We start from the raw sequence: 54,069 nt of genomic DNA, 5'->3' as shown, positions 1-54,069 counted from the left end.
AAGGTGATACCGTGCACGCGGATTACGGACCGTTGGGAGTCGTGACATGCAATTTCGACTGAGCCCCACCTTCTACTCGGCCCTCTCCGACGCGGGTCGTCCCTTGGCCGGGATGTGGGTGTGTTCAGGCAGTCCGCTGGTGGCCGAAATCTGCGCCGGGTCCGGTTTGGACTGGGTGCTGATCGACGCCGAGCACAGCCCCAACGGCCTCGAATCCATCCTGGCCCAACTCCATGCCGTCAGCGGCTACCCCGTGCAGGTCATGGTCCGGCCACCGGTCAACGACACCGTGGTCATCAAGCAATACCTGGACCTCGGCGTGCAGAACCTGATGATCCCCATGGTGAACTCGGCCTTTGAAGCCGCCACCGCCGTGGCAGCGGTGCGGTATCCGCCGCACGGTGTTCGCGGTGTTGGCTCCGCCCTGGCGCGCTCGTCACGCTGGAACCGCGTCCCGGACTACCTGGGTTCGGCCTCCGAGTCCATCAGCCTCACGGTCCAGATCGAATCCGAGTCAGCGGCCTCGGCTGTCGAGGAGATCCTGGCCGTCGACGGCGTGGACGGCATCTTCCTCGGCCCCTCCGACCTCGCGGCGTCCATGGGCCTGCTGGGACAGCAGGAAAATCCGTTGGTGAGGGCCGTCGTCGAACATTGCCTGGAAGCCGCGAAAGCGGCCGGAAAACCGGCCGGAGTGAACGCCTTCAACGAGGCCACCGCCCGCGCCTATCTCGACGCTGGCGCCTCCTTTGTGCTGGTAGGCGCCGATGTCGCGGTCCTGGCCCGTGCGTCCGAAGGCTTCGCCTCAACGTTCATTCCCGTGTCCAAGACCGCGGAGCGTGACAGCTACTGACATGCCGGCGTGGGCTAGGCTCGAGGACACGAGAGCCTGAGGGGGCAGAGCCATGAATCGTCGTGTTGTCGCTGTAGCTGCCATTGTTGCCGCGTTGGGGCTGGCCGGTTGTTCGTCGCCAACAGGCCCGGACGTCCTGGCCAGGGAAGCGACGGCGGAAGACCAGCTTCCGGAGCCCGTGAGCCTCACCGGAGTGGATCTTGAGGTCGAGCCGGGGTCGGCCCGTTTGTTGGCTACCCATGATGACGTGAAGTACTACGGGGCCAAGAGCAAGACAGGCGGTTCCTTTTGCTTGTACGCGGTGCCGGTTGGACTCCCGGAGCGGTGGAGGGCGGGCTGCGCGGCGGTTGCCACGGGTGAGGAGATCCTCACCCTCACTGTGTTTGACGGTTCACAGGCGAAGCTCGTCAACGATGACGTCGACGCCAGCCAAGCTAAATACCAAGGCTGGACCCAGATCCACGAGAATGTGCTGGTCGGCCCCGCTGACCGATAGTGGCTATTTGCCCGATAGTGGCTATTTGCGCGCCATGTACCACTCCGTGAATTCACGGGCGCGGCCGTCGTCGGCGAAACGGATCACCCAAAGGTTGTCATAGGTGGGCTCACCATTGAGGTACGTGGTCACGCCTTGGACGAAAGCGGTATCGCCGTCCTGCCCCAGGAGTGTCCATTCGAAGGTCCAGTCCTCAGGCTTGTCGCCTGCGTCCGCCCACGCTTTGACGATCTCTTCGTGGCCATTCCACGGTTTCTCCGTGTTGGGTTTGTCGTAGTAGACGGCGTCCTCGGTGAAGAGGGCCCGGATGTCGTCGGGCTCGTTTGAGGTCCACGCGCGTTCGTACCGGTCCATCCATGAATTCACGTCGTTGGTCATCTACCCGTTCTACCCTGCACTGGTGCCGGGTTCAACGGTGTGGGCTCAGGCGGGACGCACGCTTCCGCGGGTAGCCCGGCGGACGTGGTCCGGGGTGAGGCCGGTCAGCGAGGCGAGTTCCAGGTCGTCGCAGACCTGCTTCCGGAGTGCCATCACCATCAGGGCCTCGCGACGTTCCGTGATCTGGTCACGGTGCCTTTCGGCTGCCCTGAGTTCCGCGCTTTTCTGCTTCAAGGCGGCCACATGTGCGCTGCGGGGGAGACCGCTCGGATGGAGGTCGTCATAAGCCAAACCTATGGTCCGGAGGGTCCTCAGATTCTCCCCGGTGACAGTCGAAACCGTGGTCAAGGTCAGCCCATCCTCCAGGGCCTGCGCGATCAACTCGTTCCGCGCGGCGGTCAATGTCCGGATGGCGCTCGCTGCGTGGGAGAGCAGTTGACGATGCGCGGCCAGGGCATGCGTGAGTTTGGTGTGTTCGGCTTCCAGGGGCTGCGAGCGTGGGGCCTTCGCCCGGTAGGTGTACCGTCCGGCGGCTGCGTGGCCCTGCAATGAAACGGCAGGGGCTGACCCGGTTTGGGTTGGCATGTGGCTCCCTTTCGGTTTTCGTAACAGGCGCTTCCGACCCCTCGAATCTAGGCAGAGTTCACCGGGCCAAGGAAATACCAATACCGCGTGAACCCATAAGCAAAGTGCATGGAAGGGGTGTCATAAGACCCCCTTATAGATCCACGCACATTAGGTCTTATCCACAGCGCTCGCGGATCCCTAGTCTCGAAAAAGGGGATACGCGAATCCGCGCGTCCTGAGTTCCACATTCCTGGAGGAGACATGTCCGACTACCTGCCGGCGTCGAGGGTCACCCGCATCAAGTCCTCAGCGAGCGTCGCCGCGGCCGCCCGCGTCCGCGAACTGAAAGCTGAAGGCATCCCGATCATCGACCTGACAGTGGGCGAGCCGGACTTCGACACTCCGGACCACATCAAGGCCGCGGCCATCGAGGCAATCAACAACGGCGAGACCAAGTACACCTCGGTGACCGGTACGCCGGAGCTGCAGACCGCTATTCTTCGCAAGGTTGAAAGCCACACCGGCCACCACTACCAGCGGAACCAGCTGACCATCGGCGGGGGAGCCAAGCAGGTCCTGTACGTAGCGCTGATGGCGTCCCTGAATGAGGGCGACGAAGTGATCGTTCCCGCGCCGTACTGGGTTTCCTACCCGGACATGGTGCTCGCCAACGATGGCACCCCGGTGATCGTGGCCTGCGGCGAAGAGGCGTGCTTCAAACTCACGCCGGAGGCGCTGGCAAAGGCCATCAGCCACAAGACCAAGTGGCTCATCCTCAACGCGCCGTCCAACCCGACCGGTGCCGTGTACACCCGCGAGGAACTGCAGGCACTCGGAGCGGTCCTTGAGGAACACCCGCACGTCTTCATCCTCACCGATGAGATCTACGATGAAATCCACTTCGGCGACGGCCGCGTGACCAGCCTGGTCACTGCCGCACCGGCACTTAAGGACCGCATCCTGTTGGTCAACGGAGTTTCCAAGGCCTATGCCATGACCGGTTGGCGGCTCGGCTACGGAGTGGGTCCAGTACCCCTGATTGCGGCCATGAACAAGCTGCAGTCGCAGACGTCGTCGTGCCCGTCGTCCATCAGCCAGGCCGCAGCAGTCGCGGCGCTGGACGGCGACCAGTCCTTCGTCCGTGACTCGGTGGAGGTCTACCGCAAACGCCGGGACGCCGCCGTCGAGGGCCTCAACGCCATCAACGGCCTGTCCGTTGCGCCGGCCGAAGGCGCGTTCTACGCCTACGTGAACTGCAGCGGTGTGATCGGCAAAACCGCGCCCGACGGCAAGGTCATCGAGAACGACCAGGACTTCACGCTCTACCTGTTGGACGCCGCGCGCGTGGCCGTCATCCAGGGTTCGGCCTACGGCTTGGGCCCTTACTTCCGGATCTCCTTCGCCACCTCGCTGGAGACCATCAACGCCGGCGTGGACTCCATCCGCGACGCCGTCAACGCCCTCAACTAGAAAGATCCAGACCATGATCCACGTCAAGACCAAGTTCGAGCGCCCCGACGCCGATCTCGTCAGCCGCCTCGCCAAGTTTTCCTCGGCCACGATCCACGAAGCACAGGGCCGCCGCGGCGCGTTGAGCTCCAGGATCAAGCCGATCGACCGTTCCATGTCCTTCTGCGGACCGGCCGTTACCGTTGCCTGCGCACCACAGGACAACCTCATGCTCCAGGTCGCCATCCACTATGCCCAGGCCGGCGATGTGGTCCTGGTCGGCGCGCAGGAAATGTCCGAGGCCGGCACGTTCGGCGATGTCCTGGGCAACGCGATGAAAGCCAAGGGAATCGCTGCCATGGTCACTGACTCGGGCGTGCGGGATACCCAGGACCTGATTGAACTCGGCCTTCCCGTGTTCTCCGGCAGCGTCAGCATCAAGGGCACCGTCAAGGAAACCCTCGGCCCGATCAACCACCCCATCGTCTTCGGCGACGAAATCATCTACCCGGGCGACATCCTCCGCGGCGACGCTGACGGCGTGGTGGTGGTCCGCCGCGAAGAGGCCGAAGAAGTCATCGCACTGTCCCAGGCACGCGACGACCACGAGCGCGAACTCATCAAGCTCTACCACGACGGCGGCAACACCATCGAGCTCTGCGGACTGACCGAGAAGCTCAAGGAGAAGGGCCTCCTGGTGGAGGACTAGGCCCTGCAGCCAAGGCTGGCCGCACTGCTGGAGAACCAGCGTGCGGCCGGCCTTTGGCGTATCGGGAGAGCACAACAAAGGCGCCCTTGCCAGTGGCAGGGCGCCTTATCGTGGTGAAGCTGAAGTGGGAGTACGACGGCGGCTGGCTGGGTGGTGGCTGGTTCAGTCCAGTCCGGAGTGTCCCGGGCGGGTATCCACCAGGTGCCATTCGATGCTGTTGCCGGCGTGGGCGGGCATCAGGCTTCCTTCGAAGACGAACAAGGGTTCGCCAATGCCGCCGATCGGACGCCAAAAACCATTCCGTGGGCAGTGAAAACCGGTTCGTGCGCTGATCGTTCCGCGGGTTGGATTCGAAACCCATCCGGCCGTGCTGATCTTTTTCACCGTTGTTTCCTTTGAACGTGCCCGCGGAATCCGTGAGCTGCTTTCGAATTTCTTTCTAATTCGATATTAGGAAATTAAATCGGCGTTGAATAAGACCAAAGCTGTCTGTCCGGATAAGTGTTTGTTATGGATGGGCCGGCAGTTGCACGGGGTCGGTTCCGTACTTGTTGATCAGTTGTTGGTGCAGCATTTCCTTGACCACCATGAGCACGGCCGAGGCGGCCTCGGACAGTGGCTCGTGGTCGGGGGTGCAGAGGGCGATCTTGCTCTGCAGCCCAGGTTCCACGATCCGCAGCACCTTGAAGTCCTGGTCCGGGAAGAGGGCATCCGCGGCTGATTTCGGCAGCACGGTGCCGCCCAGGTTGGCGCGGATCAGCCGGGTGAGGGAGGGGACGGACTCCACTTCGCCCACCAAGCGGAGCGGCAGGTCCTGGTCTGTCAGTCCCTTCTCGATGAGCTGCCGCAGCGTGTGGTTCTTCTCCGGGAGGAACAGTCCCACCGTGCTGGCTTCGGCGAGGGTGATGGTGTCCTTGCCGTGGCTGATGTCCACGTCCGGGTGCACCACCAGGTGGAGGTCTTCCACGATCATGGTGGTGAACTGCACGCCGCGGATCTTTCCGGGCTCGTAGATCAGGGCCATGTCCAGGCGGCCGTTCTTGATGGCCTCGCTCAAGACGCCGCCGAAAATCTCGGTCAGGTGCACCACGATATCCGGGTACCGGCGGCCGACTTCGCTGATGATCTGGGGCGTCAGGCTGGACGCCATGCTGTAGGGCGCGATCGCAATGGAGACGCGGCCGGAGGGGGCCGCCCCGGAGGTGGCGACGTCTTGCCGGGCCTGCTCCACCAGCCGGAGAATCGACTGCGCGTGGCGGTAGAGGGTGTGCCCTGCGGCCGTGGGCTCAACGCCTTGCTTGCTGCGGATCAAAAGGCGCTGCTTGAGGTCGTTCTCCAGCGCGGAGACCTGCTGGCTCAGGGCGGGCTGGGCCACGTGGAGCGCGGCAGCGGCCTTGGTGATGCTGCCTGAGTCAACAATCTGCACAAAGTATGAGAGCTTGCGCGTATCCATGGGTCTGCCTTCCTGGAGGGCCACGTCCCCGGGTGGCATGCGTTAGGGAAATTCTATCCGGGCACCGCTGGGACCCAAGCCACAGTACAGGGTGGCGCAGGTCATAACGGAGAGCTATCACGGGATAGCTATTAGGTCTTTGTGCAACGTGGTTGACCGGTGCGAGACTTTTGGAAAGAACTTCAGGCAACGCTTTGGGTATCAACCAGCACCTGCCATTTTCCCGGAATTCAATTCCACTGCAAAACCACGGAAAGAGAACCACGTGAACCCGATTATTGATCTTGTAGCGGATCTTGGAGAGGGATTTGGCGCTTACACCATTGGCGACGATTCTGAACTCCTGGAGATCGTTTCAAGTGCCAATATCGCGTGCGGGTTCCACGCCGGCGACCCGGACATTATGGCCGCCACGGTTGCTGAATGTGTTCGCCGCGGCGTAGGCATTGGGGCTCACCCCAGCTTCCCGGACCTGCGCGGCTTCGGCCGACGCGACATGGGCCTCTCAGCGAGCGAGGTGCAGAACGATGTGCTGTACCAGATGGGGGCCCTGAACGGTTTCGCCGCTTTCCATGGCACAAAGGTCACCCACCTCGCCCCGCATGGCCGGCTCGGCAACCTCGTGGCTGTCCGCGCAGACTACGCCCAGGCGGTGGCCCAGGCGGCGGCCCGCGTGGACAAGGAACTCATTGTGGTGGCCCAGGACGGCGAACTGGCCACTGCCGCCCGTGAAGCCGGGCTGGACGTAGCAATAGTTGGCATTGTGGACCGCGCGTACCAGGAAGACGGTACCTTGGTTCCCCGCAGCCAGCCGGGCGCTGTGCTGCACGATCCCGCAGAGATCGTGGACCGCGCCCTGCGCATGGTGGTGGACGGAAAGATCCGCTGCGCCACCGGCGTGGACATGGACATCGACGTCGATACCGTCCTCCTCCACGGGGACAATCCCGGCGCTGTGGAACTGGCCCGCCGGATCCGTACCGAACTTATTTCCGCCGGCGTCAGCATTGCCCCGCTGGCCGAGGTCATGGATGCCAAGCGGAAGGCGGCCTGACATGTCCGTCCTGACAGTGGCTCCCACCGAAATCCACGAATCCGGAGACTCCGCGTTGCGTGTCGTGGCGATATCGGAGGCGAGCGAAGACAATTGGCTCACCGTCCACCGCTTGGCCGACTGGCTGGAAAGCTGCGGAGCGGAAGGTCTCCACGGCGCTGTTCCCACTTACGACTCGGTGCTGGTGGAGTTCGATCCCATCATGGTTTCCGCCCGCCAAGTGCGCGCCTTCGTCAAGCTCGGACTCCTGGAACTCCACCATGCCGATGAATCCGCAAAGGCTCCCCGCGAATTCGATGTTCCCGTGGTGTACGGCGGCGAGTACGGTCCGGACCTGGAGAAGGTCGCCGAGTACCAGGGCATCTCCACCGAGGAAGTCATCAGGTTCCACACCGGGAAGACCTACACCGTACGGTGCCTCGGTGCGCCGGCGGGTTCGCCCATGATGGACGGTCCGGCGTTCCCCAAACCCGTGCCCCGCCTCAAGGATCCCCGGCTCAGCGTGCCCGCCGGCGCGGTGGCGGTTGCCGGACGCCAGGCTGTCATCGCCCCGGCAGCGGCTCCTGGTGGCTGGTGTGTGATTGGCCAGACCCCGCTGAGCGTCCTGAACATCCGTCGCGAACCCCTTGTGCCCTACAAGCCGGGCGACATTCTACGGTTCCGGCAGATCCCCGCCGAAGCCTTCAGCGACTTCGCCGGCATGGACTTGGTGCCACTGGAATTGGAAGCACGGCCATGAGCGGCGCAATCCTGGTCCAGCAACCGGGCAATTCCGTGGTCACGGACCTCGGCCGATTCCGTGGACCCCGCTTCGGGCTGCCGGTCAACGGCGCCTTGGACCAGTACTCCGCCCGGGCCGCCAACATCCTGGCCGGCAATCTGGACAACCATCCCCTGGTGGAAATCACCGCCCTCGACTTCCGGATGACGGCAAACACCGACCTCCTGATCGCCGTCACTGGTGCTCCCCTCACCCTCACCGTCGGTGGCCGCCCCTGCAGCCAATGGGAGCCGGTATCGGTGCGTGCAGGTGAATCAGTGTCCATTCGCGGGATCCACCGCGGACTCCGCGCCTACCTGGCCGTCCACGGCTCCCTCGAAGCTGAGACGTTGCTCGGCAGTGCAGCTCCGGACACCGTGGTGGGCTTCGGACTTCAACTTCGGGAAGGAACCACGCTCGTCACCCGTCGGAGCGTGACACCTGTACGCCAGCCGTACTTCGACCTTCCCCTTTTCCGGCTGGGCCTTGAGCGGCCAAGCATGGGATCAGACCTGTCGGTCGATGTGACCGATGGACCGGACGTCGCCGAGTTTGGCGAATCCGGTGAATTGCTCTTCACCTCGGAGTACGCCGTCAGCGGCCGCAGCAACCACATCGGCCTGCGGCTCGGCGGAGAGCTTCCGGAAAGAACCTCAAGCGGTGAGGTCCTTTCCCGCGGCGTGCCAGTGGGCGCCGTCGAGGTTCCCTCAAGGGAAGAGCTGCTGGTACTGCACCGGGGCCGGGGCGTCACCGCCGGGTATCCGGTCCTGGCAGTAGTCACCAGCACCGGACTGGATGTCCTGGCCCAAGCGAGGCCAGGGGACAAAGTCCGTTTTCGGAAAACCACAGTGGCAGAAGCAACTGCCGCCCACAGGCGCTCGCGGGCCCAACTTGAAACACTCCGCGAATCCGTCAACACCGTCTTCGGACTCCTCGGCATCGGATGCCGTCCCCAGTGGCAGGACCTACCAGTTGCGGCATGCAGCTAAAAACCTGTCGTCATACCAGTAGGCGTTGCTACGCTCATCTCAGTAAGGAAAAGTCATGACCGCAAGCACCAACGCTGCGCCAGTGCAGCATGAGCGGCTTACCAGCCGCCAAACCCGCAAGGTTGTCACCGCAGGTTGTGTTGGCATCTTCGTGGAACTGTACGACAACGGCATTTTCGCCTTCATGGCGGGAACGCTGGCTCTCGTCTTCCTGGCCCCGGGCAACCCGGACAACGCCCTGCTCTTCGTGTTCGCCGGTTACGCGGTCTCCTTCTTCGTTCGTCCGCTCGGCGCGGTGGTTTGCGGCTACCTCGGAGACCGGATCGGCAGGCAAAAGCTCCTGGTCTTCGTCATCCTCCTGATCAGTGTTGCCACCGCCGGTATCGGCCTGCTGCCCCCTTACGCGGCCATCGGCATCGCGGCGCCTATCCTGTTGGTCCTCATGCGGCTCCTCCAGGGCTTCTCCGTCGGCGGCGAGGCCGCCGGCGCCATGACCTTCCTCGCTGAACACGCTCCTGAGGGCAAGCGCGGCATCATCACGTCTTACGCACAGATCGCTTCCTTCGCGGCACTGCTCACCGGTACCTTGGTGGCCTTCTCCATGTCTCCGTGGCTTACCCAGGCAGCAATCGACGGCGGCGGCTTCGGCTCGTTCGCCTGGCGCATCCCGTTCCTGGTGGCCATCCCCATGGGCATCATTGGTTGGTACATCCGCAAGGCCATCAGCGACACCCCCAACTTCGAGAAATTGAAGGAAGAGGGCGGGCTCTCCAAGAACCCGCTCAAGGAAGCCTTCCAGTCCAAGGAACACCGCCGCGCCATGCTCCTGGCCCTCTTCATCCCGCTGATGAACGGCTCCGGCTACTACGTCCTCTTCTCCTACATGCCTACCTTCCTCAAGGGCAAGCAACTGAACTTCACCATCGGCGAAGCCCTCCTGGTCACCGCGTGCAGCCTGGTGGTCATCTGCATCGCCATCCCGTTCATGGGCGCCCTCTCCGACCGCGTTGGCCGCAAGAAAGTCATCGCGGGCTCCGCCATCGCCATGGCAGTCCTCGGCATTCCGTCCTACGCCCTCATCGCCACCGGCGAAATGGGCCTGGCCATCCTCGGCGCCTGCATCATGGCCATCGTCTTCGCCGGCCACACCGCAGTCATCCACATCCTGATCGTCGAGCTCTTCCCCACCCGCGTTCGCTACTCCGCCTACGGCCTGGGCTACAACATCTCCTCGGCCCTGTTCGGCGGTACCGCCCCGCTGCTCATGACCTGGCTGATCGGCAGCACCGGCAACATCTACATGCCTGCGTTCTACGCAGTGGTCACGGCCCTCGGCACCTTGATCGCCGTCAGCACGGTCAAGGACCGCGCACACGAACCGCTGCGCGACGCCTAGCCACCACTACCTGCGGCCCACTACCTGCGGCCAGCGCCGGGCTTCCGGGCCCGGCGCACTGCGCCCCACGATTCCCCACCTTTGGAGGACCCAATGTCTTTTTCCGACTACACCACCGCCCTTGTCACCGGAGCATCAACCGGAATGGGCGCAGCCATCGCCGAGCGCCTGGCCAAGCGCGGCCTGACCGTCCACGCCGTGGCCCGCAACGAGGAACGCCTGGCCGAGCTGGCCGACCGCACCGGAGCCACCCCGCACGTAGTCGACCTGACCGACACCGCCGCGCTGGCCGCCGTCGTGAATGACCTCAAGGTGGACGTCCTCGTGAACTGCGCCGGAGTGTCCCGGCCCGGCAACATCCTGGATTCGTCCGAGGAGGACATCGACGAACTAGTGGATGTGAATCTTCGCGGCCTGCTGCAGCTCACCCGACTGGTGCTGCCGGGCATGGTGGAACGCGACCTCGGCCACGTCATCAACATCAGCTCGATCGCCGGCACGTACAACTTCTACGGCCACACGGTCTATCACGCCACCAAAGCCGCCGTGCACCAGATCTCCCGCCAACTCCGCAACGACACCGTGGGCAAGCGCATCCGCGTCACCGAGATCTGCCCCGGCCGGGTGGAGACGGAGATCTTCGGCCGCAACCTGGGCGGCACGCCCGAGGCCATGGAAGAAGCCTGGCAGACCTACTACGAGGGCTACGAGTCGCTGACCACGGACGACATCGTCAACGCCCTGGACTACGCCATCGAAACTCCGCGCCACGTGAATGTGGGCATGCTTGAGCTCATGCCGACGTTCCAGGTACCCGGCGGCCTGACGTTTGACCGGCGCTAAGGCGCCCCACAGGTTCCGGTGACATCACTCCCGTCACCGGATATATAAGCTGGCGGCCGCGTTCTCGTGGCCGCCAGCACCCGTTGAGCAGCAGTTTGAAGGCGGTACGACGGCGGCAGGTTCAGTCTTCGTCCAGCGTTTCGGTCAGGTGATGCGTGGGGATGCGGTCGCGGTCGTACGTGATCTCCGTGTAGCCATGCGGCTGGGGACGACCGTCCGTGCCGAGGTTCACGAAAACGATCTCCTCAATGGTCAGGATCGGCTGCCGCGTGATCATGTTGCGGACCTCTGCCCGCATGGTCAGGGATGTCCGGCCGAAGCGCTTTGCCGTCAGCCCCATCTCGATCAGATCCCCTTGCACAGCGGAGCTCACAAAGTTGATTTCGGAGATGTACTTGGTCACTGCGCGGCCATTGCCCAATTGGAGGATGGCGTAGATCGCGGCCTCTTCATCGATCCACTTCAGCAGGCTGCCACCGAAGAGCGTGCCGTTGGCGTTGAGGTCCTCGGGCCGCACCCATTTACGGGTGCGAAAGGTGATGTCTGCTTTTTCCATAATCCGAGATTATCGAACCGGGGCCACTCTCTGCTTGATGTTGCGTGGACGCATGAGGCCAGTGCCGTCCGTTCCTAAGCCATTGCCGTGTGAGACGCACTGTGCGAGTCGAGGCGCTTGGAGTAGCAATACGATTCCTTGACCCCCACGTACGGGCCAAAGTTCGGCACCGATGCGAACCCTGCGCTCTCATAGAAGCTGCGGCCGTCCGACTGGGCCGAACCCGCTTCTGCGGCGATCACGCTGAATCCGTGGGAATGGGCCTGGGCCTCGAGTGCAGCCAGGATGGAACTCGCAACTCCCGAGCCGCGGGCGTAAGGGACCACGTACAACCTTTTGATTTCGGCCGTGTTCTCGTCCAGCATTCGGAGCCCGCCACATCCCAGCGGCTGTCCGGAGCATTTCTCATAAGCAACAACGAAGACCGCCGTGTCAGCTTCCGAAGGCGGCGGGCCCGGCTCATGGTCCGTAGTTCCGAAGCGTGAATCCAGTTCTGCCTGCTGTGCTGCCCGGAGGTCGGCGCCCACGGGATTGGCCCACGTGACCTGCCGAATATTGAGCCGTGGGTTGGTCTGCATTGGTGCCTCAATTCGCCGGGTTTGGTCGGAGGGGTCTATGCGTCTCAAGCCTACGGAGCGGTGGTTACCGTGGTGTTTCCTGCGCGTAAGCGTCGGGAGAAATGCTGGAGCGAAGGGGAGCAGCGTGCCTTACAGTGCCTCGCCCGTAGGGTCCTCGGCGGTTTGGTCTGCCAGAGCCATGCCACCCACGGGGATCTGGTCCCAGTGCAGCACCTTCCACCCATGTGCGGGGTCGCCGTCCAGGGCCACGATTCCGGTGTTGGGGAGCTGGTGCGTTTCGGCGAACAGTGTGTCAATGTCAGTGGCCCTCCTGCCTGCCCAACAGCGGATTGCGGCACCATGGCTGACGATCGCGGCTGTTGAGTGCCCTGCGGCTGCAACTTTCTCCACCGAAGCGTCGAAACGGGCGAAGAAAGCGTGCCCGTTAAAGGCCCCCGGCATCCGCACGTCCAGGTCACCGTCCGTCCAAGCGAAGACGGTGCTCATGTAGCGCATGTGAGATTCGTGGTCTGTCTTCTTTTCCAGGGCGCCGGCTTCGATTTCGTGGACGCCGTCCAGGATGGTTGGCTCCAATCCTGTGGCTTGTGCCAGCGGGGCCGCAGTGTGTTGGGTACGCAGCAACGTGGAGGTATACAGGGCCTCGATGGCTTCGTCAGCCAAGGCTTCCGGCAAGGCCGCTGCCTGGCGCTTACCGAGCCCAGTCAGCCCCGGGCCAGGAAACGCCGTGTCCAGCTGGCCTGCGACGTTACCAGGGGTTTGTCCGTGCCTGATCAACAGGAGCTTCATGGTTGCTCCGCTCCTCACGTGTAGCTGCAGGGGGTGGCGGTGTTGCGCTCCAGCCCGTTTACCTCCACCCAACCAGCCCCTGGAGCCACGGAACAGCCAGACACGCCGTTTCGAGGTCAAGCGCGTGCTGTGGTCAGCAGCTGGGAAGGAGCGGACTTCCGCTGGAAAGCTGGGGCGCCGACGCGGGGGTGATACCGAGGGCGGTTAACGCCGACGGCGGACCGAGGCACCCAGCCCCGGCCCGCCGTCGTCGAGCGTTGAGCGTTACTGCAGGTGATCCACCAGTTTGTCGGCGATGCCCGTGTACTTGCCCGGAGTGAGGGCGAGCAGCCGAGCCTCGGCGTCAGCGGAAAGGCCGAGGCCCTGGACGAATTCCTGCATGCGGGCAGCGTCCACGCGCTGGCCACGGGTGAGATCCTTGAGTCGCTCGTACGGGTTCTCCATGCCCTCGACGCCGGAAATCGCCTCGGCGCGCATGACCATCTGGATCGCCTCGCCCAGGACTTCCCAGTTGGTGTCGAGGTCGCCGGCCAGTACTTCCTCGGCCACGTCCAGAGCCTTGAGGCCCTTGGCGACATTGGAGATGGCCAGCAGGGAGTGGCCGAACGCGACGCCGATGTTGCGCTGCGAAGATGAGTCGGTGAGGTCTCGCTGCCAGCGGGAAGTGACCAGCGTTGCACCCAGGGTGTCCAGGAGGCCGTTGGAGATTTCCAAGTTGGCTTCAGCGTTCTCAAAGCGGATCGGGTTGACCTTGTGCGGCATGGTGGAGGAACCCGTGGCTCCCGCGACCGGAATCTGACGGAAGTAACCGATGGAGATGTAGCTCCAGATATCCGTGCAGACGTTGTGCAGGATGCGGTTGAAGCGGGCGATGTCGGCGTAGAGTTCGGCCTGCCAGTCGTGGCTTTCGATCTGCGTGGTGAGCGGGTTCCACGTGAGGCCGAGGCCTTCCACGAACGTCTTGGCGACGGTTTCCCAGTCGGCGCTCGGGACAGAAGCGACGTGTGCGGCGTAAGTACCGGTAGCACCGTTGATCTTGCCCAGGTACTCGGTCTTGGCGATGCGATCCAGCTGGCGGTTCAGGCGGTGCGCGATGACTGCCAGTTCCTTGCCGAGCGTGGTGGGCGTGGCGGGCTGGCCGTGCGTGCGGGACAGCATGGGTACCGAGCGGTTCGCTTCCGCCATGTCCTCGATCTGCTTGACGAGTGCGGCAGCGTTGGGCAGCCACACGTTCTCCACGGCACCCTTGATGCCAACAGCATAGGAGAGGTTGTTGATGTCCTCGGACGTGCAGCCGAAGTGCACCATGGCCGTGAGGTTCTCGATGCCGATAGCGGGCAGGCGGCGGCCGATGTAGTACTCCACAGCCTTGACGTCGTGGACAGTGACGGCTTCGATTTCGGCGAGTTCATTGACCGATGCGGCGTCGAATTCGGTGACGATCGCGCGCAGCTTGGCGTTCTGCTCATCGGACAGGGGACCAGCGCCCGGCAGGACGGACTGGCTGGTCAGGTGAATCAGCCACTCGACTTCAACGTGAACGCGATCGCGGTTCAGGGCCGCCTCGGACAAGTAGTCGACGAGGGGCGCAACGGCGGCACGGTAGCGGCCGTCGAGGGCGCCGAGGGCAAGGGGTTCGGAAGCGAGGGACACGCGAGGGGATTCAGCCATGATGCCTATTCTTTCATGTTCCGTGGGACAGCCCGAGTTGGTGACGGGGTTATGTGGATGGCCATCCCTTTATCCACATAGCCGACGACGCCGCTTCCGTCGGGTTCCGCCGGTCCGTAGCGTTTTGGCTACCGATCAGCAGAACAATCCCTGGAGCAAACGGACATGAGTGTCGGCTTGATGCCTGCAGCCAACCCGCCCACCTTCGACCCCCTGGAATGTGCCTTGCGCAGCCATGAAGTCCAGAGACTGGCATGGCGTCTCACCACCTGTGTGGATCAAGTGGACGCCGTCCTGGTGTCTCTGCGGAGGACCCAGCTCGCGGACTGGCAGTCGCCGGCAGGACGCGCCTATCGGACCACCATTGCCCTGCACGCGTCTGCACTGATGCGGGCCAGGGAGTCGCTGGACGCAGCAGTTGCGCTCGTTCTCCGTCACTCCCAGAACGTCTCCGTATCGGGCGAGAGGGGTCCGTGATGGCTGATTCCGCCCCCGCGGGTGCCGGCGCGGCCCCGCTGCCTTCACCCCCGGCCCCGGATGGGACCCTTCTGATTAGGGGAGGAGCGGGCGGGATGTCCTTCCAGCTTGAGGAACTCCTTCGTGGCGCCAGCCAGCTCGACGAGCTGGTCCAGCAGCTTCTTGGGCTGGAAGAAGAAGCACTCCGTATTCAGGATGCCCTGGAGCCATTCCTATACGACTCTTATGATTCCGGCTGCCGTGCCGTAAACGCCGTGGCGGAGAGCCGGAAGGAGGTAGGGCGGGTCCGCCAGGAATTGGCGGGGGTCGGTGCAAGCGTCCGGGCAAGCCACCGGGACTATGTGGAGACGGAGGCCTATAACGCCCGGCCCCACGCACTGCGTCTTGATCAAATAAGGAGCTCCGGCATTCCTGGATTCCTGGCACTGGGGCGAGACCTCACTGAGGAGGGCTACAACCGGCTCATCCCCGATGGCTACAAGGCGGCCGACTTCATACGCCTGCTTCTCGATTCGCCACTGCTGACCCAGCACCAACCCCGTCCGGTAAGCATCGAGAAGATGGAAGAAGCCACCGAAGACGTAGAGCCGACCATGGCAGAAAGCCTCCGGCGACTCGAGAGGCTGCATGCCCTGAACGATGGTGCAATCGAGGTCATTCAATTCGATAACAACGGGTCACCCTCATGGATGGTCCTGATTCCGGGAACCCAACCCCAGTCACCCTCCACAAACCCCTTTGATATCCAGGGAATCGGCGAAGCGCTGGGCTATGACTCTGAAGAGGTTGTTCCAGCCGTCGGCCAAGCGCTCCGTGAGGCGGGTGCTGCGGCCGGGGATCCAGTGGTGGCAGTGGGCCACAGCCAGGGCGGCGTTCATGCCATGAACCTCAGCCAGAACAAGGCGTTCTTGAACGAATTCGACCTCAAGTATGTTCTGACGGCAGGAGCCCCGGTTGGAGACATTACCCCCGAGCCCGGCATCGCCTCGCTCCATCTGGAACACGTTCAGGACTGGGTCCCTGGGACAGACGGCCGGATGAACGCCGATACAAAGGAGCGGGTGACTGTCACCCTGACCGACGAACTCCAAGCACCCGACGGAGAAGACCCGGGTCTGGGACCAGGACATGACCAAGAGAACTACGCGGCAGGAGCAGAGTTGGTCGCCGCCAGCCATGACGAGTCACTGCTGGCTTCAAGTGCTGCGTTTGCGGGCGTGGTCGGTGCCGGTGGCACGGCCAAAGTGACCCGTTTCAAACTGCAAAGGGCGCCCATGCCAGACCAGTCATCGGCGTTACAGCCTGCTTCGCCCCCAACGGTCCGTGAAACGAAGGCGGACGCGGGAAGCCGGTAGGGCTTCACCTGCGGGGGATGCAATCCTTCTGCTAACGCTTGCGTGCGCCTGGGATCAGGCCAGCCACCATGGAAATGATGCTGATGATGATGGACGCCAGGATGGCCGTCCAGAAGAACGAGTCGAGAGTGAGGTGCACCGGAGTGAAAGTGCTCAGCCATGCCGTGAGGTACAGCATCGCGGCGTTGATCACGATAGTGAAGAGTCCAAGCGTCAGGATGGTCACCGGGAGGGACAGCAACCGGACCAAGGGGCGAACGAAGGCGTTCACCACTCCGAAGATGAGTCCAATGAAGAGGTACGCCAAGATAATGCCGGCTGTGTCCGCGCCTTGCGCCAGTCCCGCGTTGGAGGCGGCCGTTTCGGTGGCGGACGTGGAGATATCCATGCCTTCGAGCAGCCAAGTGGCCACCCAAAGGGCAAGTCCGTTAATCAGGACGCGAATAATGAATGAACCCATGACCCCATGGTTCCACACGCACCTGTTAAACAGCTCAGCGATGGCCGTGTGCAGGCAAGTAGGCTTGAAGCCATGACTACTACTGACAACGTACCGGAGGGCGTACTCCCTCGCCCGGTCGTGGACAGGCTCCCCAAATATGCGGCGGGTAAACCACCCGTCCCGATTGAGGGCCTTACCAGCTACAAATTGTCGTCCAACGAGAACCCGCTGCCTCCAATTCCTGCAGTGCTGCAGGCAATCGCAGACCAGTCCGATATCAACCGCTACCCGGATCCCCTCGCCACCAAGCTGCGCAACAGCCTGGCGGGCTTCCTGGATGTCCCCGCTGACGACGTCGTCACCGGTGCCGGCAGCCTGGGGGCACTGAACCAGATCCTCGCTACGTTTGCCGGCCAGAATGACGACGGCAAGCCCGACGAGGTCATCTACGCTTGGCGTTCTTTTGAGGCTTACCCCATCTGCGTTGGACTCGCGGGAGCAGCCAGCGTGCAGATCCCGTTGTTGGCCGATGGGCGCCACGACCTCGACACTATGGCCGCCTCCGTTACGGTGCGGACCAAGGTGATCCTCCTCTGCACGCCCAACAATCCCACCGGACCGATCCTCACCGCCGAGGAAACGGAACGCTTCATTCAGGCCGTGCCGCCCAATGTTGTGGTGGTCATTGATGAGGCTTACCAAGAGTTCGTTCGTGATGCGGACGCCGTGGACGGAATCAAGCTCTACCGCAAATACCCCAACGTTATTGTGCTGAGGACGTTCTCCAAGGCCCATGGACTCGCCGGCCTGCGTGTTGGCTACAGCGTTTCCGGTCCTTTGCTGACGCAACACCTCCGGGTGACCGCCACACCCTTTGCCGTTTCCCAAATCGCGGAACGCGCAGCCGTGACATCCATCGAGAATTTCGACCAGGTTGTGGAAAGGGTACAAAGCCTGGTGGATGAGAGAGACCGGGTAACGGCTGGTCTGCGGGCTTTGGGTTGGTTCGTGCCGGAAGCCCAAGGCAACTTCGTTTGGTTGAATCTTGGCGAGAACAGCGGCGAATTTGCGGCCCTTGCGGCGCAGCAAGCGTTGTCAGTGAGGGCGTTTGGAAACGAAGGCGTTCGAGTCAGCATTGGTGAAGAAGAAGCGAACACTCGATTCTTGAATCTCTGTGCAGGTTATACAAAGGCTCCGCAAGGTTCCTAGCGGTTAACAAATGCGCCAACCTTACTTACTGCCGATAAAGTAAGGGACGAAAGCCAAAAGTATGCCCGTTCCGGAATGCATTCCGGAACGGGCATATATCCCAGCGACAGACATTGCCCGGCGCTCCGCCGTGGCAAGCAAGGAGACGGAATGGGCTCGACACAACTGCCCCCCGGGACGGAAGAAACTCTCGCGGCGACCACCGCGGCAGCCGCCGCGCCAGGCGAACCTGTGGAAATGGTTCAGTTGCTCGGCCCCGACGGAAAACTGGGTACCGATCCTGTCTTCTCGGACTACGCCAAGCGCATTGATCCCGAAAAGCTCCGCGTCTTCTATGCGGACATGGCCAGGATCCGTCGTTTCGACCAGGAAGCCACCGCGCTCCAACGCCAAGGTGAACTTGCCTTGTGGGTCCCGCTGACCGGTCAGGAGGCCGCACAGATCGGCTCCGGGCACGCAAGCCAGCGCCAGGACTACATCTTCCCCACCTATCGCGAGCACGGCGTCGCCCTGGTCCGCAACGTGGACCTTGCCGAGCTTCTCAAGCAGTTCCGCGGCGTCTCCAACGGTGGCTGGGATCCGCGGGAGAACAACTTCCACCTCTACACCCTGGTTCTCGCGGCCCAGACCCTTCACGCCGTTGGCTACGCGATGGGCATCCAACGGGACCAGAAACTTGCTGCTGCCGCAGACTCCACGGATCCCAAGGCCGCCGTGATCGCCTATTTCGGTGATGGCGCCAGCTCTGAGGGCGACGTCCACGAATCCATGGTCTTCGCCGCGTCCTATGAAGCCCCCGTGGTGTTCTTCTGCCAGAACAACCACTGGGCCATCTCCGTGCCCACCGAGGTCCAGACCAAGGTCCCGTTGGCCAACCGTGCCAAAGGGTACGGGTTCCCGGGTATCCGTGTGGATGGCAACGACGTGATTGCGGTCCATGCCGTCACTGAATGGGCCCTTGAGCATGCCCGTGAGGGCCGTGGTCCCGTACTGATCGAGGCTTACACCTACCGGGTGGGTGCACACACCACGGCCGACGATCCCACCAAATACCGGGAGTCCGCAGAGGAAGCCGCGTGGCGCGAGAAGGATCCCCTGGACCGTTTGGAGAAGTACCTGCGCGCCGAGGGCCTGGCGGACGAAGCGTTCTTTGACCAGGTAAAGGCCGACGGCGATGAGCTGGCCAAGTACGTCCGCAGCACGACGCATGGCCTGGAGGTCCCCGACATCCGCGATGCGTTTGCCAATGTGTACGCCGAACAACACCCGCTGATTGCGGAGGAACTGGCCTGGTTCGAGGAATACTCGGCAGGCTTCGAAAGCGATGAGGAGGCAGCTAACTGATGGCAACCATGACCATTGCTAAGGCCATCAATGAGGGTCTCCGGGCATCGCTGACAAGCAATCCAAAGTCGCTGCTCATGGGCGAGGACATCGGGCACCTGGGCGGCGTTTACCGTGTCACCGATGGCCTCATCAAGGAGTTCGGCGACGAACGCGTCGTGGATACTCCGTTGGCTGAGTCCGGCATCGTGGGCACGGCCATTGGCCTGGCCCTCCGCGGATACTCACCGGTGTGCGAGATCCAGTTCGACGGCTTCGTCTTCCCCGCCTTCAACCAGATCACCACGCAGTTGGCGAAGATCCACTCCCGCAGCCTCGGCAAGTTGACCGTACCCGTGGTCATTCGAATTCCCTACGGCGGCGGTATTGGCTCGATTGAGCACCACTCCGAGTCGCCGGAAGCACTGTTCGCCCACACCGCCGGGCTGCGCATCATTTCGCCTTCCAACGCCCACGACGCCTACTGGATGATCCAAAAGGCCATCGAGTGCCAGGATCCCGTGATCTTCTTCGAACCCAAGCGCCGCTACTGGCTCAAGGGTGAGGTGGACGTCCAGAACCCCGGTCTGTCCGAGGACCCGTTCAAGGCGCACGTTGTCCGCGAAGGTACTGACGCCACCATCGTGGCGTACGGTCCCTTGGTTCCAGTGGCCCTCGCCGCCGCCAACGCAGCCATGGAGGACGGAAGGAGCATCGAAGTCGTCGATCTCCGTTCCATCTCGCCGGTGGATTTCGACACTGTGGAAGCGTCAGTCAAGAAGACCGGCCGCTTGATAGTTGCCCACGAGGCCCCGACCTTTGGCGGCATCGGTGGTGAGATTGCGGCGCGTATCAGCGAGAGGGCGTTCCTGCATTTGGAGGCTCCCGTGATCCGTGTGGGCGGATTCCACATGCCTTACCCCGTTGCCAAGGTGGAAGAGGACTACTTGCCTGACATCGACAAGATCCTCGAAGCGCTCGACCGCTCCCTGGCCTACTAAACTGCCCTGATCCTGCCCGCTTTGCTGCCGGGTAACCGGAAATCGAGGACCACTGTGACTGTAAAGAAATTCAACCTGCCGGACGTTGGCGAAGGCCTGACCGAGGCCGAGGTAGTGGCTTGGAAGGTCAAGCCGGGAGACGTCGTTGCCATCAATGATGTCCTGTGCGAGATCGAAACCGCCAAGTCCCTCGTCGAGCTCCCGTCGCCGTTCGCCGGCACTGTCACGGAGTTGCTCGTAGATGAAGGCATCACCGTGGAGGTCGGCACGGCGATCATCGCTGTCGCGGAAGGCCAGGACGGCGAAGCTCCGGCGACGGCCCCTGCGCCGGACGTGCCTGCCGTCGAAATGCCCCTCTACGGCAAGCTGCCCGCCGACGACGACAGCGACGACAACCGCCCGGCCGGTGGTCCGTTGGTGGGTTCAGGTCCCAAGGCCGACGCCGTCAAACGCCGGGCCCGCAAACGTCCGGCCGGCGCTGTGGTCGAGGCTGCCGCAGTAGCTGAAAACGCGGAGGGCACAGTTCAGGATCACCAGGCTGTCCTGGAAGCCAAAGCAGCCGAAGCGCCGGTACCCCACCGTACGACGCCGGCACGCGCCGTCGTCGAGCCTGTGACCCAGGTGCCGGACGGCCAAGCGCCGCAGCCCGCAGCTTCCCGGGGTGCGGCCATCAGCGACACCATCAGTGGCCTGGTCAACAAAGTCCTGGCCAAGCCGCCGGTGCGTAAGTTCGCCCGCGATCTTGGCATTGACCTCGCAGATGTGGTGGCCACTGGTCAGCGCGGTGAGGTGACCCGCGAGGACCTGGTGAGCTACCAGGCGCAGCGGGACGCCGAACATGACCAAGCGGATAGTTTCTGGGGTGCGTCCAAGAAGCCCCAGGACCAGCGCGTGGAGCGTTTGCCGGTCAAGGGCGTACGCAAGGCGACAGCCAAGGCCATGGTGGAATCGGCGTTCTCCGCTCCCCACGTCAGCATCTTCGTGGACGTGGATGCCAGCCGCACCATGGAGTTCGTCAAGCGACTCAAGGTTTCCCGGGATTTCGAGGGCATCAAGGTCTCGCCGCTCCTCATTCTCGCCAAGGCAGTGATCTGGGCGGCTGCCCGCAACCCCAGCGTGAACGCAACGTGGGTGGATAACGCCGACGGTAATGGAAACGCTGAGATCCAGGTCAAGCACTTCATGAACCTGGGTATCGCGGCTGCAACCCCACGCGGTCTCATGGTCCCTAACATCAAGGATGCCCAGGACCTGTCGCTCAAGGAATTGGCCTTGGCACTCAACGAGCTGGCCACCAAGGCCCGTGCAGGCAAGACGCAGCCAGCTGAAATGCAGGGCGGAAGCCTCACCATCACCAATATCGGTGCCCTGGGCATTGATACAGGTACGCCAATCATCAATCCGGGCGAAGTCGCCATCATCGCGTTCGGAACCATCAAGCAGAAGCCGTGGGTTTTGGACGGTGAAGTCATTCCGCGCTGGATCACGACACTTGGCGGTTCCTTCGACCACCGAGTAGTGGACGGCGACCTGTCGGCTCGCTTCATGGCTGACGTAGCAGCCATTCTTGAAGAACCGGCGCTGTTGCTTGACTGACCAGAAGGCGGGCCCAACCTCGGGCCCCAACCCGGGTTCCGGCTTGGAGCCCGGGATCGGCATGTCCGGGCATATGCCTCCCCAGATGCTGACGGGTCCGTGGCGCACGGTTGCCCGGGTGTTGACTGAGGTCTTCCAGCCGCCGGCGGTGGTACTGGTCCTGCTGTTGATTAGTCCTGCCATTGAACCTGGATTCCCTGGGACGATGTGGTTCGGGCTGCTCGGAGCCTTGTTCGTTTGCGTCTTGCCGCTGTCCTACGTGTTGGTGATGGTCAAGCTCGGAAGGATTGCGGACCACCACGTCAGCGACCGCAGGCAGCGGCCCGCGCTGCTGCTGATGGCGCTGGTATCTGTGGTGGCCGGACTGGTGGTACTCCAGGTGCTGGATGGGCCCGTCAGCGTTTCGGTGATGATCATCGCGCTGATCGGCGGCATCGCGGTCCTGGCCGTGGTTAGTGCTTTCTGGAAGATGAGCGGACACGCATCGGCCCTCGCTGCGGCCGTCGTCATAGTTGTCTTGATGTTTGGCCCCGCGTGGCTTCCGCTGCTGCTGCTCGTGCCGGCCGTGGGCTGGTCGCGATTGGTCCTGCGCGCCCACACCCTGGGCCAGGTCATTGTGGGCTCGTTGTTTGGTGGCGTGGTGATCGCCGGCTTGTGGTGGCTCTTGCGGGAGTGGATGCTCTAGCCGCTGGCCCGCTGGCCCGCTGGCCCGCTGGCCCGCTGGCCCGCTGGCCCGCTGGCCGCTCAAGCCGGCAGGGACACCGTTCGTCCACTCCGAACAATCCGCAGCGGGGCGGGCCTGTCCACCACCAACTCAGGAATTGAGTTGGCAGCGAACTCAAGCCGGTCATCGGACCCGTGGCCGGAGAAACCGTTCACCGCGGCCGAGCCCACGAGTTCCGCCCCGGCGGCCGTGGCCATCCGGAAGCAACGTTCCAGTTCTTCATCGGTCAAAGCACCGGTACGGTAACCCAAGAGGTGTGCACGGTCCAGCATGCTGCCGGTGCCGAAGGGCGACCAGGAATCGCGGACTCCGTCTGATCCGAGGGCAACCCTGACCCCGTGGCTCTCCATGAGGTCCAATGCGGGGACTGGATCCGCACCCAGGGCACACGTCGCCATCCACATCCCTGCCTCCGCCATTGCGTCCAAGGTGGCCCCCAGCTCCGGTTGGGCGGGATCGCAGACAGCAAATGCATGCCCGATGGTGACCCGTCCCTGCAGGCCTTCCGCCAAGGTGCGCTGCGCGATCGCACGCACTTGCGCCAGTCCTTCCGGCCCCGCATCGTGCAGGTGGATGTCCAGGTCCCTGCCGTGCTTGTTCGCGAGTCCGAAGACGGCGTCGAGATGGCCGTGAAGATCGCCGTCCACTGATACGGGGTCGATGCCGCCCACGAGGTCGGCTCCCTCCGCCAAGGCGGCTTCCAGAAGCTCGAGGGTTCCGGGATTGCTCAGCAGGCCAAACTGCGGGAAGGCGACGATCTGCACGTCCAACAAAGGGGCAAGCCGTTCAGCGGCCGCCCTGACGCCGTGGATATTTTGGAGGCCGATTTGCGTGCCAACGTCCACATGCGCCCGCATGGCCATGGTCCCGTTGAGGACGGCTTGCCGCATGAGGGAGTAGGCGCGGTCCTCAACGCCGTCCTGGAACGAAAGCTGGGCCTTGAGGTCGTTCCCGATCAGGTCGGAGAGCGTATGGGCGGGTGGGCGGGACAGCCAGTCGGCGCCCCACGTGGTTTTGTCCGGGTGTATGTGCGCGTCCACGAAGCCCGATGTCAGCAGAAGAGACTCCCCTTGGGGTAGTTGGGCATGATCCATCGGCATCGCAGATGTAGTCACGTGGGTCCTCTCTCCAGTTCGGTATACCAAATATCCTATGCGTCGAATGTCGGTGCAAGCAACAGCCTAAATGGCAACAAAACACTGAAGCGGGCATGATCCGATACAAATTTTGGGATACCAAAGGCTAGGCAAGAGCCGCAACACCCTCTAACCTAATGAACACCATTCATTTATGTGATGCGGATCGCATCGAGGAGAACGCCATGTACACCACCCCAACCAGCGCCACGGAGAGTCCTGTATCAGGGCCAACGCTCAAGCGCGTCCTCGGTTTGCCCTCACTCGTCGCCTTCGGCCTGACCTCCATGGGGATTCTCTCGGTGGTGGCGGTGTACGGGGCCGGGACGGAGATCAGTGACGGGCATCTGCCCGCGGCTTATATGGCGGCGTTGGTTGCCATGCTGTTTACGGCCCACAGTTACGGACAGATGGCGCGACACGTCCCCGTGACCGGCGGCGCCTACGCCTATGCTTCCCGCGCCTTCGGCAAGCCTGTGGGTTTCATGGTGGGTTGGGCCATGATGCTGGATTACCTGTTCCTGCCCATGGTGAACTTCCTGCTCTTCGGCCTCTACCTCAACAGCTTGCTGCCCGGTATACCGCCTCAGCTGGCAGTCTTGGCCTGTCTTCTGGTGGTGGGACTCTTCAGCGTGATCGGCGTTGCCTGGATTAAGAAGATGAACTTTGCGGTGGTGACCGCTTCGGTCCTTGTCATCCTGGTCTTCGTTGTTTTGGCAGTCCTCAACGCTCCGGATCTCACATTTGGGAATGTCATCCGCCCCCTTACGTTGGGGGACGGGGGAATAGCGCCGGTCATGGCCGCTGCGGCCATTGTCGCCTTCGCTTTCCTGGGGTTCGACGGCGTCTCCACCTTGTCCGAGGAAGCCCGCAACCCGAAGCGGGACGTTCCTCGCGGCATCATCCTGTCCACGCTCTTCGCAGGATTGGGTTACACGCTGTTTTCGGTGGCGGGAAGCCTGATTGCACCGGAGTGGAGGTCCCTCGAAAACCTCGACGCCGCCGGCACGGAACTCATGCAACGTGCCGGAGGTGACGTACTGATGGTGGTGTTTGTGCTGGTGAACCTCGGTGGGCTGGTCCTCTGCGGTACCGCAGCCCAGATGAGTGTCAGTCGAGTCATCTATGCCATGGGGCGGGACCGGATCCTGCCTGGGGCGGTGGCCAAGCTGAACGAGCGGTTCCGCACGCCATATGTTGCCGCCCTGCTTGTCTCGGCGGTCTCCCTGGTTGCCCTGTTTATTACGCTGGAGCAGGCCGTGTACATGATCAACTTCGGAGCTTTGATCGCCTTCGCAGTGGTGAACCTGGCAACCATCAAGGTGCTGTTCTTCGATCTAAGGAAACGGGGACCCAAGGGGATACTGCGAAATCTGGTCCTGCCGCTGCTGGGCTTTGCTTCCATTGCATGGCTGTGGACATCACTGGCTTGGTTCACGTACCTGCTGGGAGCGGTTTGGCTGGCCGTGGGGTTGGCGATCCTCGTCGCGCGGCGCCGGAAGGCCGGCGGTCGCCTGGACCTGACCTTCGACGACGGCACTCCCGACGGTGAGGCAGCTCAGCCTTCCGAGGTGGCTGGCAGCCGCTAGAACGCGGGGTAGTTGACCAGCAGGGCCTGAAGTTCCGTGGTTGACATGTGATTGGCCAGCTCCACGCTGATGCCCATCGCGACGGCGGCCACCGTCATCATCGCGACGCAGGCGACGGACAGGAAGCGCCAGTCCTTGCGGAATACGCTGCCAATGGTCTCCGGCATGTCGAGGCTCGGGGAGATCATGTTGGGGGCGCTGTCCCAAGAGCCGTCGTCCAGCATCGCGATGATGCGGTCGTTGGCGCGGTCGAAGCGCATGGTGCTGATGTTGTTGCCGTGGCGGGCAAGCAGGATGTCGTGTCCCACGCGCTGGCGCGGCTGCAAGGTAAGCAAGGAAGTTCCCCTGAAATCGAGAAGTGGATGGTGGCGCACGCCATTGGGAGCATCTCGATTTTATAACGGTTAGGTCTGCGCGCAGGCCCAAAATACGCCAAGCGCCGGGTGAGTCTCCCCACCCGGCGCAGTGATTCAGCTCGCTTTATGGCTGGTCGGTCTTGGCAATATAGACATCGCAAGGGGCGGTGTGGGCAACCGTGTTGGCCACACTGCCCAGCACCCGGCCCAAGCCCTGCATGCGCCGGTTGCCCACCACGATCAGGCGGGCGTCCTGCACTTCGGCTTCCTTCACCAGGGCTTCGCCCGGCTTGCCGCGGGCGGCCGAATAGGTCACCTCAAGGCGGTCATCGGCCAGCCGCTCCGCCACAGCGCGGGCAACAGCTTCAGCCTCGGCGGCGTCGGACACGATCCACTTGTCCGTGCCGATCTCAACCACCTCGGTGCGGTTGCTGTCGAAAGCACTCACCACGCGAAGGCTGGCCCCCAGTCCAATGGCCAGCTGCTGGGCTGCCCGGGCAGCCCTCATTGCTGTCTCGCTGCCGTCTACTCCGACAATCACAACTCCGGTCATTGTGCTGCTCCTTCATTGGTGGCTTTGATGGCTTCCGCCAGGACTGGTGCCAGGCGGCGGACGCCTTCGGCTATCGTATCCGGGGGTACTGCGCTGAAGGCGAGGCGGAGCTTGTTGGAGGGTCCGTCCGCCGGGGAGAATGCCGCGCCGGGGATGAAGACGACGCCGGCGTCGATCGCCTTCGCCAGCAGAGGATAGGTGTCCACGCCCTCGGGAAGCGTGACCCACACGAAGAAGCCGCCGTCCGGCCGGGTCCACGTGAGTCCTGCGGGCATGTATTCGTCCAGCGCGGACAGCAGTGACTCGCAGCGCTCCGCGTACAGCTTCCGATAGGTATCGATCTGGCCTTCCCAGTCGTATTCGCGGAGATATGCCGAGACGAGCATCTGGTTGAGCGGCGGGGGGCAGAGCGTTACGGCCTCCGACGCCAAGTAGAAGCGCCGCTGCAAATGCGCGGGAACCAAGGCCCAGCCGATGCGGAGCCCCGGAGCAAAAATCTTGGAGAACGAGCCGAGGTAGATCACGTCGTCCGGGTTCGCTGCGCGCATGGGAGCAATGGGATGGCCGTCGAACCGCAGCAGCCCGTAGGGGTTGTCCTCCAAGACGATAATATTCGCTTCGCGGCATATATCGACGATCCGCTGCCGGCGCTCCTCGCCCAGGGTGATGCCCGAAGGGTTGTTGAAGTTGGGGATCGTGTAGAGGAACTTGATGTTCTTTCCCTCTGACTGAAGCGCCGCGATCCTGGCCTCAAGAAGCTCAGGTACCAGGCCGTCGTCGTCCATTTCGATCGGTTCCACCTGCACTTGGTACGCCTCGAACGTGTTCAGGGCCCCCACGTAGGTGGGGTTTTCGACGAGGACAACATCGCCGGGGTTACAGAAGACCTTGGTGGCAACGTCCTGTGCGGACTGGGATCCGGCGGTGATGACCACGTTCTCGGGGATCGCGTCCGTGATTCCCTCGGCGGCCATGATCTGGCAGATCTGTTGGCGCAGCTCTTCCGTGCCTTGGCCGCCGCCATACTGCAGGGCGGTCATGCCTTCTTCGGCGATGATCCGCGCGGCGGTCTGGCCAAGCTTCTCCAGGGGCAGCGACTGCAGGTACGGGTTGCCACCGGCGAGGGAGACAAGGCCCGGCCGCATCGAGATGTCGAAGACATCACGAACGGCGGACTGCTTGATGTTGGCGGCCCGCGCGGAGAACAGTTCCTCGTGCGGGTGGGCGGCCGTGGCGGCCCGCTCAATGGCGTCGATGGCTTCAGCGGGCAGCGTTGCGCCGGCATCCAATGTTTCGTGGGTCACAGTGACAGGATACTCCTCGATGTTGCTAATGAGGCAACAGTTGTTTTCGAATCAATTCCATTTTCGCAGGCTGAGCTTTACGCCGGCATCGGGAGCGGCTGGAATGTAGCTATGACAGCGCACCGGGGATCCGTGACCAAGGCCGAACAGTTCCACAAACTCCACGACGCCGGGCCCACGCCGCTGGTGCTCGTGAATGTCTGGGACGCGGCCTCCGCCCGCGTCGTCCAGGAAGCAGGCGCGACGGCGATCGCCACCTCAAGCTCGGCCGTCTCCTGGAGCCTCGGGTTCCGGGATGGCGACCACGTGCCGTGGGGTTTGGCCATGGCGGCATTGGGGCGGGTGGTCGGTGCCACCACGTTGCCGGTTACCGCCGACATCGAGACAGGTTACGGGCGTACGGACGACGAACTTCGCGCCACGGTCCACGCAGTCCTGGATGCCGGAGCCGTAGGGATCAACATCGAAGACTCCGCCACGGAACCGCTCACTGACATCGACGAACAGTCGCGCAGAATCGCCCTCATCCGCGCCGCTGCGGACGATCGCGGCATTCCGCTGTTCATCAACGCCCGCACGGACACCTACCTGTCGGGCCAGTTTCCTGACACCGCCTACGTCGAAACGCTTCGCCGTGCCGAGTCCTACCTCAGGGCGGGTGCCGACGGAGTCTTTGTGCCCGGCGTCGTGGATTTGCACGTCCTGCATGAGCTGTCCAGCCGCATTCCGGCGCCGCTCAACGCTTTGGCAGGCGTCGGGGATCCGTCGCCCCTGGAACTGCACGACGCCGGTGTCCGTCGCGTCAGCATCGGCGGCAACGCAGCCAAAGCCGCTTACGCCAAGGTGGCCCGGGTAGCGAAGGAAATCCTTGGCGACGGCAACTGGGCCGGGCTGGCCGGAACGCGGAGTCACGATGAGATGGACGCACTGTTCGCCCAGGGGCCCAAATACAGCCTGTGAGGCGGTGGAACGCGCGACGGCGGCACCCGGCTTTAATGTCGGACCCCACCGATAGCGTGGGTGGCGTGGAAGACGAGGGGAGGGTCCATGGCACGGCGTAGTGTGCAGTTCTGGCGGATCGAGCAGCTCAACGGTGACGAGCTCAGCCGTCCCTTTCCGGCACGCCGTGTGGCCGAGGTCCTGAAGAAGGCGAAGGACACTGGAACGGACAGGCACTTCACCAGCGTGGACGGGACTGTGTTGCTCGCCCAGGCCGCGGCATCTTCGCCGCATCCCGTGCTGCTCTTGGACCGGGTCCGGGACACCAACCTGCCCAGTGTCGGGGACGCCCTTGGCCGGCGAAAGCCGCTGCCACTCGCTCCGGGCGACCACCTCCTGGAGACCACCTACTTCGCGTTCCTGAAGCGGAACGTCATCGCGGTCCTGACCAGTGGGAACGGTCCCAGGGCTTCGCGGCTGGGGGAGTACCTCGGAGAGATGTTGGGACTGGAAACCACTCTGGTTCCTGTGGTGAGGGAGGATATCGAGGAGATCCTCACGCGGCTCGAGGTCAGTCGCTTCGAGTTCGCTATTCCTGCCGAACGTTTGTCCGGGAAGCTTATGGAGGGCGAGTGGGCTGATGTGCTGGACAGCGCCTCCCGGCTCATGAACGAGGGAACGTTCCGGATCTCCCTGAGCGTGGGCCGGTCCGGTAAGGCGGAGGACAAGCAGCGGATTCGGGAGCGCATTCAACGGTTGATCGACCTTTTCCGCAGCGCCGGCTCCGTGGAGCATTTTGACTACGTGGTGGCAGAAGGCAAAGACTCCCTGACTGGTGACCGCGAAGTGGTGGACCTGCTGAAGGAACGGTTCATTTCACACATTGAGGTGGACCCGGACGTCTTCAACGATCCGCAAAAGTCGGTGGCCGAGGCCATTGCCATCCTCAACAAACAAGCCAGGGACAACGAGGCCTTTTTTGCGAGAACCCTGCCGGACGTCAAGGGCTCTGCTGACTCGAGTCTTGTGCCGGACATCGTCGCGGGTGGGATGGCGGCCGCAAGGGAGGCCCTCCCGGTGTCTACCGCCAGTGCAGAGGCCGAGGGGGGTACGGGCCATGAGCTTGTACGAGGTTGATATCGAGCGCACTGGGCGGCGTCGAAGCGTCTGGCGGTGGTTCTTGCTGCATCCCACTGCCGACTACCTGTGGGCTGTGCTCGGGGTCCTGCTCTGGCTGGGGATTGCGATGCTCGCGAGGCAGCCGCTGATGGTGGAGGGTGCGGATACTGACGCCCGGAGAACACTGCTTCAGACCCTTGCTACGTTGGCCGGTGCCACGGCCGGACTGACACTCACCAGTGTTTCCATGCTCATCAACGTCCTGGGCAAAAAGGCTGCGCCGGGCCAACGGGAACTTCCCTTGGAAAGGCTCTCTGCCACCCACCGGCGCCAGATCGGTGAAGTCTTCTTGTTCGCCATTCCCGGGCTCGGCCTGCTGGTGGTTGCTGCCTTGGTAACGATTGTGCTGGAAGGAGATGCGCCCACGGGTCTTTGGATTCCCGAGGCCGTGGTGTTCGTGCTGGCGTTCGCGTCGGTGCTCGCTCTCCTGAGAGTGGCCTGGGCGCTCCGGCGGGTGCTGGCGATCGCAACGGCTTGATCATGTGGCCAGCCTGCGCCGGTTGGTCTACTGCAGCACGTCGCAGCCCCGCTATTCCGTCGCGGGCCCACCACGGAACAGCGGGTCGGCAACGTAGTAGTCAGCCAGGCTTCATCGCACGCTCAGTGCCTCCGTCAAGGTCCGGCCGTTGACGTAGATCTCGGCCCGTGTCGCACCACTGGCCGAAACGATGGTGTGCGTCAGTTGGGCCTGGATCCGTGGGATGTCGCAAATGCCCCCGGGCCGCAGTGATCCGCTGAGGTTCACCACCACCGTGGAACCGTTCATGTAGCCGGAGAGATATCTCAGCGACGAACCCGCGAGGGCGTCGTAGAGCGCGGCGTCACTGTCCAGTGGCATGCCCGCGCCCAGCAGCCGACCCAACGCCACGGACAACGGATCACCGGGAACGGCGACGCCGCGGACCGGCACCAGGCTGTCATTGCACCCGAACCGAACACCCCGGGCGCCGCCGTCGTCGATAGCCACGTAGTAGACCGCTGGCCCGTAAGCGTCCACGTCCACTGGGATCACGGTGTCGGTTGCCGAAGGTTCGGGCGCGCTGGTGCCTGGCTCCGGTGAAGGCTCGACGGCGGAACCCGGCTCAGTGGCGACTGGCGAGGGAGTGTTGGCGGGAGCAGGCGATGGTGCCGGGGTCGCGGGCGGGGGTGGCGCGGCAGGAACTGTAACCGACGGTGTGCCCGGACTGGAGGCAGCAGACGGTGGAGCAGCCGTCGCCGAAGCCACGGGCAAAGGGCTGGTGGTCGAAGGCGGTGAGCTCACCGTAACCGTCGGGAGGGGGCCCTTTTCGGCTGGAGGGGCGGCCTCCGGGACTGACGTGCAGCCAGCCACCCAGAGACTGAACGCGAGGCAGGCAGCCGCGATCGCCGTCGTACTTTTGGATCCCCGTCCGGCATGCATGACAGCCCGCGCTCCTGTCCGTCCACCTGTAACTCCAACGTTAGGCCCGGGCAGCGGGGAGCAACATGCCGCTAGGGTGACGGTTCGGACAAGAGTTGGTCACGCCCGGCCGGCAAGAACGCAAAAGCCCCCGCCCGCGAAGCTGCGGAGCGGGGGCGCTGCAAGCGAAAGGACTAGGCTGCTGCTTCTTCTTCGTCCTGGACTGCGGTCAGGGGCTCGAAGATGCCCTTGATCTGCTCCACGACCTCGGCGTCGTCCTTCGGGTGCAGTTCAGCGAAGCGAATCATGGAACCCGGGACGGCCAGCTTGACGTCCTCCAGGACCTTGGCGCCGGCGATGCCAACAGCCTTGCGGGCCTCGTCCTGCGCCCACACGCCGCCGTACTGGCCAAAAGCGGTTCCGACGACGGCGGTCGGCTTGCCGGAGAGGGCGCCGGCGCCGAAGGGGCGGGACAGCCAGTCGATGGCGTTCTTCAGCGAAGCCGGAACGGTGCCGTTGTGCTCGGGGGTGACCAGCAGGATGGTGTCGGCGTCGGCTGCGGCGGCGCGGAGGGCAGCGGCTTCGGCGGGGACTTGGCCTTCTACGTCGATGTCCTCGTTATAGAACGGGATGTTGCCCAGGGAGTCGTGGATCTGGACGTCAATGTTCTCCGGCGCGTTCAGCTGGATGGCTTCGGCGAGCTTCTTGTTGTGGGAATCGGCACGGAGGCTGCCGACGAGGGTCAGAACGGTGCTCTTTGACATGGTGTCTCCTAAAAGTCTGGCCAGGTGCCGTGTGGTACCGGGCTTGCGTTGTCTCTGGGCTTTGGAGCCTTCACAGATACTAAACGGACTACGGTCCGTTTTCTATTCCCGGGTCTAGAATGTTTTTTGTGAGCTCCATCCCCCTCCAGCCGGACGTGCCCCTCGGCCCGCCCCACGAGCGCAGCGACGCGGCGCGGAATCGTGAGCGCCTGCTGTGTGCTGCCCGCGAACTGGTGGACGAGTTCGGGGCCGAAGCGTTGACCATGGATGCGCTCGCCTGCAAGGCCCAGGTTGGCAAGGGGACGGTCTTTCGCCGATTCGGCAGTCGGGCCGGGCTCATGATGACCCTGCTGAGTGACGCGGAGTCGGAGTTTCAGCGAGGGTTCATGTTCGGGCCGCCGCCGCTGGGGCCGGGGGCGCAACCTCTTGAGCGGCTCATTGCATTCGGGGAGGGCCGCATCTATTTTGTTCTTGAAAATGGCGAGCTCCTGAAGGCGGCCGGCGCTGCCACCCGCAATAGGTTCGAAGTCCCCGCAACGAAGCTTTCGCATCGACATATGGAGGTCCTGCTGCGGGAGGGGGGAATCGCGGATCCCTGGGTGATGGCGATGTCCCTGACCTACGCGCTGGACCCTGAGCGAATAGTCGACGACGTCCGCGCCCGCGGCATTTCACCCACGCGCCTCACCGACTCCTGGCGCGAGCTGGTAACCCGGCTGCTGAGCGGCGCCTAGCCACGCGAGCCGTGCAGGAACCCTGTTAGCGCCCCCATCGGTGCCGCTGCCCGCGCACAGTGCCTCCGGCGTCGTAATCGTGACGCAGTCTGCACATAACAATCTGGCTGCAGGCGTGAAATTGGCTGCCGTGAAGCAAAACGTGAAGCAGTTATTGTGGTAGTTTCCTCTTGAATGTGACGCATGCCATACAGGGCTGGTGATCACTGAAGGGGTGTGGGGGACCCAAGAACCCGCTGCACCAATTCGTAGCTGACGCCGGCCACAGCCGGGAACCGCGGAAGGACGAGCTTTGAGTTTTGCCACGATTCGGGGCAGCCACCCGACATGCTGAAATATCTGATGAAGCGGTCGGGAATCTACCTGATCATGATCTTCCTGACCACCAGCGCCGGGTATTTCCTGGCAGTCTCATCGCTCAAGCCAGCGGTCCTGGAGCAAGAGAAAATTCCGCGGCCAACCCCTGAACAGGTCAACGCCTCCTTCCGGGGACTCGGGCTGGACCCGGAGAAGAACGCCTGGGAACGCTATGTCGAATGGCTTGGCGGAATCATCACCCGCTGGGACTGGGGACGCAGCCCGAACGGCGCGTTCGTCAACGCCGAATTCGCGGACCGCGTGATGGTCTCCACCCGGCTGTTCATCGCCTCCATCATCCTGACCCTTGTCATCGGCGTCGCGCTCGGTGTCTATTCCGCCGCACGCCAGTACAAGTTCCAGGACCGTGTCATCACGTCCTACAGCTACCTGGTCCACATCCTCCCAGCGCCCATCGCCTACTTCCTGGTGCAGCTCGGCGCCATCAGCATCAATGAGGCCGTTGGGGAGCGCATCTTCTTCGTGACGGGAATTTCGACGCCGGGAATTGAGCCGGGCTGGCCCGCTTTCGTCGACCTTGTGGCCCACTACGCCGTGCCTACGTTCGCGATGACCATCTTCGGTTGGGCCGGTTACCAGATCGCCCAGCGGCAGTACCTCCTGGACAACGTGAACGCGGACTTCGTCCGCACTGCCCGCGCCAAGGGACTGACCCGCAACCAAGCCATCAGGAAGCACGCCCTGCGGGTCTCGTTCATCCCCGTGGCCCAGAGCATCGCCTTCACTATCCCGGCCATCTTCACCGGCGGCTTCTTCGCCGAGGCCATCTTTGCCTGGCCCGGCATCGGGCTGTGGAGCATCCAGGCCATCAGCCTGCAGGACGTCAACGTCGCCACCGCCACGCTGGCCTACGGCTCCGTCATTTTCGCGATCGGTGCCATCCTTGCCGACTTCGCCACCACGCTGGTCGATCCACGAGTGAGGGTCCAGTAATGACCAACATCATTGATCCCATTGCGGAAATCGACGAAGCCCGGGTTGCCGACCAAGACGTCGTTATTGGGAAGTCCCGGATCATCTTCCGTCGTTTCATGCGGAACCGGACCGCCGTCGCCGGCCTGTTCATTTTCCTTGCCTTGTTCCTGTTCTCGATCTTTGGGGGGTTCCTGACCTCGTGGGACAAGGACACCATTGATCCGTTGAACATTGGTATGCCACCGTCACCGGACCACCTGCTGGGGACCACCCAGGCCGGCATCGACCTCATGGCACTCATTGTGGACGGAACCCGGACGTCGATTCTCATCGGCCTGATCGTGGGCGGCGTTTCCGTTCTGATCTCGGCGGTCTACGGCTGCACCATGGCCTTCTTTGGCGGCAAGGTGGACGCCACCATGCTGTTCATCCTGGAAGCGCTCATCATGATGCCCGCCATCCTGGTGGTGGCCGTGGCCACCAGCGGCAGCGGTGGTCTCAAGGACCTTCCCAGCTGGCTACTGCTGATTGTCGTCTTGCTGTTCTTCAGCTGGATGGGCACTGCCCGATTGGTGCGTTCGTTGTCCATGTCCCTGATGCAGCGCGATTACGTCAAGGCCGCCAAATACATGGGCGTCCCGTCCCGCCGCATCGTCTGGCGTCACCTGGTTCCGAACATCGGCTCCTTGCTGGTGCTCGACTTCACCCGCGGCATCACCGGCGCGGTGCTGGCTGAGGTTGCCTTCTCCTTCATCGGCATCGGCATCAAGCTCCCGGACGTGAGCCTCGGTGTCCTGATCGGCCAGGCGACGGGCCAGGTGTCCTCCTTCCCATGGATGTTCTGGGTTCCGCTGACCGTCATGTTCCTGCTGACCGGTTCGCTGGCCATGATGAACGACGGCCTCCGTGACGCCTTCGACCCCAGCTCCAGCTCCATCGGCCGGGCGAAGCGGACCAAGCCCCAGACTGCGAAGGTGACCAACTAATGAGCACCAACACCACTCCCGCTGAGCGCCTCCGCGATGCCGGACTCTACGCCCCCGGCGATGCCGTCCTCAGCGTCCGTGACCTGAACGTCCGCTTCAACTCCGAAAACGGCGTGGTCCATGCGGTCCGTGGCGTGGACTTCGACCTCATGCCAGGCAAGACCCTGGGCATCGTGGGTGAGTCCGGCTCCGGCAAGTCCGTGACGTCCATGGCCATCATGGGGCTCCTCCCCGAAACCGCTGACATCACCGGCTCCGTACGCTTCAAGGGCGAGGAGCTCCTGGGCCTGAGCGACAAAGCCATGTGCAAGCACCGCGGCAATGACATCGCCATGGTGTTCCAGGATCCGCTGTCTTCATTGACGCCCGTCTACACCGTGGGCAACCAAATCATCGAAGCGCTGACTGTCCACAATCCGACCATGAGCAAGCAGGCGAAAGAAGCCCGCGCCGTCGACCTTCTGCGCATGGTGGGCATCCCGAGCCCCAAGGACCGGCTGAAGGCCTTCCCGCACGAATTTTCCGGCGGCATGCGCCAGCGCGTCATGATCGCCATCGCGATCGCCAACGATCCTCGGGTACTCATCGCTGATGAACCCACGACGGCGCTCGACGTCACCATCCAGGCGCAGGTGCTGGAAGTCCTGCACACCGCGCAGGAGGAGACCGGCGCCGCCGTCGTCATGATCACGCACGACCTCGGCGTCGTTGCCGGCATGGCCGACGACATCATGGTGATGTACGCCGGCAAACCTGTGGAAACCGGCAGTGTGGAGGACATCTACTACAACCCCCGGATGCCCTACACCTTGGGCCTGCTGGGTGCCGTCCCTCGCGTGGACACGGCCACCAAGCAGTCGCTGGTACCCATTGAGGGGACGCCGCCCAATTTGGCCCTGCCGGTAACGGGTTGCTCTTTTGCGGCGCGTTGCCCCCTGGTCAGCGACGCCTGCCTGCATGTAGAGCCGGAGCTCATCGCCGTCCCCGGTGTTGAGGGCCAGACGCTGGGACACCGGGCAGCCTGCATCAAATCAAACGAGCTGTCCAACGACGCGGACGCGCACAAGATCTTCCACGCGCCGCCCAAGCCGGTATCAAAGTTCGACGGCGTCGCTCGCGTCGAGCGCGAAAAGGTCCTGGAACTCAAGGACGTGAAAAAGCACTTCCCGCTGCTCAAGGGTGCACTCATCAAGCGGCGGATCGGCACGGTCAAGGCCGTGGACGGCCTGAGCTTCGACATCCGCGAGGGCGAGTGCGTGTCCATTGTGGGCGAATCCGGTTGCGGTAAGACCACCACGCTGCTGGAAATCATGGAATTCCACCCGGACCAGGTGGGCGAGGTGGTCATCGGCGGCGTCAGCAACAAGGTGGCCACGGACCACAAGACCAAGATGACCATGCGCAAGGAAATGCAGATGGTCTTCCAGGACCCCACCGGCGCCCTTGATCCACGCTTCACTGTGTATGAAGTCCTGGCTGAGCCCTTGGAAAACCTGGGAATGCCCAAGGCTGCCATCAAGAAACGCATCATGGAACTCATGAAGCTGGTGGGCCTGCAGCCGGACCACGTGAACCGGTTCCCCAACCAATTCTCCGGAGGTCAGCGCCAGCGCATTGGCATTGCCCGGGCCTTGGCGGTCAATCCCAAGCTCGTGGTCCTGGACGAACCGGTTTCTGCCTTGGACGTCTCCGTCCAAGCCGGAGTCATCAACCTGTTGGATAAGCTCCGGGCCGAGTTGGGCCTGAGCTACCTGATGGTGGCCCACGACCTCTCGGTGGTCCGCCACATTTCAGACCGCGTGGCCGTGATGTACCTGGGCAAGATCGTGGAGACCGGAGATGTGGACGATGTCTTCGACAACCCGCGCCACCCCTACACCCGGGCCCTTCTGTCCGCCATCCCGGTGCCCGACCCGAACCTGGAACGTACCCGCGAACGCATCATCCTGCAGGGTGACCTTCCAAGCCCGCTTGATGCTCCCAAGGGATGTAACTTCGCTACACGTTGTCCCGTGTTCGCCGCGCTACCTGCCGCAAAGCAGGAGAAGTGCCTTACTCTGGAGCCGCCACTTGCTTCGGAGAAGGACGGAGCGCAGGACTTCGCCTGCTTCTTCCCGGACGGAGAAATAGATGCCGACATGCTGGTGGTGCATGCCTGACGACATATGACGCATTGAATGAATCCCTGGTCTCAACTCGCAAAGATATTTCAGTCGTAAACATGAAGGGCAAACCATGAAGAAGTACACGACGATCGGCGGCGTAGCGCTCGCAGCAACGCTCATGCTGACCGCTTGCGGCGGGGGAACGCCGTCGGGTCCGGCCTCGCAGAAGGCCGAAGAGAGTGGCGGCGACATCAGCAAGCTGATCAGCGTCAACGCCAAGGAAGCAAAGGACCTGGAGCCGGGTGGAACAGTCACCCTGGCTGTTGGCAGCATCGGCCCGGACTTTAATGGCTTCTCCAACGTGGGTAACAGCGCTGATACTTCGGCGCTGTTGACACCCGTCAACACGGCTGCCATCAGCAGCGGTGGCATCGGTGGCTGCTGGAAGCTGGACTTCAGCGGCAAGGCTCAGCCCAACAAGGACTTCTGCGAGGAGGTCAAGAGCGAAGTCAAGGACGGCAAGCAGACCATCACCATCAAGGTGAACGAGAAGGCGACGTGGAACGATGGAACGCCCATCGATGTCAAGACCTTCGAGAACACCTGGAACATGCTCAAGGGTGAGGACGAGTCCATCGACATCGTCACGGCCGGTAACTACGCTTTCGTTGATTCCGTCAAGGCCGGCGCCAACGACAAAGAAGTCATTGTCACCACCACCCAGCCTGTTTTCCCGCTGGATTCCCTCTTCTTCGGCCTGATCCACCCGGCCAACAACAACGCCGAAACCTTCAACAAGGGCTTTGCCGGCAACATGCATCCCGAATGGATGGCCGGCCCGTTCAAGGTGGAGAACTACGACACCACCGCCAAGACGGTCACCATGGTTCCCAACGAGAAGTGGTGGGGACAGAAGCCGGTCCTGGAAAAGGTCATTTGGCGCCAGATGGAGCCCAGCGCCACCATCGCAGCCTTCAAGAACGGTGAAATCGACGCCGCCAACGGTCGTACGCTCGGCCGTTACAAGCAGCTCGAAGGCACCAACAACTCGGAGATCCGTCGCGGCCAGCGCCTGTTCGCCGGTGGCCTGAACCTGAACGCCAAGCGTCCGGCCCTCACCGACGTCGCCGTGCGCAAGGCGATCTTCACCGCGGTCGACCGCAAGGCCATCCGCGACGTCCGCTTCAACGGCCTGAACTGGTCCGAAGAGAGCTCAGGCTCCATGATGCTCATGCCGTTCTCCGAGTACTACCAGGACAACTACCCTGTGAAGGACACCGGCGCCGAAGCTGCCAAGAAGGTCCTGACCGACGCCGGCTACACGGCCAACGACAAGGGCATCATGGCCAAGGACGGCGTTCCCGTCTCCTTCAAGATCACCAACTTCGGTGACGACCCCACCACGGCTGCAACCTCGCAGACACTGCAGAAGCAGCTCCAGGCTGCCGGTATGGATGTTTCGATTGACCAGCGCGGCGACGCCGACTTCGGCAAGGTTGTTGGCACCCGCGAATTCGATGTGACCATCTCCGGTTACACCGTGGGCCCGGATGCTACCGATGCCGTGAAGCAGTACTACGACTCCGCCACCAACGAGAATGGCCTCGGCGACGCCGAGCTCGACGCTGAAATCAAGCGCCTTTCAACCATCGCGGATGACGCGGAGCGCAACAAGGCCGCCATGGAGGTCGAGAAGAAGCACATGGAGAAGTACTTCTCCATGGGTGTCGTGATGAACGGCCCGGAGATCCAGTTCGTGCGCACGGGTCTGGCCAACTACGGCCCTTCCCTGTTCCAGAGCCTCTCCAACGTTCCGGACTGGACCACCCTGGGTTGGGAAAAGGGCGCAAAGAAGTAGCCTCCCCGCTGTAGTTGTCCAAGATGTAGTTTCCTGAAGGCCGGGAATCTCCCTGAACCTGTTCGTCGGTTCGCGGAGGTTCCCGGCCTTCGCTGTCCCCACCCTCTCTCACGTCCCGCGTGCTTCTGCCCGACGCTCTCTCACTCGGTGATAGAGGGTTAGCGTGAAAGGGCTGTTACGTGAGAGGGGATCGGTAGCCTAGGGGCATGACTTCCTCGCCGATCCGTACCGCCGTTGCAGGTTTCGGGCTTTCGGGCAGCGTGTTCCACGCGCCCTACATCGCCAGCAACCCCGCCTATTCGCTTGCCGTCATCTCCACCTCGGATGAGGCGCGCCAGGCGAAAGCCAAGGACCGCTACCCCCAAGCACAGATCGTCAACACCCCCGAGGACATCCTGGCGCTCGCCGACCAACTGGACCTCATCGTCATCGGCACACCGCCCGCAACCCATTACCCGCTGGCCAAAGCGGCGCTGGAAGCCGGGATCGACGTCGTCGTTGATAAACCGTTCGTGGTCCACAGCGCCCAAGGCGAGGAACTGATCCAGCTGGCAGCGAAGCTGGGCCGTGTCCTCACCGTCTACCAAAACAGGCGCTGGGACGGCGACTCGCTGACGGTCCGGAAACTGCTCGACGCCGGGACGCTGGGTACTGTGACCCGGTTTGAGATCGGCATGGAGCGCTGGGCGCCGGAGATCGCCAAGGCCTGGAAAGCCAGTGCCACGGCGGAGGACGGCGGCGGTGTCCTGTTCGACCTCGGCACCCACGTCCTTGATCTGACTCTTCGGTTCTTCGGACCAGCCACCGTCACGTTCGCAGAGATCGCGGCACGCCGCCCCCAGGAAAGCGCCGATGACGATGTTTTCCTTGTCCTGCGGCACCAGTCCGGTGTGGTCAGTCACGTCACCATCAACCTCAACAGCCATCTCCACGGCCCCCGCTTCCGCATCCTCGGCTCAAAGGGCGGCTTCGTGAAGTTCGGCACCGACCCGCAGGAGCCGTACGTGGTGTCCGGCGGGCTGCCTACGGACGCCGAGTACGGCGTCGAACCGGCTGAAAACCACGGCACGCTCGAGGCGGACGGCCAGCGCACCACTATTCCCACCGAGCGCGGCGCCTACCCGGAGTTCTACCGCATCCTCGCGGAAAAGCTCGACGACGGCGGCACCGCCTCAGCGCTCCCGGCACCGGTGGATCCGGCCGACTCGGTGGCGGTGCTGAAACTGATCGAACAGGCCCGGGCGTTGTCGGCGAAGAAAATTTCCGACGGGGCGTAACCTTACCGGCACAGCAATCGATGTAAGGGGAGTGCGGGCCACGTCCGCACGTTGATCATCCGGCAGCGACCCAACCGCTGCCGGGGCAATCCCCAAAATCGTTTGTCGGAGGGTTTCATGTCCTTGTTCACTGTCCTTGCCACCAGCAAAGTCGCCGCTGGCGTCCTGGCCGCCGGAGCCGTAGCGGCCGGCGGAACCGGTGTCGCTGCCTTCAATGGCGCGCTTCCCACCGAGATCCAGCAGAGCGCCCATGACCTCGTAGGGGCTCCCGCGCCCGTCGTTTCGAAGGCAGCGGCAGCAGCCGACGCGGCGAAGTCCGAGGTGGCCGGCGCCAGCGCCAAGGCGACCGACGCCGTCGAGTCCGCGCAGTCCACAGCAGCCGACGCAGCCGATGCCGGCCAGGCGAAGGCCGCTGACGCCGTCGATCGCGCCACGACCGCCGCGGAGGACATCACGTCCCCGGAGTCGCTGGGCCTTTGCACCGCATTCCTTAACGGTGGCCTGAAGTCCGACTCCACGGTTCCGGGCTTTGAGTCCCTGACCATCGCCGCCGGTGGCGAAGCCAAGGTAGAAGCCCACTGTGCGGCTGTGGTCGAAGCAGACAAGGCCGCCGGCGTGAAGGTGGACGGTTCGGCTCAGGCAGACGCCTCCGTGACCAGCGAGCTCCCGGCAACCCCCGCCGTCCCGGCGACGCCGGGAGTTCCGGCAGCCCCGAAGGTTCCGGCCACCCCGGCTGTCCCTGCGACCCCCGCTACCCCGGCGGCACCGGCGCTGCCGACGCAGGTTCCCACCGACGTTCCGGCTGCTCCCGGAGCACCCCTCGATTCTGTCCGCTAAGCAAGCAGCGGCTACGGTTTAAGGGCGGGGCTCCTTGGCTTAGGACAAGGAGCCCCGCTACGTGACGCGGGACGGAGGCATCCCCGGGTGCTTAACCCTTTGGCTGAAGAAGACGTGCAGGCGGAGCATGATGACCCCGCCCTGCTCTTTACAGCTGCCTACAACAGCTACGCCGGACCGGTTTTTGGCTACCTCCGCGCCCGCGGCGTGGACGATCCCGAAGCCGTCACCCAGGACGTTTTCCTGGCCCTGTATCCCAAGCTGGAATCTCTCAGTGGTGGCCTTCGTGGAGCCAAGACGTTGTTGTTTACCATCGCACACGCCCGCATGGTGGACTTCTACCGTAAGAGGGAAAGAACCCCCGTTGCCGCAGCTTTCGAGCCGGAGTTGGACCCGCGGCGGGCACCGTCCGCGGAAGACCAGGCTTTCGGGCGGGCTTCCGGGTTGGGTGTCACCGGGCTTTTGGAAGACCTCGCCCTCGAATATCGGGAGGTCTTGGCGCTGCGGGTCGTCGCCGATCTGTCAGTGGAAGAAACAGCGGCCATCATGGGCAAGTCCCAGGGAGCCGTGAAACAGCTGCAACGCAGGGCATTGGGTGCACTGAAGAAGCGTGCACTACTAAGGAACGGCACACCATGAGCGAAAACACCGCACCCTGTCGCGGCAACGATCAGCAGGCCATCGATTCCCTGCTGGCCGATGCCGGGCTTGAGGGCAGCACAAACCTCCGCAGCGAACTTCTTGAGCTGCGTTCCCTGGCCGACACCGCTCCGATGCCATCCGATGCCGTCCGCACCCTGATGGCAGGCGGGACGCTGGCTACCGGACCCTCCGCCGTCACGCCGCAGGCCCCGGCAACAGAGCAGGCCCCAGTAACAGAGCAGGCCCCGGCAACCGATGAGTTGGCTGCGCGGCGACGGAAGAAGCGGCGCACGGCCATCGCGGGCCTTGCCGTGGCGGTGTCGCTGGCCGGTGGCGCGACGGCGGCCGCCGCTGCCGCCGAAGGCGGGATTCCGGGGGCTTTCCAGCATCTTGGCGCGGCCATCGGCTCGGTGGTTTCCCAGCTCACTCCAGGCGTGGGCAATGCGCCACAACCTGCCGTGCCCGCGGGATCTACGCCTGAACCCGGACCTTCACATCAGGACAGTCAACCGGCAACGGTTCCGGGCCAGGCCGGCCCCGCGGATCCCGGGAACTCCGCCGGAACACCTCACGCTGAACCGCACCCGGCGGCTCCCGGTAACCAATCCGGGGATTCCAAGAGTCCCGCGCACGCGGCCCCTGGCAAGGGCGTGCTCCCCGCGGTTCCTTCGTTGCCGGTCACGCCTCCGGAGATCGACCCCTCGAAGCTTGATCCCGCACAGCGTGACCCCTCAAAACCTGGGCCATCGGACATCCCCGTTCCGGTCCCGTCCCAGCTGATCCCCCCGGTCCCGGAAGGCCCGAAAGTCCCCGCGAAGTGACACTTAATGCCAATGTTCTTCGGGAACATTGGCATTAAGTGCCAACTCGGCGGGCTTTAAACCACGACGGCGGGGTGCGGCTTCGCGTGGAAGCCGCACCCCGCCGTCGTGCTTGGTTGGCTAGGCGGAAACCAAGCTGTGCCAGTCGTTGACGAGGGGCAGGTTGTGCGCCTCGGAAACGGAGTGGTGTGCCACGTGGCCGGCGGCGATGTTGAGGCCGGCGGCGAGGGCGGGGTCGCGGTCGAACGCGGCCTTGACGCCCAGGTTGGCCAGTGCCACGGCGTAGCGCAGGGTGACGTTGGTCAGTGCGTACGTGGAGGTGTTCGGAACAGCGCCAGGCATGTTGGCAACGCAGTAGAAGATCGAGTTGTGGACCTTGTACGTCGGTTCCTGGTGGGTGGTGGGGTGCGTGTCCTCGAAGCAGCCGCCCTGGTCAACAGCGATATCCACCAGGACCGAGCCCGGCTTCATGCGGGAGACGAGTTCGTTGGTGACCAGCTTGGGAGCCTTGGCGCCCGGGATCAGGACGGAGCCGATCACGAGATCTGCGTCGATGACTGACTTCTCGATCTCGTAAGCGTTGGAGGCAACGGTCTTCAGGCGGCCCTGGTAGAGGGCATCCAGTTCGCGCAGCCGGTTGATGTTGATGTCCATGATGGTGACATCAGCACCGAGGCCCAGCGCCATGGCAGCGGCATTGGTTCCCGCAACGCCGGCACCGAGGACAACAACCTTGGCCGGACGGACGCCCGGTACGCCGCCCAGGAGGACGCCCTTGCCGCCGGCTGGAGCCATGAGCGAGGAAGCGCCGACTACGACGGACAGGCGGCCTGCGACCTCTGACATCGGGGCGAGCAGCGGAAGGGTGCGGCCTTCCTGCACGGTCTCGTAGGCGATGGCCGTGACGCCGGAGTTGATGAGCTCGGCGGTGAGCTCGGGCTCTGCGGCGAGGTGCAGGTAGGTGAAGAGGATGAGGCCCTTGCGGAAGCGGTGGTACTCGGCCGCGATGGGTTCCTTGACCTTCATGACCATGTCCGCACGACCCCAGACGTCGTCAGCATCGTTGACGATTTCTGCGCCGGCGATCGAGTATTCCTCGTCGGTGATGCCCGAGCCGAGGCCTGCGCCGCGCTCAACCAGAACGGTGTGTCCGTGGGTGCGGAACTCGTGGACGCCTGCGGCCGTGATGGCTACGCGGAACTCGTTGTTCTTGATTTCTTTGGGGACGCCGATGATCATTTGCTGGCTCCATCGTTAGCGGCCTGTTCGGCCGAATATTTGCTGCGGGCTGTGATTCCAGAATAAATCCGACTGTGAGGCAGGCGACATGGGATTTCGAATCTCCCATCGGTCGGAACCCCGGAAAATCAAGGGACTTCACTGCTACGGCTCGACATTTGTCGACCGATGGAGCGTCAGGTGTCGCCTGCTGTTGGTACGCTTTCTGGATGCAGCAGGACGTGGAACAGATCGTTGAACGCGTTGCATTGAAGCTTGGCCGCGGCCTGTCCCTTGAAGACCTGGACGGAGTCCTCCTTGCCTACAGCTCCAACCAGTCCCACGCCGACCGCGTCCGGGTGAACTTCCTCCTCAGCAAGCGCGTCCCTACCGATGTCAGTGCGTGGCAGCTCTCCCACGGAATCGCCACCGCGGTGCGTCCCGTCGTCGTTCCCGCCAACGATGAACTCGGCATGTTGGGCCGAGTCTGCGTGCCGCTCCTGGTGCGGGGTTTCCGGGTGGGCTACTTGTGGGTGCAGCTGGACCTTGAAGAGCAAAGTGCGACGGCGATCCTCGCCGAGTTGCCCGGCGTGCGTGACGAGCTGGACCTGTTGGCAGGCTTGTTGCTGGATTCAAATACCGCGGAATCGGAGTTCAGGAGGCGCCGCGAGCAGGAGTTCCTGTCGGCCTGCGGCGGCGAATCGAACGCCGTGGCGGCTGTGGCGGGGTGGAAGGAAATCCAAGGGCGTGGTCCGTGGCAATTGGTCACCATCCTGGATCCGGAAGGCGCCAGGTCCGACGTCGATCCCATCGCCGCAACACTGACCCACCGGTCAGCAGCGCTGCAGTCCACCATCGGGGTCAATGCTGCATTATTCAGTGCGGGGACGGAGACGCATTCGGTGGTCCTGTTCCGCGAGTCGGGCGGCCGGGCGGACCATGCCCAAGTGCTGGTGCACTATCAACTGGAACTTGCCAAACGCGCGGGTCGCAAGGTGGACAGGGTGATCCTGGGCATCAGCGAACCATTTCACGTCATCCGGCAATTGTCCGGCGCTTACCGCCAATCGAGGGTCGCTGCTCAAGCGGCCGCCGTGGACCAGCCGCTCGGCGAACTTGTGGACACCCGCGCGGTAGGGGTCTACCAGCTCTTTGATCGCCTGCTGGCGCCCGGCGGCTGGGACGACACAGGCTCTGTGCATTTCCGGACCTTGGAGGACCAGGACAAGAATGGCGAGCTCCTGCCCGTCCTGGAGTTGCTGTACGACAATGACGGTTCCGTGCAGGACGTCGCCGCCAAACTCCACCTCCACCGGAGCAGCATCTACAACCGGCTTGGCCGGATCCGTCAACTCATCGGTGCTGATCCGTTGAGTGGCGCCATCCGCCTCGAGCTGCATGCGGCCCTGAAGGCCCGGCGCTGGGCAGGTCGTCCCCGAATCTGACTGCGGGTTCTCAAATGGACACTCCGGGGTGCGCGGCATACGCTGAGAAAACGGTTTCTCGACAATCCCGGAAGGAGCACCATGGGCGGCGTTGTCTCCGGCATACTCATTGTTGCCGTGGTCATCGCGGTCGGGTATTCAGCTGCGCGCTTCAAGGTTCTGACGCCGGATGTCCAAGGCGCCCTCACCCGCACGGCCTTCTACATCACCAATCCGGCCCTGCTCTTCACTGTGGTGGCGGGCAGTGACATCGGTGCTGCCCTGGGAGTCGATGCCCCTCTGGCTCTTCTGTCGGCAGCGGCAATTGGCCTTCTGTATTGCTTGCTGAGTTTCCTGTTCTTCCGGCGACCTGTCGCGGAAACGGCAGTCGGTGCGATGGCCAGCAGCTATGCCAACGCCAACAACATCGGCATACCTGTTTCGCTGTATGCGGTGGGCACTGCCCAGCACGTGGCTCCGGTCCTTCTGGTTCAACTCCTTGTGATGGCGCCCTTCTACCTCAGTGTCCTGGGTGTGGCCGGCGGCGCCAAGGTCTCCTGGAAGCGAATACTGTTGCAGCCGTTCTCCAACCCCATGATCATCGCGTCGGGGCTGGGGCTGCTCGTGGCGATGACCGGGTGGGCAGTTCCGGATCTTGTCCAGAAACCCGTTGACATGTTGGCTGGAGCCGCCGTGCCCATGGTCCTGCTGGCCTTTGGCATGTCCCTCGCAGGCAAAGCCCCGCTGCAAAAGGGTGATGGGCGCGTGGAGGCAGTGGTGGCAACCTTGTTGAAGTTGGCAGGCATGCCGGTGGTTGTGTGGCTACTGGGACGATTTGTCTTCGGGCTGGAGGGCCAGCACCTCTTGGCCAGCGTCATTATGGCCGCACTCCCCACGGCGCAGAACGTCTTCCTGTTCGCTTCTCCCTATGGGCGTGGGATGACCATGGCAAGGGATGTCATTCTCTGCACCACAGTGCTGTGTGTTGGAGCCCTGCTGGTGGTGGCCTGGTTGCTCGGCTAGGAGCGCCTCAGCCGCTGGCAGCTCCAACGGCCTGGCCTGCGCCGGAACATAGCCGTTCGGCTGCTGCTGCAGTAGCGGCCGTGCCACCCGATGTGGGTGGTGGTGCGGGGGAGCCGCGTGCTCACTTCAGGGCCTTCTTGGCAGCATCAAGGAGGGCTTCCAGCGAGCTCTCCGAGGGCTGCGGCGTGGTGCTGGCATTGGGGTTGCCAGTTGGCCGCGGCTTGGAGGTCTGGGTCTCCGTCGGTGTTGGGGTGGGTGTCGGCGTTGGCGTGACTGTGGGCGTTGTTGTTGGCGTGGGCGCCGGCGGCGTCGTGATGGTGTCCGACGGCGCCTCGCTGGGTGCCGGAGCCGGTTGGGTTGGGACCGGGGTGGTCACGCCGGGAGCGGGGTTCACTGCCGGCGCCGCTGACGGTACCCACACTGGGTCGGCGAGCGATACAACGGGCGTCGGAACCGACGACGGCGACACTGCGCCAGGTGCCCCAGGAACGGTCGCTGGCTGGCCGGCTTCGGATGACGACGAACCCGTTGCCGAGGGCGACGTCGCAGAGCCCGTGGAGGCGGACGCCGTGGCGTAGGAAGCCTTGGGCGCAGGCGCCGCTGAGGCGGACTGGCGATCTTCGCCGCTTCCGCTGGCTTCCTGGGTGGGGGTCTCCTGGCCAAAGAACGGAAGCTCAAGGGCTTGTCCAAGACCTCCGGCCGTCAGGACAAGGCCCAGGGCGCCCGCAACCACGGCCATGCGTTGGCTCATCTGCTTGACTGACGCGGCTTTGCGCAGAACCGTGTGGGGCTCGCGGCCGAACGATGACCCGCCAAAGCCGGATTTGGAGCTTGTCGGCGAGGCGGCCGGGGTCCGACCGTCCTTGCGGCTGGCCAGGGACGCTGAGGCCGTGGCGGCTGCGGCAACCTGGGCCGGGGATTTGGCGCGTGCCGGAGACGCGGCCGATGCGGCGCCCGGGGTTGCGGTGTCCTCGAGGCCGGCCACTACGGGAATGGCTGCGGTGGCGGGTTCCGTTGTGCCCGAGTGCGCGGCTGTACCCGAGTGCGCGGCGCCAGGTTCGGCGCTTGCCGGCTGAACGATCGGGATGGCCGCGGTGGGAGGTCCGGGGGTCGTCGATGCCGGGGCTGCAGCCAGCGCGGCCTCCACGGCCGGAATCGCAGCAGTTGCGGGCTCGGTGGGCTCGATCACGGCTCGGGCTGCCCGCTCTCGCTCCGCCGCACGCGCGGCCGCGCGGGTGGTGGGTGCCGCGATGGTGGGGATGGCCGACGTGGCGGGTTCCGGCGTCGTGCTTGAAGGGTCCGGAGTCGTCACGGAGCCTTCAGCAGGCGCGCTGGTCAGGGATCCGCTGGTCAGGGATCCGCTGGGTTGGGCCCGACGGCGTCCGGTTGGTTTGGGGCGCTCGCGTTCGGTTTGGTCGCGGCGCGGCTGATCCATGGTTGGGGACATGGTGGTTGCCTCTCAACGCCTTCGAGGTTAGCTGTCGGGTTCGGACGAGGCCGTCCGGCCGCCTGGGCGGCTTCACCCCGAGGGCTTGAAAACAAGCCCGGGAACTCTGGGTCCCCCGTCTCTGCCGCGGGTCTGGCGGATCCCGGATTGCGGCAGAGCTCGGCGTCAATCCGGAAGCGGCCCAGCGGATATTCGGGTCGCCCTACGACGGTACATGAGCCGGAAAGTAAAGTCACATTAATGTAACGGGCGGTAGTTCTTCCCAAACGAGAGGCTTCTAGCGCTTAGGCTTCGGGGCCGGTGCGGGAGCCGGGAGCTCGTACTGGATCTTCAGGATCTGATGCGCATGGTGGGTTTCCGGCCGGAAAATCTCGTCGGCAATTCCGAGCATCCCACCCGCTGCGGTGCGTCGAACCCCACGGCCGTTCTGCCGCGTGATCCAGTACCAGAGGCCGGCGAGAAGAGCCGGCGCACCAAGTACTGCGGCCAACACGGCCAAGATATCCATGGCCTAAGACTAGCTTCGGCGTGCACCGGCAGGTAGACATTGTCTATGGACCTGCCTGTGATGCCGCCCGTCTCGCCCATGCTCGCCAAGTCCGTTCCGGCCATCCCCGATGTTGGGCACTACGAGCCCAAGTGGGACGGCTTCCGGACCATCGTCTTCAAGGACGGCGACGAGATTGTCCTGGGCAGCCGCAACGAAAAGCCGATGACCCGGTATTTCCCGGAAGTGGTGGATGCCCTGCGGGAGAACCTCCCGGACAAGTGTGTGATCGATGGCGAAATTGTCCTGATTCAGGGCAACAGGTTGGAGTTCGAGGTGCTGCAGCAGCGGATCCATCCCGCCGACAGCCGGGTCAGGATGCTTGCCGAGAAGACCCCTGCGTCCATGATCGCCTTCGACCTCCTTGCATTGGGCGACGAGAACCTCATGGATAAGCCGTTTTCAGAGCGGCGCGCTCTTCTGGAGAAAGCTCTCGCCAAGGCAGAACCTCCTGTCTACGTGACTCCCGCTGTGACGGACCTTGAGCGGGCGCAGGAATGGTTTGTCCAGCTCGAGGGCGCCGGCCTGGATGGGGTGCTGTCCAAGCCATTGGACGGGTTGTACCAACCCAACAAGAGGGTGATGTTCAAGACCAAGCACGAGCGGACCGCCGACTGCGTGGTGGCAGGATTCCGCTGGCACAAGACGGCGAAGGTTGTGGGGTCCATGCTGCTTGGGCTCCATGACGAGACGGGCCGGCTTCATCACGTAGGTGTGGTGGCATCGTTCCCCATGGCGCGGAGGGAAAGCCTGGTGGCCGAGCTGGAGCCATACCAGGTGGAGCTCAGTGACCACCCCTGGGGCGAGTGGGCCAACCAGGACGAGGCTGCCGGGGGTTCCAGGATGCCCGGCGCCCAGAGTCGGTGGAGCGGTGGCAAGGATTTTTCGTTCGTGCCTCTCCGCCCCGAGCTGGTAATCGAGGTGGCCTACGACTATATGGAGGGCGATCGGTTCCGGCACACCACGCAGTTCCGTCGGTGGCGGCCGGACCGGACTCCCGGGAGTTGCACCTACTCGCAGTTGGAGGAGCCTGCCGAGTATGACCTCGGCGAGATCCTCAGGTTGCCGTAACTACTCTTCATGTCCTTGGTCGCTGCTCATGCTGCCTTCGGCCGGCGGGGTTTCTCCCGGAGGAACTCCGCCTCCGGGCTCCAGTCCTGTGACGTTTCCGTCGAGGGGGTCGGGGTTGGCCGAGGCTGCGGGATCCTGGTCCTCGTCCTGGCGCAGTTCCGGATCGGCGTTCACATCGCCGTTGTCGGCTGCGGGGCCCGTCGCGGCGCCATACGGCCCCGTGGCGCCTGTCGCACCGAATCCTTGCTCTGTTTCGTTCGGGTCTTTACCGGTCATGTTTCAGCCCTTTCGTAAGCAAACTTACTAATGCGTCTGCTCCGCCAGCCTAGCCGCGACGCGCTGACGCAACAAGGGCACCCACGCCACCCAACCGGCGTCGTGCTTCTTTGCTTAGCGCTGCTGCGCTGTCGCGGCGACAAAACTGCGGATGGCATCAGCCACCGCCTGCGGCCGCATGTGCTGGACCACGTGGCCGACGCCCGGGACCTCCACCAAACGACCCCGCGACACCGCCCTCGAAAGCTTGAGCGACCACTCGGGACCCGCCACTTGGTCACGGCTGCCACGCAGGATCAGTACCGGTACTTCAATGCCCGCCAGCCGCTTCTCCGTGGGGTACTTCATCATCACGGGCAGCTCGGCAAGGTACCAGCGCGGTCCGCACCGAAGGTAGTCCGTGGTCACTATCAGGTTGGACGACGGACTCTCCCGCAGCAGCCCGTCAAGGGTGAGGGCCAGCGATTGTCGCCACACATTCTTATGCCGGGAATCAACAACGGGTCCCATCAGCACCAAGTGCCGGACCCGGTCCGGCCCATGCAAAGCTGCTTCGATCGCGAACTGCACGCCCATGGAATGCCCCACCAGAACATACGACTCGATGCCACGGCTCTTGAGGGCCTCGGCGATGAACGCGCCGTAGTCTTCCACCTGGAGTCGCCGGCTCGGCTTGGGAGTCCCGCCGAAACCCGGAAGGTCCAAGGAATACGTCGGTGCGCTCGCCGACAATTTCGCATGCAGCCGGGCCAAATACCGGTGGGAAACACCGATGCCGTGGATGAGGATGTACGCCGGCTGGCTGGCGGGCTCTGTGCCTTGGAACAGCGCAGCTGTTCCAGGTGCCGGGGTTCCAGGTGCAGGGGTTCCATCCGTCCAGAAGATCCGGCCGGTGAGGCCCAAAACTTCGACGTCGGTGGAGAGCAAGGTTGTCATGCCTGCCTCTGCTGCAGAAAGACGGAGGCGCCGGGGCCACTCAGTTCATGGTCTGCTACCGGCCGGCCGGATACCGCCAGCAGCAGCGCGATGGCTGGTCCTTCCACAGCGGGGCCGTCGCCGTGTTCAAAAGCGGTGTCGGTGGCTACCAAGCGCCAGCCTTGTGCGATCTCCTTGCCGCCACCCATGGCTGCGGTGGTCCTGACCTGGTAGCCGAGCGCGGTGGCAACATGCGCCGGAGGGTAGGTGCGGCTGATCCCGAGGGGGCGCCGGATATCCTCCCCGTGCACGAACGCCTCAACCAGCCGGGTGGCAAGCCCTGCCGGCGGTCCGGAAGTTCTGGAGAGCACGGCACGCAGCCTCGCCAGTGTCTGCTGCGGGTTCCCGGCCTTCTCGCGCTCCACTCCCATGGCGTTGTCGCGGTCGAAGTCCATTCGGGCGGCAACCAGGCGGCGAATGAAACCCAGGCGCGTGGTCTTCGCGGTGTCGATCACATGCGCCAGGACATCGTGGACATCCCAGCCGGCACACAGCGACGCCGTCTGCCATTGAGCCGGCGGCAGCTGCTCCAAGTCCTGGATCAGGGCCCGACGCTCTGCGTGCACCAGCGGCCACACGATGGAAGGTGAAGGTGAACCCATGGGGCTATTCTCCCGCCGCCGCTTCAGCAGCTTGCTGGCGCTTCTGCTTTTCCAGCCAAGCCATGATGGCGGCCTGCCGGATGCGGCGATGTGTTCCCCCGTATTCCACGGGGATTTCGCCGCGGTCGGTCATGTTCCGAAGGTACGTATGCGAGATGCCCGCGAGTTCCGCGGCCTGCGACGTCGTGAGCATTTCCTCCACGCTGCTCACCGTCACCGTTTCGCCACGGCCCAGTCTCGCAAGGAGGTCGACGACGGCGTCCCTCGCCTGATCGGGCAGGCGGTGGACGGTGCCGTCCACGAACACGGTGATGTCGTTGCTGTCCTGCAGGGAATGCGCCAGATTCCGGGCGTCGTCGGCGGGAAGGCCTGCCGTGACGCGGGGAGCTATCAATGCCATGGCAGAAGCCTAGCCTGCGAAGTGCTGCTGGCAGGGGTGTGGTTACAGAGAAGCCCGGAGTTCTGCGGCGTTGGCTAAGTCTGCGGCCAGGTGCCCGCGCTCCCCGGGTGTCATCCCGCGGGCATCGCCTTGGCGGGCGGCGTTGAGGAGCACGCGGTCAAGGCGACCCCCTGAGTCCGAGCCGTCCTCCTCCGTCTCGCCCACCGCACTGATTCGCAGCCAGTTCCCGCCCGGGGCCCGAAGACGCGGGGAGTCACCCGATTCGATGCTTCGCTGCGGATCCTGCCGCGCGCACGGCATTGCCGGCAGCAAGGCATCGAAATGGTGCACGAACGCTATTCCGCGTCGAGGTCCGTCTCCAGCAGCTTCACCAGTGCGTCCAGCGCAGCATCGGCGCCGTCGCCCTCGGCCCGCAGCACAACGACGTCGCCCTTCGCCGCGCCGAGGGTCATGAGCGAGAGGATGCTGGCGGCGTCGAGGGCGTCATCGGCAGGGTCGCCCTGCATGGCGATGGTGACTTCCACTGGCTGCTCGCCCGCCGCTTCGGCGAACAGGGCGGCGGGGCGGGCGTGCAGTCCGGAGCGGCTGGCGATGGTGGCTGTGCGTTCGGGCATGGGTTTCTCCTAAAGGTGTAGCGGTTAAGAAGCTAGAGGCCGAGCTCTTCGAGCACGGGGAGCTTGGCGCGGACCCAATCGCGGGCTTCGGTGGCACTGGGTGCGGACAAAGCCAGCCGGGCAAGTTCCTGGGCCTGCTCCAACGTGACGGTCTTCAGGACGGTCCCGACGGCGGCCAACGAGCGCGCGGTCATGGACAGTGTGGTGACACCCAGCCCGGTAAGGACGACGGCGAGGGCCGGGTCAGCGGCCGCCTCGCCACAGACGCCCACGGGCTTGTTGTTGCCCTCCATGGCCGAGCCTTCCACGGTGAGCTGCACCAGTCGAAGGACGGCGGGCTGCCACGGCGTGTTGAGCTCGGCGAGGGGGCCGAGTTGGCGGTCGGCGGCCATGGCGTACTGGGTGAGGTCGTTGGTGCCGAGCGAGGCGAACCCGACTTCCCGCAGCACGGTGGCAGCAGTCAAGGCGGCAGAGGGGACTTCCACCATCACGCCAGGTGTCTGGATCCCGGCAGCGGCGCACAATGAGGCAAAGCGTCCGGCTTCAGCGGCCGTGGAGATCATGGGTGCCATGACCCACACGTCGGCCTCGGACTCGGACGCTGCCCGGGCGATGGCCTCAAGCTGGCGCTCCAGGACGCCGGGAGTGGTGAAGTCGGTGCGGTAACCGCGAACACCCAGGGCGGGGTTGGGCTCGGTGGCGTCCGTGAGGAAGGGGAGGGGCTTGTCGGCACCGGCATCCAGGGTACGGAGGACAACCTTCTTGCCCGGGAACGCGTCGAACACGGCCTTGTAGGCTGCGGCCTGCTCATCAACGGAGGGCTCGGTGTCACGCTCGAGGAAGCAGAACTCGGTGCGGAACAGGCCCACGCCCTGGGCGCCGAGGCCCGCTGCTGCCACGGCATCCTTGGCTCCGCCCACATTGGCGAGGAGCGGGACCAGGTGGCCGTCCGCCGTCGTGCCGTTTCCGTCGAATTCGGCGAGCGTCGCAGAGGTTTCAGCCCACGCTGTGGCAGAAGCGCGGTGCTCTTCGGAGGGCGAAACGGCCACGAAACCGGCCGCGCCGTCGACGTACACTTCGGTTCCATCGGCAATGTCATCCACGCCATGTGCGGCGACAACAGCGGGCAGGCCGAGTGAACGCGCGATGATCGCGGTGTGCGACTGAGGACCGCCGCCGGAAGTCACCAGGGCAAGCACTACAGCGGGATTCAGTGTTGCAGTGTCAGCCGGGGCAAGGTCCTCGGCCACCAGGATGAAGGGCGTGTCGGAGGAGGGGATGCCCGGTGCGGGGACGCCGCGGAGTTCGGCAACGATGCGGGCGCGCACGTCCAGCACATCGGTGGCGCGCTCGGCCATGTAGCCACCCAGATTGTGCAGCATTTCGGAGACGGAGGCTCCCGCTTCCCAGATGGCACGCTCTGCCGACGAGCCGGCGTTGATGAGCTTGGCCGCCGACTTCAGGAGCATGGTGTCCTTGGCCATGAGCGCAGTTGCCTCGAGGACGGCTTTGCCGTCACCGGAGGCGGTATCCGCGCGGCCCTTGAGTTCGTCGTGGACGGACTGAGCGGCGGCTTTCAAGCCGACGACGGCGTCTTCCGGACTGATTCCCTCGGCCAACCGCTCACCCGACGGCGGTTCGCTCACCGGCTTGGGCATTTGGCGGACGGAACCAATGATGCGGCCAGGGCTTACCCCTACTCCTTGGAAATTCTGCACTGAATCCTCTGTTCCTGCTTGTTGGTTCAGACCCGCCGGCGACGGCACCGGGAGCCTCGAAAAATAGCCTACAAAATTCTGTTGTGAGCCACTTCATATAGCAACGCTATAGGTGCTAGGGTAGCGGTTATGAGTTTCGATGACCAGCTTCCGCCCAAAATTCGGTTGCTTCGCGCAGCTGCCGAGTTGCTGGCGAATTCGGAGGGGTCAGCGGTCTCTACGCGCCAGATCACCAAGCTTGCCGGGGTCACGGCGCCCACGCTCTACCACCACTTTGGTGACAAAGAAGGACTGTTCGATGCCGTCGTATCTGCCGGCTTTGAAGAGTATGTGGCAGGGGA

At 63.8% G+C, this 54,069-nt stretch carries 59 protein-coding genes and 1 riboswitch (2 of these 60 cut by a window edge); of the genes, 34 read left to right on the top strand and 25 right to left on the bottom strand.

The window, feature by feature from the left end; genetic code table 11:
• The 3 genes in view from hpaH to ACR30Z_RS17330 are tightly spaced (at most 52 nt apart) and all read left to right on the top strand, a layout consistent with a single transcriptional unit that may run on beyond the window.
• A protein-coding gene (hpaH, locus tag ACR30Z_RS17340) for a 2-oxo-hept-4-ene-1,7-dioate hydratase (RefSeq protein ID WP_144652315.1) crosses the window boundary here: on the top strand, positions 1–62 show its end. It extends 724 nt beyond the left edge of the window; the window shows 62 of its 786 coding nt (coding positions 725–786); its start codon lies beyond the left edge, outside the window; it ends in the stop codon at positions 60–62.
• Positions 47–850, top strand: coding sequence for an aldolase/citrate lyase family protein (locus tag ACR30Z_RS17335; protein ID WP_144652314.1), 804 nt, complete (start codon positions 47–49; stop codon positions 848–850). Before hpaH ends, ACR30Z_RS17335 begins: the two co-directional genes overlap by 16 nt.
• 52 nt (positions 851–902) lie before the next feature.
• Complete coding sequence (locus ACR30Z_RS17330; protein WP_144652313.1) at positions 903–1,346, top strand: hypothetical protein; 444 nt, start codon at positions 903–905, stop codon at positions 1,344–1,346.
• Positions 1,347–1,367: 21 nt separating this feature from the next.
• Here ACR30Z_RS17330 and ACR30Z_RS17325 read toward each other — a convergent pair whose 3' ends face one another.
• Complete coding sequence (locus tag ACR30Z_RS17325; RefSeq protein WP_144652312.1) at positions 1,368–1,724, bottom strand: nuclear transport factor 2 family protein; 357 nt, start codon at positions 1,722–1,724, stop codon at positions 1,368–1,370.
• 45 nt (positions 1,725–1,769) lie between these two features.
• On the bottom strand, positions 1,770–2,309 hold the full coding sequence (locus ACR30Z_RS17320; RefSeq protein ID WP_434373796.1) for a hypothetical protein: 540 nt from the start codon (positions 2,307–2,309) through the stop codon (positions 1,770–1,772).
• Between the two features lie 243 nt (positions 2,310–2,552).
• Between ACR30Z_RS17320 and ACR30Z_RS17315 the strand changes: the two genes are divergently transcribed.
• Together ACR30Z_RS17315 and ACR30Z_RS17310 are read left to right on the top strand one after the other, a co-directional pair.
• Positions 2,553–3,761, top strand: a complete 1,209-nt coding sequence (locus ACR30Z_RS17315; protein WP_434373795.1) for an aspartate transaminase — start codon at positions 2,553–2,555, stop codon at positions 3,759–3,761.
• Between the two features lie 13 nt (positions 3,762–3,774).
• On the top strand, positions 3,775–4,449 hold the full coding sequence (locus ACR30Z_RS17310; RefSeq protein ID WP_144652310.1) for a 4-carboxy-4-hydroxy-2-oxoadipate aldolase/oxaloacetate decarboxylase: 675 nt from the start codon (positions 3,775–3,777) through the stop codon (positions 4,447–4,449).
• A 162-nt stretch (positions 4,450–4,611) separates the two neighbouring features.
• Here ACR30Z_RS17310 and ACR30Z_RS17305 read toward each other — a convergent pair whose 3' ends face one another.
• A complete protein-coding gene (locus ACR30Z_RS17305; RefSeq protein WP_167510513.1) occupies positions 4,612–4,833 on the bottom strand; it encodes a hypothetical protein in 222 nt (73 codons plus the stop codon).
• Positions 4,834–4,957: 124 nt separating this feature from the next.
• Positions 4,958–5,902 carry a LysR substrate-binding domain-containing protein gene (locus tag ACR30Z_RS17300; RefSeq protein WP_434373794.1) on the bottom strand — a complete coding sequence of 315 codons (945 nt, stop codon included), beginning with the start codon at positions 5,900–5,902 and terminating at the stop codon, positions 4,958–4,960.
• A 265-nt stretch (positions 5,903–6,167) separates the two neighbouring features.
• On the opposite strand from ACR30Z_RS17300, the gene ACR30Z_RS17295 reads away from it, so the two are divergent.
• From ACR30Z_RS17295 to ACR30Z_RS17275, 5 genes are all read left to right on the top strand, one after another.
• Positions 6,168–6,956: a LamB/YcsF family protein gene (locus ACR30Z_RS17295; RefSeq protein WP_434373792.1), complete on the top strand. Its 789-nt coding sequence runs from the start codon at positions 6,168–6,170 to the stop codon at positions 6,954–6,956.
• 1 nt (position 6,957) lies between these two features.
• Positions 6,958–7,695: a 5-oxoprolinase subunit B family protein gene (locus tag ACR30Z_RS17290; RefSeq protein ID WP_434373791.1), complete on the top strand. Its 738-nt coding sequence runs from the start codon at positions 6,958–6,960 to the stop codon at positions 7,693–7,695.
• Positions 7,692–8,705: a biotin-dependent carboxyltransferase family protein gene (locus tag ACR30Z_RS17285; protein ID WP_144652306.1), complete on the top strand. Its 1,014-nt coding sequence runs from the start codon at positions 7,692–7,694 to the stop codon at positions 8,703–8,705. The genes ACR30Z_RS17290 and ACR30Z_RS17285 overlap by 4 nt, the downstream gene beginning before the upstream one ends.
• Positions 8,706–8,760: 55 nt before the next feature.
• Entirely contained in the window at positions 8,761–10,101 is a 1,341-nt protein-coding gene (locus ACR30Z_RS17280; protein WP_144652305.1) for an MFS transporter, read from the top strand.
• A 93-nt stretch (positions 10,102–10,194) separates the two neighbouring features.
• The gene (locus ACR30Z_RS17275; protein ID WP_434373790.1) at positions 10,195–10,944 is read left to right on the top strand and encodes an SDR family oxidoreductase; all 750 of its coding nucleotides are present in this window, start codon (positions 10,195–10,197) and stop codon (positions 10,942–10,944) included.
• Positions 10,945–11,065: 121 nt separating this feature from the next.
• Here ACR30Z_RS17275 and ACR30Z_RS17270 read toward each other — a convergent pair whose 3' ends face one another.
• The 4 genes from ACR30Z_RS17270 to purB all read right to left on the bottom strand — a co-directional run bounded on the left by ACR30Z_RS17270 (position 11,066) and on the right by purB (position 14,535).
• The gene (locus tag ACR30Z_RS17270; protein ID WP_089596607.1) at positions 11,066–11,500 is read right to left on the bottom strand and encodes an acyl-CoA thioesterase; all 435 of its coding nucleotides are present in this window, start codon (positions 11,498–11,500) and stop codon (positions 11,066–11,068) included.
• A 74-nt stretch (positions 11,501–11,574) separates the two neighbouring features.
• Positions 11,575–12,078, bottom strand: coding sequence for a GNAT family N-acetyltransferase (locus tag ACR30Z_RS17265; RefSeq protein WP_434373789.1), 504 nt, complete (start codon positions 12,076–12,078; stop codon positions 11,575–11,577).
• A 129-nt stretch (positions 12,079–12,207) separates the two neighbouring features.
• A complete protein-coding gene (locus ACR30Z_RS17260) occupies positions 12,208–12,864 on the bottom strand; it encodes a histidine phosphatase family protein (RefSeq protein ID WP_434373787.1) in 657 nt (218 codons plus the stop codon).
• Between the two features lie 264 nt (positions 12,865–13,128).
• A complete protein-coding gene (gene purB / locus ACR30Z_RS17255) occupies positions 13,129–14,535 on the bottom strand; it encodes an adenylosuccinate lyase (RefSeq protein ID WP_434373786.1) in 1,407 nt (468 codons plus the stop codon).
• 165 nt (positions 14,536–14,700) lie between these two features.
• Here purB and ACR30Z_RS17250 point away from each other — a divergent pair, with 165 nt between their 5' ends.
• Complete coding sequence (locus ACR30Z_RS17250) at positions 14,701–15,012, top strand: hypothetical protein (RefSeq protein WP_434373785.1); 312 nt, start codon at positions 14,701–14,703, stop codon at positions 15,010–15,012.
• 95 nt (positions 15,013–15,107) lie between these two features.
• On the top strand, positions 15,108–16,367 hold the full coding sequence (locus tag ACR30Z_RS17245; protein ID WP_434373784.1) for a hypothetical protein: 1,260 nt from the start codon (positions 15,108–15,110) through the stop codon (positions 16,365–16,367).
• A gap of 31 nt (positions 16,368–16,398) precedes the next feature.
• On the opposite strand, the gene ACR30Z_RS17240 is transcribed toward ACR30Z_RS17245, so the two are convergent.
• Complete coding sequence (locus tag ACR30Z_RS17240; RefSeq protein WP_144652298.1) at positions 16,399–16,827, bottom strand: phage holin family protein; 429 nt, start codon at positions 16,825–16,827, stop codon at positions 16,399–16,401.
• Between the two features lie 72 nt (positions 16,828–16,899).
• Between ACR30Z_RS17240 and ACR30Z_RS17235 the strand changes: the two genes are divergently transcribed.
• From ACR30Z_RS17235 to ACR30Z_RS17215, 5 genes are all read left to right on the top strand, one after another.
• Positions 16,900–18,018: a histidinol-phosphate transaminase gene (locus ACR30Z_RS17235; protein ID WP_208760035.1), complete on the top strand. Its 1,119-nt coding sequence runs from the start codon at positions 16,900–16,902 to the stop codon at positions 18,016–18,018.
• Positions 18,019–18,168: 150 nt separating this feature from the next.
• On the top strand, positions 18,169–19,362 hold the full coding sequence (gene pdhA / locus ACR30Z_RS17230) for a pyruvate dehydrogenase (acetyl-transferring) E1 component subunit alpha (RefSeq protein ID WP_434373782.1): 1,194 nt from the start codon (positions 18,169–18,171) through the stop codon (positions 19,360–19,362).
• Positions 19,362–20,342: an alpha-ketoacid dehydrogenase subunit beta gene (locus ACR30Z_RS17225; RefSeq protein WP_144652295.1), complete on the top strand. Its 981-nt coding sequence runs from the start codon at positions 19,362–19,364 to the stop codon at positions 20,340–20,342. Before pdhA ends, ACR30Z_RS17225 begins: the two co-directional genes overlap by 1 nt.
• 54 nt (positions 20,343–20,396) lie before the next feature.
• A complete protein-coding gene (locus ACR30Z_RS17220) occupies positions 20,397–21,938 on the top strand; it encodes a 2-oxo acid dehydrogenase subunit E2 (protein ID WP_434373781.1) in 1,542 nt (513 codons plus the stop codon).
• A gap of 88 nt (positions 21,939–22,026) precedes the next feature.
• A complete protein-coding gene (locus ACR30Z_RS17215) occupies positions 22,027–22,623 on the top strand; it encodes a phosphatase PAP2 family protein (protein WP_434373888.1) in 597 nt (198 codons plus the stop codon).
• 59 nt (positions 22,624–22,682) lie between these two features.
• Here ACR30Z_RS17215 and ACR30Z_RS17210 read toward each other — a convergent pair whose 3' ends face one another.
• Complete coding sequence (locus tag ACR30Z_RS17210) at positions 22,683–23,777, bottom strand: amidohydrolase (protein ID WP_434373780.1); 1,095 nt, start codon at positions 23,775–23,777, stop codon at positions 22,683–22,685.
• A 206-nt stretch (positions 23,778–23,983) separates the two neighbouring features.
• Here ACR30Z_RS17210 and ACR30Z_RS17205 point away from each other — a divergent pair, with 206 nt between their 5' ends.
• Positions 23,984–25,387: an APC family permease gene (locus ACR30Z_RS17205; protein ID WP_434373779.1), complete on the top strand. Its 1,404-nt coding sequence runs from the start codon at positions 23,984–23,986 to the stop codon at positions 25,385–25,387.
• On the opposite strand, the gene ACR30Z_RS17200 is transcribed toward ACR30Z_RS17205, so the two are convergent.
• The 3 genes from ACR30Z_RS17200 to ACR30Z_RS17190 all read right to left on the bottom strand — a co-directional run bounded on the left by ACR30Z_RS17200 (position 25,384) and on the right by ACR30Z_RS17190 (position 27,600).
• The gene (locus ACR30Z_RS17200; RefSeq protein WP_144652373.1) at positions 25,384–25,695 is read right to left on the bottom strand and encodes a hypothetical protein; all 312 of its coding nucleotides are present in this window, start codon (positions 25,693–25,695) and stop codon (positions 25,384–25,386) included. The two genes, ACR30Z_RS17205 and ACR30Z_RS17200, sit on opposite strands and share 4 nt — an antisense overlap.
• Before the next feature lie 172 nt (positions 25,696–25,867).
• The gene (locus ACR30Z_RS17195; RefSeq protein WP_144652292.1) at positions 25,868–26,296 is read right to left on the bottom strand and encodes a universal stress protein; all 429 of its coding nucleotides are present in this window, start codon (positions 26,294–26,296) and stop codon (positions 25,868–25,870) included.
• Positions 26,293–27,600: a PLP-dependent aminotransferase family protein gene (locus ACR30Z_RS17190; RefSeq protein WP_434373777.1), complete on the bottom strand. Its 1,308-nt coding sequence runs from the start codon at positions 27,598–27,600 to the stop codon at positions 26,293–26,295. Before ACR30Z_RS17190 ends, ACR30Z_RS17195 begins: the two co-directional genes overlap by 4 nt.
• 111 nt (positions 27,601–27,711) lie before the next feature.
• On the opposite strand from ACR30Z_RS17190, the gene ACR30Z_RS17185 reads away from it, so the two are divergent.
• From ACR30Z_RS17185 to ACR30Z_RS17175, 3 genes are all read left to right on the top strand, one after another.
• Entirely contained in the window at positions 27,712–28,560 is an 849-nt protein-coding gene (locus ACR30Z_RS17185; protein WP_434373776.1) for an isocitrate lyase/PEP mutase family protein, read from the top strand.
• An 87-nt stretch (positions 28,561–28,647) separates the two neighbouring features.
• A complete protein-coding gene (locus ACR30Z_RS17180; RefSeq protein ID WP_434373775.1) occupies positions 28,648–29,676 on the top strand; it encodes a hypothetical protein in 1,029 nt (342 codons plus the stop codon).
• Positions 29,657–30,196 carry a hypothetical protein gene (locus tag ACR30Z_RS17175; RefSeq protein WP_434373774.1) on the top strand — a complete coding sequence of 180 codons (540 nt, stop codon included), beginning with the start codon at positions 29,657–29,659 and terminating at the stop codon, positions 30,194–30,196. Before ACR30Z_RS17180 ends, ACR30Z_RS17175 begins: the two co-directional genes overlap by 20 nt.
• Before the next feature lie 111 nt (positions 30,197–30,307).
• On the opposite strand, the gene ACR30Z_RS17170 is transcribed toward ACR30Z_RS17175, so the two are convergent.
• Both ACR30Z_RS17170 and ACR30Z_RS17165 read right to left on the bottom strand, forming a co-directional pair.
• Complete coding sequence (locus tag ACR30Z_RS17170) at positions 30,308–30,943, bottom strand: GerMN domain-containing protein (protein ID WP_244296818.1); 636 nt, start codon at positions 30,941–30,943, stop codon at positions 30,308–30,310.
• Positions 30,944–31,290: 347 nt separating this feature from the next.
• The gene (locus ACR30Z_RS17165) at positions 31,291–31,860 is read right to left on the bottom strand and encodes an NAD(P)H-dependent oxidoreductase (RefSeq protein WP_434373773.1); all 570 of its coding nucleotides are present in this window, start codon (positions 31,858–31,860) and stop codon (positions 31,291–31,293) included.
• A gap of 128 nt (positions 31,861–31,988) precedes the next feature.
• On the opposite strand from ACR30Z_RS17165, the gene ACR30Z_RS17160 reads away from it, so the two are divergent.
• From ACR30Z_RS17160 to ACR30Z_RS17120, 9 genes are all read left to right on the top strand, one after another.
• Entirely contained in the window at positions 31,989–32,594 is a 606-nt protein-coding gene (locus tag ACR30Z_RS17160) for a TetR/AcrR family transcriptional regulator (RefSeq protein WP_208760034.1), read from the top strand.
• Between the two features lie 327 nt (positions 32,595–32,921).
• Entirely contained in the window at positions 32,922–33,905 is a 984-nt protein-coding gene (locus ACR30Z_RS17155; protein WP_144652286.1) for an ABC transporter permease, read from the top strand.
• Positions 33,905–34,873, top strand: a complete 969-nt coding sequence (locus tag ACR30Z_RS17150) for an ABC transporter permease (RefSeq protein ID WP_434373772.1) — start codon at positions 33,905–33,907, stop codon at positions 34,871–34,873. The genes ACR30Z_RS17155 and ACR30Z_RS17150 overlap by 1 nt, the downstream gene beginning before the upstream one ends.
• Positions 34,873–37,032 (top strand): dipeptide ABC transporter ATP-binding protein, encoded by a 2,160-nt coding sequence (locus tag ACR30Z_RS17145; protein WP_434373770.1) that lies wholly within the window; start codon positions 34,873–34,875, stop codon positions 37,030–37,032. The genes ACR30Z_RS17150 and ACR30Z_RS17145 overlap by 1 nt, the downstream gene beginning before the upstream one ends.
• A 76-nt stretch (positions 37,033–37,108) precedes the next feature.
• Entirely contained in the window at positions 37,109–38,836 is a 1,728-nt protein-coding gene (locus tag ACR30Z_RS17140) for an ABC transporter family substrate-binding protein (RefSeq protein ID WP_434373769.1), read from the top strand.
• Between the two features lie 206 nt (positions 38,837–39,042).
• Complete coding sequence (locus ACR30Z_RS17135) at positions 39,043–40,113, top strand: Gfo/Idh/MocA family protein (RefSeq protein ID WP_434373768.1); 1,071 nt, start codon at positions 39,043–39,045, stop codon at positions 40,111–40,113.
• 117 nt (positions 40,114–40,230) lie between these two features.
• Positions 40,231–40,950, top strand: coding sequence for a hypothetical protein (locus ACR30Z_RS17130; RefSeq protein ID WP_434373767.1), 720 nt, complete (start codon positions 40,231–40,233; stop codon positions 40,948–40,950).
• 87 nt (positions 40,951–41,037) lie between these two features.
• Entirely contained in the window at positions 41,038–41,589 is a 552-nt protein-coding gene (locus tag ACR30Z_RS17125) for an RNA polymerase sigma factor (RefSeq protein ID WP_434373766.1), read from the top strand.
• A complete protein-coding gene (locus tag ACR30Z_RS17120; protein ID WP_434373764.1) occupies positions 41,586–42,413 on the top strand; it encodes a hypothetical protein in 828 nt (275 codons plus the stop codon). Before ACR30Z_RS17125 ends, ACR30Z_RS17120 begins: the two co-directional genes overlap by 4 nt.
• A 120-nt stretch (positions 42,414–42,533) precedes the next feature.
• Here ACR30Z_RS17120 and ald read toward each other — a convergent pair whose 3' ends face one another.
• Complete coding sequence (ald, locus tag ACR30Z_RS17115; RefSeq protein ID WP_144652278.1) at positions 42,534–43,652, bottom strand: alanine dehydrogenase; 1,119 nt, start codon at positions 43,650–43,652, stop codon at positions 42,534–42,536.
• Positions 43,653–43,861: 209 nt separating this feature from the next.
• Between ald and ACR30Z_RS17110 the strand changes: the two genes are divergently transcribed.
• Both ACR30Z_RS17110 and ACR30Z_RS17105 read left to right on the top strand, forming a co-directional pair.
• Positions 43,862–45,076: a PucR family transcriptional regulator gene (locus ACR30Z_RS17110; protein WP_434373762.1), complete on the top strand. Its 1,215-nt coding sequence runs from the start codon at positions 43,862–43,864 to the stop codon at positions 45,074–45,076.
• A gap of 81 nt (positions 45,077–45,157) precedes the next feature.
• Positions 45,158–46,078 (top strand): AEC family transporter, encoded by a 921-nt coding sequence (locus ACR30Z_RS17105; RefSeq protein WP_434373760.1) that lies wholly within the window; start codon positions 45,158–45,160, stop codon positions 46,076–46,078.
• Between the two features lie 121 nt (positions 46,079–46,199).
• Here the strand turns inward: ACR30Z_RS17105 and ACR30Z_RS17100 are convergent, their stop codons facing one another.
• Together ACR30Z_RS17100 and ACR30Z_RS17095 are read right to left on the bottom strand one after the other, a co-directional pair.
• Positions 46,200–47,525, bottom strand: a complete 1,326-nt coding sequence (locus ACR30Z_RS17100) for a hypothetical protein (protein WP_434373759.1) — start codon at positions 47,523–47,525, stop codon at positions 46,200–46,202.
• 2 nt (positions 47,526–47,527) lie between these two features.
• Positions 47,528–47,673, bottom strand: a riboswitch (cyclic di-AMP (ydaO/yuaA leader).
• Between the two features lie 129 nt (positions 47,674–47,802).
• On the bottom strand, positions 47,803–48,033 hold the full coding sequence (locus ACR30Z_RS17095) for a hypothetical protein (protein ID WP_434373757.1): 231 nt from the start codon (positions 48,031–48,033) through the stop codon (positions 47,803–47,805).
• Between the two features lie 45 nt (positions 48,034–48,078).
• Between ACR30Z_RS17095 and ACR30Z_RS17090 the strand changes: the two genes are divergently transcribed.
• Positions 48,079–49,143, top strand: a complete 1,065-nt coding sequence (locus ACR30Z_RS17090; RefSeq protein ID WP_144652273.1) for an ATP-dependent DNA ligase — start codon at positions 48,079–48,081, stop codon at positions 49,141–49,143.
• On the opposite strand, the gene ACR30Z_RS17085 is transcribed toward ACR30Z_RS17090, so the two are convergent.
• The 7 genes from ACR30Z_RS17085 to ptsP all read right to left on the bottom strand — a co-directional run bounded on the left by ACR30Z_RS17085 (position 49,144) and on the right by ptsP (position 53,728).
• Entirely contained in the window at positions 49,144–49,419 is a 276-nt protein-coding gene (locus ACR30Z_RS17085; protein WP_434373755.1) for a DUF6480 family protein, read from the bottom strand.
• A gap of 114 nt (positions 49,420–49,533) precedes the next feature.
• Positions 49,534–50,355: an alpha/beta fold hydrolase gene (locus ACR30Z_RS17080; protein ID WP_144652271.1), complete on the bottom strand. Its 822-nt coding sequence runs from the start codon at positions 50,353–50,355 to the stop codon at positions 49,534–49,536.
• Positions 50,352–50,996, bottom strand: coding sequence for a maleylpyruvate isomerase family mycothiol-dependent enzyme (locus tag ACR30Z_RS17075; RefSeq protein WP_144652270.1), 645 nt, complete (start codon positions 50,994–50,996; stop codon positions 50,352–50,354). The genes ACR30Z_RS17080 and ACR30Z_RS17075 overlap by 4 nt, the downstream gene beginning before the upstream one ends.
• A gap of 4 nt (positions 50,997–51,000) precedes the next feature.
• Positions 51,001–51,396, bottom strand: coding sequence for a helix-turn-helix domain-containing protein (locus ACR30Z_RS17070; protein ID WP_434373753.1), 396 nt, complete (start codon positions 51,394–51,396; stop codon positions 51,001–51,003).
• A 42-nt stretch (positions 51,397–51,438) separates the two neighbouring features.
• Complete coding sequence (locus ACR30Z_RS17065) at positions 51,439–51,726, bottom strand: hypothetical protein (protein ID WP_434373751.1); 288 nt, start codon at positions 51,724–51,726, stop codon at positions 51,439–51,441.
• A 5-nt stretch (positions 51,727–51,731) separates the two neighbouring features.
• Positions 51,732–52,010 carry an HPr family phosphocarrier protein gene (locus ACR30Z_RS17060; RefSeq protein ID WP_011776464.1) on the bottom strand — a complete coding sequence of 93 codons (279 nt, stop codon included), beginning with the start codon at positions 52,008–52,010 and terminating at the stop codon, positions 51,732–51,734.
• Between the two features lie 32 nt (positions 52,011–52,042).
• The gene (gene ptsP / locus ACR30Z_RS17055) at positions 52,043–53,728 is read right to left on the bottom strand and encodes a phosphoenolpyruvate--protein phosphotransferase (protein ID WP_434373749.1); all 1,686 of its coding nucleotides are present in this window, start codon (positions 53,726–53,728) and stop codon (positions 52,043–52,045) included.
• 129 nt (positions 53,729–53,857) lie between these two features.
• Here ptsP and ACR30Z_RS17050 point away from each other — a divergent pair, with 129 nt between their 5' ends.
• Positions 53,858–54,069: the 5' end (the start) of a TetR/AcrR family transcriptional regulator gene (locus ACR30Z_RS17050; RefSeq protein ID WP_144652266.1), read on the top strand. Its footprint extends 511 nt past the window's final position; only the first 212 of its 723 coding nucleotides appear in the window; it begins with the start codon at positions 53,858–53,860; the stop codon falls past the right edge of the window.

It is taken from the genome of Paenarthrobacter sp. FR1, assembly GCF_051106045.1.
Taxonomy (GTDB): Bacteria; Actinomycetota; Actinomycetes; order Actinomycetales; family Micrococcaceae; genus Arthrobacter; species Arthrobacter nitroguajacolicus_A.
Note: the sequence above shows the minus strand (reverse complement) of the source record. Positions and strands in the feature narration are given on the sequence as shown.

What these genes read in the sequence shown, in the direction of transcription:
- ACR30Z_RS17325 (WP_144652312.1), bottom strand. Translation starts at nt 1,724, where the DNA reads ATGACCAACGACGTGAATTCATGGATGGACCGGTACGAACGCGCGTGG.
- purB (WP_434373786.1), bottom strand. Translation starts at nt 14,535, where the DNA reads ATGGCTGAATCCCCTCGCGTGTCCCTCGCTTCCGAACCCCTTGCCCTC.
- ACR30Z_RS17135 (WP_434373768.1), top strand. Translation starts at nt 39,043, where the DNA reads ATGACTTCCTCGCCGATCCGTACCGCCGTTGCAGGTTTCGGGCTTTCG.
- ACR30Z_RS17110 (WP_434373762.1), top strand. Translation starts at nt 43,862, where the DNA reads ATGCAGCAGGACGTGGAACAGATCGTTGAACGCGTTGCATTGAAGCTT.
- ACR30Z_RS17245 (WP_434373784.1), top strand. Translation starts at nt 15,108, where the DNA reads ATGTCCTTCCAGCTTGAGGAACTCCTTCGTGGCGCCAGCCAGCTCGAC.
- ACR30Z_RS17130 (WP_434373767.1), top strand. Translation starts at nt 40,231, where the DNA reads ATGTCCTTGTTCACTGTCCTTGCCACCAGCAAAGTCGCCGCTGGCGTC.
- ACR30Z_RS17105 (WP_434373760.1), top strand. Translation starts at nt 45,158, where the DNA reads ATGGGCGGCGTTGTCTCCGGCATACTCATTGTTGCCGTGGTCATCGCG.
- ACR30Z_RS17300 (WP_434373794.1), bottom strand. Translation starts at nt 5,902, where the DNA reads ATGGATACGCGCAAGCTCTCATACTTTGTGCAGATTGTTGACTCAGGC.
- ACR30Z_RS17315 (WP_434373795.1), top strand. Translation starts at nt 2,553, where the DNA reads ATGTCCGACTACCTGCCGGCGTCGAGGGTCACCCGCATCAAGTCCTCA.
- ACR30Z_RS17080 (WP_144652271.1), bottom strand. Translation starts at nt 50,355, where the DNA reads ATGACAACCTTGCTCTCCACCGACGTCGAAGTTTTGGGCCTCACCGGC.
- ACR30Z_RS17225 (WP_144652295.1), top strand. Translation starts at nt 19,362, where the DNA reads ATGGCAACCATGACCATTGCTAAGGCCATCAATGAGGGTCTCCGGGCA.
- ACR30Z_RS17095 (WP_434373757.1), bottom strand. Translation starts at nt 48,033, where the DNA reads ATGGATATCTTGGCCGTGTTGGCCGCAGTACTTGGTGCGCCGGCTCTT.
- ACR30Z_RS17320 (WP_434373796.1), bottom strand. Translation starts at nt 2,309, where the DNA reads ATGCCAACCCAAACCGGGTCAGCCCCTGCCGTTTCATTGCAGGGCCAC.
- ACR30Z_RS17155 (WP_144652286.1), top strand. Translation starts at nt 32,922, where the DNA reads ATGCTGAAATATCTGATGAAGCGGTCGGGAATCTACCTGATCATGATC.
- ACR30Z_RS17090 (WP_144652273.1), top strand. Translation starts at nt 48,079, where the DNA reads ATGGACCTGCCTGTGATGCCGCCCGTCTCGCCCATGCTCGCCAAGTCC.
- ald (WP_144652278.1), bottom strand. Translation starts at nt 43,652, where the DNA reads ATGATCATCGGCGTCCCCAAAGAAATCAAGAACAACGAGTTCCGCGTA.
- ACR30Z_RS17275 (WP_434373790.1), top strand. Translation starts at nt 10,195, where the DNA reads ATGTCTTTTTCCGACTACACCACCGCCCTTGTCACCGGAGCATCAACC.
- ACR30Z_RS17335 (WP_144652314.1), top strand. Translation starts at nt 47, where the DNA reads ATGCAATTTCGACTGAGCCCCACCTTCTACTCGGCCCTCTCCGACGCG.
- ACR30Z_RS17150 (WP_434373772.1), top strand. Translation starts at nt 33,905, where the DNA reads ATGACCAACATCATTGATCCCATTGCGGAAATCGACGAAGCCCGGGTT.
- ACR30Z_RS17260 (WP_434373787.1), bottom strand. Translation starts at nt 12,864, where the DNA reads ATGAAGCTCCTGTTGATCAGGCACGGACAAACCCCTGGTAACGTCGCA.
- ACR30Z_RS17205 (WP_434373779.1), top strand. Translation starts at nt 23,984, where the DNA reads ATGTACACCACCCCAACCAGCGCCACGGAGAGTCCTGTATCAGGGCCA.
- ACR30Z_RS17100 (WP_434373759.1), bottom strand. Translation starts at nt 47,525, where the DNA reads ATGTCCCCAACCATGGATCAGCCGCGCCGCGACCAAACCGAACGCGAG.
- ACR30Z_RS17175 (WP_434373774.1), top strand. Translation starts at nt 29,657, where the DNA reads ATGAGCTTGTACGAGGTTGATATCGAGCGCACTGGGCGGCGTCGAAGC.
- ACR30Z_RS17280 (WP_144652305.1), top strand. Translation starts at nt 8,761, where the DNA reads ATGACCGCAAGCACCAACGCTGCGCCAGTGCAGCATGAGCGGCTTACC.
- ACR30Z_RS17195 (WP_144652292.1), bottom strand. Translation starts at nt 26,296, where the DNA reads ATGACCGGAGTTGTGATTGTCGGAGTAGACGGCAGCGAGACAGCAATG.
- ACR30Z_RS17270 (WP_089596607.1), bottom strand. Translation starts at nt 11,500, where the DNA reads ATGGAAAAAGCAGACATCACCTTTCGCACCCGTAAATGGGTGCGGCCC.
- ACR30Z_RS17265 (WP_434373789.1), bottom strand. Translation starts at nt 12,078, where the DNA reads ATGCAGACCAACCCACGGCTCAATATTCGGCAGGTCACGTGGGCCAAT.
- ACR30Z_RS17180 (WP_434373775.1), top strand. Translation starts at nt 28,648, where the DNA reads ATGGCACGGCGTAGTGTGCAGTTCTGGCGGATCGAGCAGCTCAACGGT.
- ACR30Z_RS17120 (WP_434373764.1), top strand. Translation starts at nt 41,586, where the DNA reads ATGAGCGAAAACACCGCACCCTGTCGCGGCAACGATCAGCAGGCCATC.
- ACR30Z_RS17310 (WP_144652310.1), top strand. Translation starts at nt 3,775, where the DNA reads ATGATCCACGTCAAGACCAAGTTCGAGCGCCCCGACGCCGATCTCGTC.
- ACR30Z_RS17290 (WP_434373791.1), top strand. Translation starts at nt 6,958, where the DNA reads ATGTCCGTCCTGACAGTGGCTCCCACCGAAATCCACGAATCCGGAGAC.
- ACR30Z_RS17185 (WP_434373776.1), top strand. Translation starts at nt 27,712, where the DNA reads ATGACAGCGCACCGGGGATCCGTGACCAAGGCCGAACAGTTCCACAAA.
- ACR30Z_RS17085 (WP_434373755.1), bottom strand. Translation starts at nt 49,419, where the DNA reads ATGACCGGTAAAGACCCGAACGAAACAGAGCAAGGATTCGGTGCGACA.
- ACR30Z_RS17250 (WP_434373785.1), top strand. Translation starts at nt 14,701, where the DNA reads ATGAGTGTCGGCTTGATGCCTGCAGCCAACCCGCCCACCTTCGACCCC.
- ACR30Z_RS17330 (WP_144652313.1), top strand. Translation starts at nt 903, where the DNA reads ATGAATCGTCGTGTTGTCGCTGTAGCTGCCATTGTTGCCGCGTTGGGG.
- ACR30Z_RS17140 (WP_434373769.1), top strand. Translation starts at nt 37,109, where the DNA reads ATGAAGAAGTACACGACGATCGGCGGCGTAGCGCTCGCAGCAACGCTC.
- pdhA (WP_434373782.1), top strand. Translation starts at nt 18,169, where the DNA reads ATGGGCTCGACACAACTGCCCCCCGGGACGGAAGAAACTCTCGCGGCG.
- ACR30Z_RS17240 (WP_144652298.1), bottom strand. Translation starts at nt 16,827, where the DNA reads ATGGGTTCATTCATTATTCGCGTCCTGATTAACGGACTTGCCCTTTGG.
- ACR30Z_RS17070 (WP_434373753.1), bottom strand. Translation starts at nt 51,396, where the DNA reads ATGGCATTGATAGCTCCCCGCGTCACGGCAGGCCTTCCCGCCGACGAC.
- ACR30Z_RS17060 (WP_011776464.1), bottom strand. Translation starts at nt 52,010, where the DNA reads ATGCCCGAACGCACAGCCACCATCGCCAGCCGCTCCGGACTGCACGCC.
- ACR30Z_RS17235 (WP_208760035.1), top strand. Translation starts at nt 16,900, where the DNA reads ATGACTACTACTGACAACGTACCGGAGGGCGTACTCCCTCGCCCGGTC.
- ACR30Z_RS17145 (WP_434373770.1), top strand. Translation starts at nt 34,873, where the DNA reads ATGAGCACCAACACCACTCCCGCTGAGCGCCTCCGCGATGCCGGACTC.
- ACR30Z_RS17075 (WP_144652270.1), bottom strand. Translation starts at nt 50,996, where the DNA reads ATGGGTTCACCTTCACCTTCCATCGTGTGGCCGCTGGTGCACGCAGAG.
- ACR30Z_RS17285 (WP_144652306.1), top strand. Translation starts at nt 7,692, where the DNA reads ATGAGCGGCGCAATCCTGGTCCAGCAACCGGGCAATTCCGTGGTCACG.
- ACR30Z_RS17165 (WP_434373773.1), bottom strand. Translation starts at nt 31,860, where the DNA reads ATGTCAAAGAGCACCGTTCTGACCCTCGTCGGCAGCCTCCGTGCCGAT.